Origin of the sequence: Pseudomonas sp. NPDC087697, assembly GCF_044743155.1 — a bacterium.
Lineage (GTDB): Bacteria > Pseudomonadota > Gammaproteobacteria > Pseudomonadales > Pseudomonadaceae > Aquipseudomonas.
Genome location: NZ_JBIUVW010000001.1, coordinates 229,983 through 278,927 on the forward strand (window position 1 = coordinate 229,983; position 48,945 = coordinate 278,927).

The following is a 48,945-nucleotide window of genomic DNA, read 5'->3' on the forward strand; positions in this document are numbered from 1 at the left end:
CGACTTGGTGTAGTCCTCTTGCGGATCGCCGAGCATCTGGCGGGTCTCGGCCTCTTCCACCAGTTTGCCGTGGCGCAACACCATGATCCGGTCGGCCATCTGCGCAACGACTGCGAGGTCATGGCTGATATAGATCGCCGCACTGCCGTAGGTCGCCACCGCATCGCGAATCGCCGCCAACACTTCGATCTGGGTGGTCACGTCGAGGGCGGTAGTCGGTTCGTCGAAGATGATCAGGTCCGGATGACAGGCCATGGCCATCGCGGTCATGACCCGCTGCAACTGTCCACCGGAAACCTGATGCGGGTAGCGCTGGCCGATCTGTTCGGGATTCGGCAGGCGCAGCACTCGATACAGTTCCACCGCTTCGCTCATCGCCTGAGCACGGCTCATACCGCCGTTCTTGACCGCCGTTTCCACATGCTGATCGATCAACCGATGGGCCGGATTGAACGAGGCAGCAGCACTTTGTGCGACGTAGGCGATCCGCAGGCCCCGCAGTTTGCTCAGCGCTTCGGGTTTGGCGCGCAGCAGGTCCATGCCGTCGAACTGCACCGAGCCGCCGGTGATCCGGCAGCCGTCGCGGGTATAGCCCATGGCGGCCAGGCCGAGGGTCGACTTGCCAGCCCCCGATTCGCCGATCAAGCCCAGCACTTCTCCGCGTTGCAGTGTCAGGTCGATGCCCTTGATCAGTGGATGCCAGGCGTCTTCATAATGGCCTTCGATGTGCAGATCGCGGATTTCCAGCAGCGGCTTTTCAGTGTTCAGGTTGTTCATGTTCAGCACTCCTTGAGGCCGCTGGATTTGTGCAGCATCCAGTCAACGACGAAGTTGACACTGACCGTGATCAACGCCACGGCCAGCGCGGGCAGCAGCGGACTGATGTCGCCGAAAGTAATCAGCACCGCGTTGTCGCGGACCATGCTGCCCCAATCGGCGGTGGGCGGTTGAATACCCAGGCCGAGAAACGACAGCGCGCTGATGAACAAAAACACGAAACAGAAACGCAGGCCGAATTCGGCAATCAGCGGTGCGGCGGCGTTGGGCAGCACTTCGCGAGTCACCAGCCACCACAGGCCTTCACCACGAAGACGTGCAGCTTCGACGAAGTCCTGAACCACCACGTTCATCGCCACCGCCCGCGACAGACGAAACACCCGGGTCGCATCCAGCAAGGCGATCACCAGCACCAGCGAGGTGGCCGTGGTGCCGACCACGCTGAGAATCAGCAAGGCGAAGATCAGTTGCGGGATCGCCATCAATATATCCACCACCCGCGATAGCCCCTGATCGACCCAGCCGCCCTTGATCGCCGCGATCAATCCACTCAAGCCACCGAGCAGGAACGCCAACACCGTGGTGAGAAAGGCAATCCCCAGAGTGTTGCGCGCGCCATAGACCAGACGGCTGAACATGTCGCGACCGAGGTTGTCGGTGCCCAACAGGAACTGGCCGCTCCAGGGCGCGAAGCCGTCACCGACCACTTGCGTTTCGCCGTACGGCGCCAGCACCGGGGCGAACAGCGCCACCAGGATGTACAGGATGATCACCAGCAGACCGAACTTTGCACTCAGCGGTGCCCGGACCAATTGTTTAAGCAGGCTCATGGTCTACCCCTTCGGATGCATCAGGCGTGGGTTGCTGGCGATGGACAGCACATCGGCCGTGGTATTGAGCAGGATGTAGGTCGCCGCGAAGATCAGGCTGCACGCCTGGACCACCGGGATATCGCGCTTGGCCACCGAGTCCACCAGCAATTGGCCGAGGCCGGGGTAGACGAACACCACCTCGACCACCACCACGCCGACCACCAGGTAAGCGAGGTTCAGCGCCACCACGTTGACGATCGGCGCCAGGGCGTTGGGCAAGGCGTGACGAAAGATGATCCGCGACTGGCTGATGCCCTTGAGCCGGGCCATTTCGATATAAGGGCTGGCCAACAGGTTGATCAAGGAGGCACGGGTCATGCGCATCATCTGCGCGATGACCACCAGACTCAGGGTGGCGACCGGCAGCACCGAACGCTCCAGCACTGTGCCAAAGGACGCATCCGGTGCCAGGTTGGAAATGCTCGGGAACCAGTTGAGCTTCACCGCGAACAGCAGGATCAGGATGTAGGCGACGAAGAACTCCGGAAACGACACCGCGCTCAACGCCGTGGTATTGAGCAAACGGTCGAACCAGCTGTTGCGATAGAGCGCCGCGAGCATCCCCAACATGAGTGCGATCGGCACTGAGACCAGTGCCGCCATCAGCGCCAGACTGAAGGTGTTGCCCAAGCGTGCAGCAACCAGCTCGGCAATCGGTCGCTGGTTGGCCAGCGAGACGCCCAGATCACCTTGCAGCAGGCGCCAGATCCAGTGTCCAAAACGGGTCAATGGCGGCAGGTCCAGACCCAATTGCGCGCGAAACGCCGCCACGGTTTCAGGGGTGGCCGACTGGCCGAGCATGGCCTGGGCGATATCCCCCGGCAGCATGCCGACCGCCAGGAAGATAATCACCGACACCGCAAACAGCGATAACAGGCCTAGTGCCAGACGCTGCAGGAGCAACTTGAAAATACTATTCACCGCACAGTTCCTCGAATTGGGCACGCTTGTGCAGACAGCAAATTTCTAATGTGGGAGCGGGCTTGCTCGCGAAAGCGGTTTCACATTCAACACATTCGTTGACTGGCACACCGCCTTCGCGAGCAAGCCCGCTCCCACATTTGATCTTCATCGTTTTAAAATCCCTTACGCCTGCCACCAGCGCTCGATAACCCGCAAGCCATCCAGTTCGCCGTAGGGCGCGGTGAGTTCGCCATGCGCGACCCGGTTGGAACGTGCCGCAACCGAGCTGGCAAACAGCGGCACAATCGCCCCGCCATCATCCCGGCACAGCGCCTGCATTTCGTTGTACATCTCACGGCGCAACGGGTCGTTCATCTCGCCCCGAGCGGCGTTGAGCAACTGGTTGAAACGCGGGTTGTCCCAGTGGGTTTCGTTCCACGCCGCGCCCTTCGCGTAACCGATGCTGAACATCCGGTCGGCGGTCAGGCTGCTGTACCAGAAGGAGGTGGTGAAGGGTTGCTTCATCCAGACGTTGGAGAAGAAACCATCCGCCGGTTCACGCACCACGTCGATATCGATCCCGGCCTGACGGGCCTGCTCCTTGAACAGCACCGAGGCATCTACTGCGCCGGTATAAGCTGCGTCGGAAGCTTGCAGACGGACCTTGAGCGAATCGACCCCGGCCTTGCGCAGGTAGAAGCGCGACTTGTCCGGGTCGTAAGTGCGTTGTTCCAATGCGCTGTTGATGAAGCGGCTGCCGGGCTGGATCGGATGGTCATTACCCACCAGGCCATAGCCGTGCAGCACCGAGGCCAGCAGGGTTTCGCGGTTGATCGCGTGCTTCATCGCCATGCGGATATCGCTGTTCTGGAACTCATGACTGTCGCACAACATCGGGAAGGTGTAGTGCTGGGCGCCCTTGGTTTCCTCAATGAACAGGTTTGGATTGCGCTTGAGCAGCGCCACGGTTTTCAGGTCGACCTTGTTGATCACATCGACCTGCCCGGTCACCAGCGCATTGACCCGCGCAGCGCCGTCGGCAATGGAGATCAGCTCGGCGCTGGCGAAGTGCGCCCGGCCCGCTTTCCAGTAATCGGGGCTGCGCTCCAGCAGCATGCGCACACCCGGATCGAACGCTTTGAGGCGATAGCCGCCCGTGCCGACGCTTGACTGCCAATCCGCTACGCCATCCTTGCCGGGCATGATCACCAGGTGGTAATCGGCGACTACATAGGAGAAGTCGGCGTTGCCCGAATGCAACTCGAACACCACGCTGTCAGTGCCCTGGGCGCGGACCTGGGCGACATCGCCCAACACGGTCTTGGCCGCCGAGGTGGATTTTTCGCCCAGGTGATGCTGGATCGAGGCCACCACGTCATCGGCGGTCAGGGTTTTGCCGTTGTGGAAGGTCACGCCCTGACGCAGTTTGAAGGTCCAGATGCGCGCATCCGGTGTCGATTCCCAGCTCTCGGCCAGTTCAGGTATCGCGCTGCCGTCCACGGCAATTTCGGTCAGGGTGTTATAGACCGCTGAGAAACCGACGAAGGTGAAGGTGTCGCTCCAGGAGCCTGGGTCTTTTGAATCGGTGGTGCTGCCCCCCGCCAGCCCAAGTCGCAACACGCCGCCCGGCTTGGGCGTGGCGTCCTGGGCGAAGGCGCCAAACGGCAGCCCCATGGAAATCGCCACGGCCACGGCTGCGGCGGCAGCACTGTATTTGAGACTTCCTTTAAGAAAATCCCGACGAGGAAAACTTGAGTCATGGTTCGCTTGAGTAATTTTGTTGTTGTTATCGCTCATTGCATTGCCCCTGATCAAAAGCAGAGAAAGTAATGAATCATCGGAAAACCGCTGCCAAACCACGTAAAGCACCGGGCAGTAGCCCGGTGCAAAGGATCGTCAACCTCATCAACGATCACACCTGGATCGCCTTCACTTCGACGAACTCGGCAAGCCCTTCTTCCCCCCATTCGCGGCCATTGCCCGACTGTTTGTAGCCACCGAACGGCGCCTGATAGTTGAACGCCGCACCATTGAGAAAGCACTGGCCCGCACGCAATTGACGACCGAGTTGCAAGGCCCGTTCAGCGCTGCCGGCCCAGACACCACTGGACAGGCCAAACGGTGAATCATTGGCGATTTGAATCGCCTGTGCCTCATCGGCATAGGGAATCAGGCACAGCACCGGACCGAAGATTTCTTCCTGAGCGATGCGCATCCGGTTATCGACATCCGCAAACAACGTCGGGCTAACGTAGAAGCCGCGCTCGAATTCATGCGCCGTGTCGCCGCCATTCAACAGCCGCGCACCTTCTTGCTGACCGACCTGAATGTAATCACGCACGGTGCGACGTTGGGCTGCGGAACACATCGGCCCAAGGAAGCTTTGCGGATCGAGCGGATCACCCATCCGCAAACTCAAGGTTTCTGCCAGTGCCAGCTCCACGGCCTCGGCGTAGCGACTGGCCGGCAGCAACATGCGGGTCAACGCGGTGCAGGTTTGCCCGGAGTTGATCATCACGTCCTGCACGCCGTAGTGCACGGCGGCGGCCAGATCCGCGTCCTCGGCAATCAGCAGCGGCGACTTGCCGCCCAGCTCCAGGCAAACGCGCTTCACCGACGGTGCCGCTGCTTGCGCCACCCGAATACCGGCGCCGGTGGAGCCGGTGAACGACACCATGTCCACGTCCGGGTGTTTGGCCAGCGCTTCGCCGACCTTCGAACCCGGCCCGCTGACCAGGTTGAACACGCCCGCCGGCAAGCCGATAGCCTCGATCATCTGCGCCAGTAAAAAGGCATGCAGCGGGGTTTCCTGACTCGGCTTGACCACCACCGTGCAACCGGCGGCCAGTGCCGGTGCAAGTTTGCCGATCAGTTGATGCAGCGGGTAGTTCCATGGATTGATGAAGGCGCAGACCCCCACCGCCTCGCGGATGACCAGTGAATTGCCGACCTCACGCACTTCATCCATCAAGTCTGCGAGTTCGACGTATTGCTCCAACCCGATGATCGGCCCGTCCACCTGAACCGAACGGCACCACTGCACCGGCATCCCCAGTTCGGCGGTGATGACCGCAGCCATCTCGTCGGCCCGCGTGCGCAGTTGCTCGGCAAGGGCCCGGATATATCCGGCGCGCACGCTGGACGGGGTCCGCGACCAAGTACCGAAAGCCCGACGTGCTGCGGCCACGGCGCTCTCGACATCGCGCTCATCACCCAGCGGTACGGAACCTGCGATCTCTTCAGTGGCCGGGTTAATCACCTCAGCAATGCCCTGCCCCGACGGTGTTTGCCAGCGTCCATCAATAAACAATGCCTTGTGGTTATGCATGGAGCTGAACCTCCATCAATTCGCTGGCACAACGGGCGATGCGTTGGCAGGCATCACGCAACAATTCTGCTCCCACCACCAGTCCCAAACGAATATGCCCGGCGGCACTCGGGCCGAACGCTTCACCGGCCAGCACCGACACGCCATGCCGGTCGAGCAGGCAATCGGCAAACGCCTGGGCGCTGAGCCCGGTTTCGCGGATGTCGACCATCACGAACATCCCGCCATCGGGTTTCAATGCGCGCACGCCAGGGCAATCGGCGAGGCTTTCGCAAACCAGATCGCGGCGCTGGCGATAGGCGTCGCGCATGGCTGCCAGCTCCGGCAAGTTGCTTTCCAGCGCCACCACAGCGGCGTCCTGAACGAAGTCTGGCGAGCCATACAGCATGCACAGCGCAAGGTTCTCCAGATGCGCCGCCAATGACGACGGCGCTACCACCCAACCGACTCGCCAGCCGGTCATTGCGTGGGATTTCGACAAGCTATTCAGCGTCGCGGTGCGCTCAGCCATGCCCGGCAAACTGGCCGGGCTGACGTGTTCGCCTTCGAATAACAATTCGCTGTAGACCTCATCGGAAATCAGCCACAGGTCGTGGGCGATGCACAGTTCGGCCAGCGCGTGCCAGGTGGAGCGTGGCAGGCTGGCGCCGGACGGATTGTGCGGGCTGTTGAGTGCCAGCGCCCGAGTACGCGGGGTGATGCGGGCGGCGACGTCTTCGGGCAGCACCCGAAAGCCGTTTTCGGAACGCACCGGCACCGGAATCACCACCGCACCACAAGCACCGAACACCGCTTCATAAGTGACATACATCGGCTCGGCGACAATCACTTCATCGCCGGGGTTGAGCACGCACTGAGCGACGCAGAACAGCGCACATTGCGCCCCGGCCAACACCGTGACCTGATCGGCCGAAACCTGCTGACCGCTGCGTTGCTGATGACGTTTGGCGATGCTTTCACGCAAGGCGCGCTTGCCACGCACTTCAGAGTAGTGGGTGTTGCCAGACAACAGGCTGTCGATGGCCGCCTGCACAATCGGCACCGGGGTGTCGAAATCCGGGTCGCCCACCGACAGCAACAGAATGTCTTCGCCCTGTTCTTGCAGCGCCAGTGCGCGGTAATGAATATCCCAGGCGGCGGCGCCGTCACCGGCGATACGTTGAGTCAGATCGGAAAAGCGCATGGCCCCATCCCCTTTAAAAAAAGCCCCGCAACAATGTTTGAAAGTCAGGTTGAAAGTCAGTGCGCGCACGCATGCTTGAGTTCGATCAGGGTCACGCCGTTGCGTTTGAAGCCGTGGCGCAAATCGGTTTGCAGCTCAGCCAGACTCTGCGGCTGGCTCACGCTGCAACCAAAGGCACGGCCAAGGGCGGCGAAGTCCGGGTTGCGCGGCAGTACGCCAATCGGCTCGATATCCAGCCCGAGCATGTCGTCGCGAATCTGCCCCAGCGCGTCGTTGTTCCACAGCAGCACCACCAGCGGGCTGTCCAGTTCTTCGACGGCGGTCGCCAGTTCCTGCGCGGTGTAGAGAAAACCGCCATCGCCGACCAGCACTAATCCGGGCCGTTGCGGCGCGCCGAACTTGGCGCCGATGCCCGCCGGCAAACCATAACCCAAGGTGCCGTAGCCGGTCGGATGCAACCAACTGCGCGGCGCCAGGCTGTTGAAGGCGTAGTTGCCGGTGTAGGCCAGTTGGGTCATGTCGGTGCTGATGAACGCGTTGTCCGGCAGTTCGGCGGCGATACGCTCAAGAATCGCCTGATGAATCGACTGCAATGGACCGTGGCCGGCTTTCACCGCGTCACGCAATGCGGCGACGGCGGCAGTCGCCGCGCTGGCATCCCGCGTGGCTGGCGACAGACGTTCCAGCAACGCCGCCAGGGTTTGTTGCGCATCGCCGTGCAAGGCCACCGCACACGGGTAAAAGTCATTGAACTTGCGCGGGTCGATGTCCACACGCAGCAGTTCGGCATTCAGAGGCAGACGCTCGCGCCAGAAATCGGTGTCGGCCATTTCGGTACCGACCGCCAGTACCACATCGGCCTCGGCAATCATTTGCCAGCCGGGTTCAACACACAGGGTCGAGCCGGCATTGAGCGGTGCGTCCGGCGGCATCAAGCCCTTGCCGGCGACGCTGGTGAAAAACGGCGCGGCCAGTCGAGTGCTGAGGTCGTGCAGCTCCTGCGCCGCATTCAGGGCACCGCCGCCGGCAATGATCATCGGTCGTTTGGCCGCGTGCAGCTTGGCCACGGCCTGATCCAGCGCAGTGGCTGCCGGCACACCGCGTCCGGGGCGACGCACTACTTCATGGCTCCAGTCACGGGTCACTTGCGCCGACAGCACATCCAGCGGCACCGAGATATGTACCGGGCGTGGCCGTTCGCTGTCGAACACCGCGTAGGCACGGGCGATCAGCTCAGGCAGATCCTCAGTGCTCAACGCCACCGCCGAGAATGCGGTGATCGGCGCGGTCATTGCGCGCTGGTCCTGGGTTTCGTGCAGGCAACCCCAGCCCTTGCCGAGACTGGCGGTGTGGTTGACGCTGGAAATCACCAGCATCGGAATCGAGTCGGCATAGGCCTGACCGATGCCGGTCGCGGCGTTGGTCACGCCGGGGCCGGTAATGATGAAGCACACGCCCGGTTTGCCACTGACGCGCGCATAGCCGTCGGCCATGAAACTGGCGCCTTGCTCATGGCGGGTCAAGACGTGGCGAATGCCGCTGCCGGGCAGGCCGCGATACAGCTCCAGGGTGTGCACCCCGGGAATACCGAATACGGTGTCGACGCCGTAGTTGGCCAGCAGGCGTACCAGGGCCTGGCCGCCGGTCAAAGTCGTAGTTTGCATGTTCATATCCTCACTTGTGGCCGAGACGAATCAACGCATCGACCGCAGTCGTGCCGTGGGCACCGACCAACAATGGGTTCACATCGAGTTCCAGCAACTGCCCGGCGTTCTCGCAGGCGTAATCGGCCACGGCACGGATCGCCGCCACCAACGCGTCCAGGTCCGCCGCTTCGCGACCGCGAAAACCTTGCAGCAACGCGGCACTGCGCAGGCTCAACAACGCCCCGCGAATCGCACCATCAGTGGTGGGCAGCAGCAGGCTGCAACTGTCCTTGAGCAACTCCACCAAAATCCCGCCGGCACCGATTACCAGGGCCAGGCCAAAGTCGTTTTCGCGTTTGATGCCGACGATCAACTCAACCAATGGCGGTGTGGCCATGGGTTCCAGCAACAGCTGATCGAACCGTACATCCGGTGCGTAATCGGCAATGCTGGCGCGCATTTTTTCCAGCGCTGCGCTCAAGGCCGCGCCATCCTTCAGGTTAAGCGCCACGGCGCCGGCTTCGGTTTTGTGCGGCAATTGCGCACTGACGGCCTTCAGCACCAAGGGATAACCCAGCGCATTGGCGTCATTCAGCGCCTTGTCCGGGGTGCTTAACACGCCGTTCGGGGTTGGCAGACCAAAGGCTCGCAGGGCCTGTTTGGAGTCCCACTCGTTGAGCAAGTGGCCTTCACCGTCCAGCGCCTGCGGACACAGCGGCACCAACGCCGATTCACCGAGTGCGAGCAGTGCCTGGCGATTGCGCTGATAACCGGCGATGCGTCCCCACGCGGCCAAGCCGTCTTCAACGCCTTGCAGCGCCGCCACGCCCTGAGCATGCAGCCGCTCGCGAGCGCTGGCCGGCAGCAGTTCGGGGAAGGCTGATGTGACGAAACCGGTCTTGCCGTGGCGAACCAACGCGGCGCAGTACAACTCCAGCAGCAGGTCGCATTCCTTGCGTTCGCCGGTGAACTCCGCCGGGTAATCCAGCACCAGCATCGCTGCATCGGCTTCGGTGCGCAGGGCGCTGTCGAGCATGCGGTTCAAGGCATCGCCATCGCCCCAGATCGCCGTGGTGAAGTCCAGCGGATTGACCAGGTTGGCGTAGCTCGGCAGCACTTGTGCCAGTTCATCGCGTTGCCCCTCATCCAGCTTGGGCAGGCTCAGGTCGTTGCGTTCGGCATAGTCGGCAATCAACCCGGCGTCGCCGCCGGAACAGGCCAGCGCGATCAGGCTGTTGCCCGCCGGCAGCTTGCCGCATGCCGCGGCCTTGAGGGTTTCGACGAAACTCACCGGACCACTGACGCGGATCACCCCAAGGCGTGCAAACAGACTGTCGTACAGCGCATCGGAGCCCGACAGCGAGCTGGTGTGACTGAGGGCCAGTTCAGCGCCAATCTGCGACACGCCGGTTTTCAAGGCGATGATCGGAATGCCCTTCTCCAGCGCCTTGTGCGCCGCCCGAGCGAAACCGGGAACGTTTTTCAGGCCTTCCAGGTGCAAGCCAATGGCGGTGACCCGAGGTTCATCGAGCAACACATCCATCAATTCGGCAATACCGAGTTGCGCCTGATTGCCGACCGAGGCCATGTAGGCCACCGGCAGCGAACGGTCGCTCATCGACAGGTTGTAAGCGAAGTTGCCGCTCTGAGTCAGCACCGCGACGCCCTTCTCTACCGGTTTGCCGCCATAGGCCACCGGCCACAGCGCCGAGCTGTGCAGGTAGTCGAGCAAGCCGTAGCAGTTGGGGCCGAGCAAGGCCATGTTGCCGGCGGCCTTGAGCAATTGCGTTTGCAGGGCCTGACCTTCGGCGCCGGTCTCGGCAAATCCGGAGGCATAACAGATCACTCCGCCCGCGCCCTTGGCGGCCAGCTCGGCCACACAGGTCAGGGTCAGTTCACGGTTGGTCGCAACGAAAACTGCGTCCGGGCCGCACGGCAACTCGGCGATGCTGCGCACACACGGCACGCCTTCAAGGCTTTCATGCTGCGGATTGACCAGCCACATTTGCCCAAGGTAGCCACCCTCGGCGCAACGCTTGAGTGCCCGGGCCATGCTGCGGCCACCGACAAAGGCCAGATGGCGCGGCGCGAGCAGGCGTTTAAGGTTGTCACGAATCGTCTGGGACATGGGTATTCTCCGGGCCGATCAGCGCAACAGCGGCCGCAGCAGCTCGCGGGAAATGATGTGGCGCTGGATTTCCGAGGTGCCTTCCCAGATCCGCTCGATCCGCGCGTTACGCCAGATACGCTCCACCGGCCCTTCATCCATCAGGCCCATGCCGCCAAAGATCTGCACCGCCTCATCGGCCGCACGACCGAGCACTTCACTCGCAAACAGCTTGGCCATCCCGGCCTCGCCATCGGTCATCGTGCCCTGATCCATTTTCCACGCCGTGTGCAAGGTCAGCAGTTCGGCAGCGCGGATCTGCGTGGCCATGTCCGCCAACTTGAACGACACGCCCTGATAGGTGCCGATCGGCTGGCCGAACTGCTTGCGATCCGCCGCCCATTGCAGTGACACGTCGAGTGCGCGCTGGGCCTGACCGACGCAGTTGGCCGCGACCATCACCCGCCCGGCAGTCAGCCAGGCGTTGGCCACTTCCCAGCCCTTGCCAATTTCGCCGAGCACTTTGGATGCCGGTACGCGGCAGTCGTCGAAGAACATCTCGTAGGTGTGATAACCGCGGTTGCTCACGCACTTGGGCCCACGGCGGATGGTCATGCCTGGGGTGTTGCGATCCACCAGGAACGAGGTCACGGCGTTGCGCTTGCGGCCGTTGTGTTCGTAGGTGTCGGTGACCGCGAAAACGATGGCGAAATCGGCGTGCCCGGCGTGGCTGATGAAGTGCTTGCTGCCGTTCAGCACGAAGTCATCACCGTCACGCACAGCGCGGGTCTTGATCGCGTTGGCATCGGAACCGGCGCCCGGCTCGGTGAGCGCGAAGCAGTCGATCTTCTCGCCCTGGATGCACGGCAGCAGGTAATCGTTGATCTGTTGGCCGGTGCAGGCCATGAGGATTTTCGACGGCCGTGCGACAAACACATGCAGCGCCCAGGAAACCTTGGACAGCTCACGCTCGATCAGCGCCTGGGACAGATAATCGAGGCCGCCACCGCCGACTTCTTCAGGCATGTTGAAGGCATAAAAGCCCGCCGCAATCGCCTTGCCGCGAATCTGCGCCGCCAGCTCCGGGGAAACTTCGTCGGCGCGATCGACCGCTTCCTCATGGGGCAGCAATTCCTTGGCGACAAAACTGCGTACTGCGTCCACCAACATTTCTTGTTCTTGGGTCAGTTGGAAATTCATGGTGTTACCTGTTGTTCGTTCACTGAATAGAGGTGCGAGGCAAGTCAGCCCGATATGGGCTTATTTGCCGACAAACTGTGCCGGACGTTTTTCCATGGCGGCGCGCAAGGCCTCGGCGCCGTCTTCACTACGACCGCAGAGCAAGCCCGCCGCCAGTTCGGCTTGCAGCTGCTCTGGCAGACTGCGCTGGGCGCCTTCGCGCATGAGTTTCTTGGTCTGGGCAAACGCGAACGTCGGGCCGTTGGCCAGTCGGGTGGCCAATTCACTGGCGGCGCCGAGCAGTTGCTCATCGGCGCACACTTCGCTGACCAGCCCCGCTGCCAAGGCCCGATCGGCGCCCCACAACTCGTCGAGAAACAGCAGGCGTTTGGCCTGTTCGGTGCCGATCAGTCGTGGCAGATGCCAGCTGGCACCGGCGTCCGGCGAGTAAGCCATGCTGGTATAGCCGGCCTTGAACCGCGCCGATTGCCCGGCAATGCGCAGGTCGCAGCACAGCGTCAGGTCCATCCCGGCGCCGACGGCAGTGCCGTTGATCGCCGCGATGGTCGGCTTGTCCAGGCTGTACAACCGGCTCATGAGTGCGTGGGCGGTTTCGGTCCAGCCGTAGCTTTCCAGAGCGCCACGGGCTTCGGCCTCCGCCCACTCGGCGAGGTCGGCGCCGGCGCAAAAACTGCGGCCGCTGCCGGTCAACACGACAACCCGAACCGCAGGGTCGGCATTAAAGCCATCGAGCAAGGCGTGAAGGTTTTTCAGGGTTGGAATGTCCAGCGCATTGCGCTGAGCGGTGCGATTGAGGGTGATCCTGGCAACGCCTGCTTCGACCTGACTGAGCAGAGAAAATTGAGTAGTCATGCGAGTCCTCGAATTATTGTGTTTGGCATGAGGTGATGCGACTTGAGGCCATACTAAACGAGTGTTCAGTAAGACGGCAATCAGATGGGAAATAGGATGTAACAGCACGAAAACCACAATAACTAATTGTTTTTATTAGACTATTTTTCTAATCAGGTGCTGCCACGATGGATTTGTTACAACTTTGAACAACTGGCTACAGGGCACCGCAAACCACTGTGGGAGCGAGCTTGCTCGCGATGGCGGCACCACATTCAACATCTCTGTTGACTGATCGACCGCTATCGCGAGCAAGCTCGCTCCCACAGGGAATGCGCTAAATCAAGGAATCAAATGGTCGGCAGAGTCGGTGCGAACACCCCTTGGCGTTTGCGATGAATCAGGAAGTACGCGCCGTAGCACACTGCGATAAACCCAAAGCCCCAATACAGCGAAGGACGCTGGGTTTCATCCATGGCCAGGAACACGAACAGCGAGCAGCACAAGGCGATGCACAGTATTGGCAACAGCGGGAACCACGGCGCACGGTATTTCAGGTCGCTGAGCTTGCCGCCATCGCGCAGGTAGGCTTTGCGGAACTTGTATTGCGCCAGTGCAATAACGATCCAGGTCACGGTGCCAGACATACCGCTCACCGCCATCAGCACCATGAACAGCGTGTCGGCCGCGATGAAACTGGTCATCAGCGACACCAGCGCGAAGCACAAGGTGATGCTCAGCGCCCGCAACGGCACGCCGCGCTTGCTCAACGGAGACAGACTTTTCGGCGCCATGCCGGTCTTCGACATTGCCCACAGAATGCGCGTCGAGGCGTACAGACCGGAGTTACCCACCGACAGAATCGCCGTGAGGATCACGAAGTTCATCAAGTCGGCGGCGTAGGGAATGCCGACCATGTCGAACACCTGCACGAACGGGCTTTCCATCAACCCGGCCTGCTGCCACGGCACGATGGCCGACAGCACCACGATCGCCAGCACATAGAAGATCAGCACGCGGAACACCACGTTGCGCACTGCCCGTGGGATGCTCTTTTCCGGCTGATCGGTTTCGCCAGCAGCCACGCCCATGATCTCGCAACCCTGGAACGCGTAGACCACGGTCATCATCACCGCGAACACCGCCGACAGGCCGTTGGGGAACAGCGAGTCACCGATCAGGTTGGTCATCATCGGCGCTGGTGCGCCGCTGGTCAGCGGGATGGCGCCGAAGATCACCAGTACGCCGACCACGATGAATCCGAGAATCGCCGCGACCTTGATCCCGGAGAACCAGTATTCCGCTTCACCAAAGGCGCGGGTCGCCAAGGCATTCAGGCCGAACAGAATGACCACGAACAGTGCCGACCAGTACCAGATCGGCACAGTGGGAAACCAGCGCACCATCAACATCCCTGCTGCGGTGAATTCCAGGCCCACGGTGGAAGCCCAGCTCATCCAGTACACCCAGCCGATCATGAAACCGGTGGCCGGCCCGATGAACTTCGTGGCGTGGGTCTGGAACGAACCGGATACCGGCATCTGTACCGACAGTTCGCCCAGGCAAACCATCACCAGGTACATCAGGAAACCGGCGACCAGGTAGGCCAGAATGGCCCCCACCGGGCCGCCCTGGTTGATGGTTACGCCGGAGCCCATAAACAGTCCGGTGCCGATCACGCCGCCCAGCGAGAGCATGAAAATGTGCCGGCTTTTCAGGGCGCGGGTCAGTTGTATGCCTTTGCGTTCGATAGTTTCGCTCATGTCGGCACCTCAGTAGTCGGCGAGGTGCGCGGCGGATGACAGGACGTCATGGCGCAGGAAGGGATCAGCTTTACGGCAGTTCATTATTATTATCTCCAATAAGCTTCGAAGACCGCGCTGAGGCGGTTGCGTCGATTATTGGAAACCCATGTAAGTTCGCGTTGAACGCAAAGATCAAAGATGTAAAAAGTCGTAACGAACTTGTACGTCAGGCGGGCAACAGGTCCGCCAGCGTCTGTTGCGAACGCTGCAATTGCTCATGCACCCGTGGTGCCAGCACTCGCAGCGCCGACTCATCGTTGACCAGCGCCGCCGCCTCCAGCGCTCGTAGCGCATTGGCCAATGCGCGAAAGCCCAATGAGTCGCTGCTGCCGGCCAAGCGGTGCGCGAGGTGAGCGACTTCGGTGCAATCGTCGGCCTCGATGGCCTCGGTCAGCGCGTCCTGATGCTGAGTAATAGAGTTGCGTAGCACCGCGAGCAAGCCCTGAACCTTCTGTTCACCGAGCAAGGTGCGGTGAGTGTGTAACAACGGCCAATCCATAGCTTCATCATCCAGCGCAGGTTCCGCCACAGGTGACTGCCCGGCCAGGGCCTGTCGCAGGTTTTCCAGCTTCAAGGGTTTGGCGAGAATGCCGCCCATTCCGGCATCCAGATAACCGCGCACCAGGGCTGGTTGCACACTGGCGGTCAGGGCGAAGATCCGGCTGTGGCGGTTCGGGCCAGCGCTGCTGCGGATCAGTTTGCACAACTCGACGCCGCTGATGCCCGGCAGGTGCACATCGAGCAGGATCAAATCGAAGGTCTGGCCAGCGCATTGCGTCAGCGCCTGTTCGGCCTCCTCGGCAAGCCACACCTGATGCCCGTCCCGTTGCAGCAATCCGCTGACCACTTCTCTGTTCAGCGCCACATCCTCGACCACCAGAATGTTCAGCGCCCGGCCCAGTGCGCTGCTGCTCGCCACATCAACCTTGCCGGTGGCCGGCTGCAACGTCAGCTCAAACCAGAAACAACTGCCGCGCCCTACTTCACTGTCAACGCCGATCCGCCCGCCCAGTTGCTCCACCAAGTGTTTACTGATGGCCAACCCGAGCCCGGTGCCGCCAAACCGTTGCGCGACATCTTCGCTGGCCTGGGTGAAGCGTTCGAAAATCTTTTCCTGCATCGCCGGGGCAATGCCGATGCCGTTGTCCGTCACACTCAAGCGCAGTCGTTGACCGCTCTGGTCCGGCGCTTGCGCCAATAGCGTCACCTCGACGCTGACCTGCCCGCCTTCGGTGAATTTGATCGCGTTGGCCAGCAGGTTGCTCAACACCTGACGCAAGAACTGCTCGGCACCGTGGTGCCTGTCGGCGACCTGCGGATCGATCCGGCAGTGCAGTGTCGTATCGTTGCTCAGCGCACGCGGCTCCAGTAGCGTCAGCACCTCATCGAGCAATTGCCGGACCGAAAAGTCGACCGGCTCCGGGTGGCTTTCGCCCTCTTCCAGCCGGGCGAAATACAGCACTTCGTTGAGAATCGTCAGCAAACCTTCGCCAGCCTTGTACAGCGCATCCAGACGCTTGCCGTCGCGCTCGCCAAGGCTGGCGCCGCGCAGCAACTCGGCCATGCCGAGGATGCCGTTCAGCGGCGTGCGCAGTTCGTGGCTCATGGTCGCCAGAAACCGCGATTTGGCGAGGTTGGCCGCCTCGGCTTCGTCCTTGGTACGCATCAGGCTGGCGGTGCGGCGCTCGACCATTCTCAGCAGTTCGTCGCGGTTATCCTGCAAAGCCAGGCGATCGGTTTCCCGCCGATCAATGTCACTGAGGATCGCCCGGCGCATATCGTCCAGGGCGTGAGCCACCGTGTCGATTTCGTCTTCGTTGGCGCTGCGGTTCTTGTCCAGGTGCAAAGGCTCATGCCAGTCACCCTCAGCGACACGCCGGGCAAACCCGGCCATGACCTGCAGGTGCCGCGTGACCAGACGGTAAAACAACCCCGACAAGGCCACCGCCAACCCGCAGAGAAACACGCTCATCCACAACAGACTGGTCAAGCCGGTAGCGAACAGCCGCTGATGCACCGCGCCCAAATCAGTGCTGACTTCCAATTGCCCCAGATGCCGGACAGGACCGGCCGGCGGTTGATAGTCCAGTTCAAATCGTTCGACGCGCAACGGACCGATCGGGTCCGGGCTGCCTTGCAGCAGATCGAAGTCCGGGCTGGTCAGACGAACCCGAGCCACGTCGGAGAAGTCCACCAGACCGCGCAGTTGCACATTCAACTGCTCCTGGTTCAGGTCCCAGAGGCTGCGCTCCAGACTGGCCAGGTAACCAGCGCGAATCAGCTCCATGCGCGAGTCGATGTCACGCATCTCGCGGCGATATTCGAAATACAGTTGCACCGTGCTCGCCAGCACGGTGAAGCACAGGCTGAACAACAAAATGAACAGCAACAGACGCCGCAATAGTCCACCGGGCCGTGCGCGGATCATTGCGCATCCGCCGGCAGGTTGATCATGTCGCGATAGGTCACTTCACTTTCGTTCAGCCAACGGTCGATTTCCCCGGCATCGACCATGCGCTTCAACTGCGCATCGATATCCGGCATGCGGCTGGCCAGCGGGGAACGGCGTGACACCGCAACCCGTAGATAATCCACACTCAAGGCGTTCGGCAAGGCCACGATGTCTTGCGCCCCCGGCAGGTTTTCGACGTAAAGCTGCCCGGTGCGCCGCTCCGAAGTGATGAAATCGATGCGCCCGCGAATCAGTTTGCCGAAGTTCTGGCTGCTGTCGGAGACCCATTCGATGTTCTGGTGTTGGGCGACAAAGCGGTCGAAATCCACGCCGTAACTTTCACCGAACAACAGTCCACCACGGTAATTGGCCAGGTCCTCCAGACGCTCGAACTTCACCGGATGCTGACGATTGGTGAACAGCGCGACCTCCTCACGCAACACCGGCACCGTTGAAAAGACCATGCTCTGCTCGCGTTGCACGGTGCTGTAGGCCAGCACCACGTCGACCCGGCCTTCGGCGGCGTCCAGCAGGCAGCGTTTCCAGTTGCCCAGCACGACCATCTCGACCTCGTAGCCGAGTTGCCCGAAGAGGTTTTTCACCACGCTGGGGGCCAGGCCACGCACCTGTTTTCCGTCGCTCCAGGAAATTGGCGGGTACACCGGATAGTCGCAGTAGCGAACCTTCTCCGCCGCCATCGCGCTGTTGGCCAACAGCGCCAACATCAGCGCCATCATCAGCAAGAACAGCCGTAGCATGCGGCTCAGGCCGCCACGCTGGCGGTGAACAGATAACCGGCGCCGTGGATGGTGATGATCAATTGCGGCTCGGCCGGATCGTCATGCAACTTGCGCCGCAAGCGTCCGACCAGCACGTCGATGGAGCGATCGTTCGGCACCCATTCGCGGTTGCGGATCTGGTCCATCAGTTGATCACGGCTCAAGGTGTGACCGCTGTTGCGCAGGAACACGCTGAGCAGTTGGTACTCGCCGTGGGTCAGCAGGGTTTCGCTGCCGGCCTCATCGATCAGCCGTCGGCGGTCGGTGTCCAGCGCCCAGGCGGCGAACTGTTTGACCGGCCGAGGGATGACCGCAACCGGTTGCGGGGTCTGGGCATGACGAACCCGGCGCACCAGGTTTTTTGCCCGGGACACCAGCTCTCGTGGATTGAGGGGTTTGATCACGTAGTCATCGGCGCCGCACTCGAGGCCGACGATACGGTCGATTTCATCGTTACGCCCGGTGATCAGAATGATCCCGACTTCCGAACGGACCCGCAGCTCCCGGGTCAGGGTCAGGCCGTCCTTGCCCGGCAAACGGATATCGAGCATCACCAGATCCACCGTCTGGCTCGCCAGAAAGGTTTCGGCCAGTTCTGCGGTGGCGGCGCAATGCACCTCATAACCTTCCTGGGACAGGTAGGCGTGCAGCAGTTCGCGAATCAGTGGATCGTCATCGACGATCAGTACCCGAGGAGCCATCGCTTGGAGTCCTGCGTATGCCCGAAGGCGTGTTTCTTATTAGAGTTTTTTCCTGCACTGGCGCCAGAGAGTATCCATTGCTGAACGGGCGATCAACAGCCCGTCGTCTGCAAGCAAAAACGCTGGCGTCCACCGGCCTGCAAACCATCGACCCAGGCTTCGCAAATCTGTATGCCCTGCTCCGGGGTAAAGGTGCCGGGGTTGAGTCCTGACTCCAGCCACAAGCCGTCGAGCAAAGCGCTGAGGCTGATGGCCGCCAGATCGGCGTCGAACGGTTCCCAGCCCTCCTCCTGCGCCAACTCGGTCAGGACCTTGCGCAAAATGCTGCGGTACTCGCCATAGGAATGTTCGTGCGCCTGATTGATTGCTTCCGCCGTCTTGACCGCGCCCCAGAACGCTAGCCAGGCATCCAGCAGTTGTGGGTCCAGCAGTTCAGCGGAAAACGAGCCGCGAAAAAACGCCGATAAACGCTCGCGGGCAGTGGGCGCAGCCTGTTCCATGGCCTCGCGCAACAGGCTCATGACCCGCCCGGTGACCGCCATGTAGGCCTCGGCCACCAGTTCGTCCTTGCCGGAATAGTGATGGCTGATCAGCCCGACCGAGACCCCGGCCTCGGCGGAAATCTTGCGGATCGACGCGCCCTGAAAGCCGTGACGCTTGAGGCACACCAGCGTCGCCTCGATCAGGTTGGCCTTGCGCAACTCCGGCTCCATGCGGGAAAAACGGGCTTCCTGACTCATGCGCGACACTCTCCTTGGATCAATCGTTAGGGACTCGGACGGGTAAGCCCGAGAGCTGAACGACTGTACAGGAAGAGCGATCAAAGTCTCCAGAGTCAGATGCGCGGATTTCCCGCACAGCATCGTCAGTCGCGATAACCCGGCGCGACACGCTCAAGCAATCGCAACAGCGCGGGCCAGACCAGTTGCATGCCATCCGGGTCGCTCAACTCGCCCTCGTCCAGCGGTCGACCGTGGTCGTTGAACTGGCGTTCGGTGTGTTCGCACACCTCGGCCGGCGGCAATACCAGTTCACCGCAGGCCTGCGCGGCCAATTGGATTTCGCAGGCTTTTTCCAGGTAATACATGCGCAAGAAGGCCTGACTCACGGTTTCACCGACGGTCAGCAGGCCATGGTTGCGCAGCATCAACACCGGTTTGTCGCCAAGGTCCTGCACCAGACGCTGCTGTTCACTCAGGTCCAGTGCCACGCCTTCATAATCGTGGTAAGCAACCCGGCCATAGAACTCCATGGAAATCTGGTTCACCGGCAACAGCCCACACTTCAACGCCGCGACCGCGCAGCCGGATCTGGTGTGGGTATGCAGCACGCAGTGTGCGTCTTCACGGGCACCGTGAATGGCGCTGTGAATCACGAAACCCGCAGGATTGACCGGATACGGCGATGGCTCCACGGCCCGGCCATTCAGGTCGATCTTCACCAGATTGGAGGCAGTGATTTCATCGAACATCAGCCCGTAAGGGTTGATCAGGAAATGATGCTCAGGCCCCGGCAGGCGCACCGAGATATGGGTGAAGATCAGATCGCTCATGCGAAAGTGTGCGATCAATCGATAACACGCCGCCAGCTCCTCACGCAGGCGCTGTTCAGTGCTGCTGCGCTGAGGCGTGGCGCCAAGGTGGGTTGCGATCTCGTTCATTGTTGTCATTCTCCAGGCTGATCGGCTGCGCAAACAGTAAGGCTGGACGCTTTGACACGTCCAGCCCATTGCAATTACTTGCTGGCCCAGGCGTTGAAGCGCTCTTCAAGTTCTTCGCCGTGATCGACCCAGAACGCCACGTTCATCGACAGCGCACCCGCAAGATTCTGCGGTGCGGTGGGCACCCATTGCGCCAGTTTGCTATCCAGTCTGGCGGCGGCCTGGGTATTGGTCGGGCCGTAAGGAATCTGCTCGACATACTTGACCTGGGCATCCGGCTGATTTGCAAAGGCAATAAAGCGCTTGGCCTGATCGACATGTTTGGAGCCCTTGATGATCGCCCAGTAGTCCATGCCGTACAGGCTGCCAGGCCAGACCAGCCCGAGGTGACTACCGCTTTGCGCGGCAGCGGCCACACGCCCGCTGTAAGTAGAGGTCATCACCACATCGCCGGCGGTCAGCCATTGCGCCGGTTGCGCGCCGGCTTCCCACCACTGGATATGCGGTTTGAGTTCGGTGAGTTTGGCGAACGCCCGATCGACGCCCTGCGGGGTGCTCAGCACCTTATACACGTCCTCGACTTTCACCCCGTCAGCCAGCAAGGCGAACTCCAGGTTGTATACCGCACGTTTACGCAATCCGCGTTTGCCGGGGAATTTCTGCACATCCCAGAAGTCGGCCCATGAGGTCGGGGCCTGCGCAAACTTTTGGGTGTCGTAGGCAATCGCCACGCTCCACACCAGCGCAGCGGAACCGCATTCCTGCGCGGCATCGGGGATCAACTGCTCGGCGCGCCCCAGAGTCTTCCAGTCCAGTCGTTCGTACATGCCTTCGTCGCAGCCGCGCATCAGGTCCGGGCCTTCGATCTGCACCACGTCCCAATCGACGTTACCGGTGTCGACCATCACTTTGATCCGCGCCATCTCGCCGTTGTATTCGCTCTGGATCAACTTGCTCCGATCCGCCGTACTGAAGGGTTGGAAGAACGCCACGTCCTGGGCTTTTTGTCCGGCTCCGCCGTAACCTACCACCACCATCTCCGGTGCTGCCTGTGCGCTGCCGAGGCCGATGACCAGGGTCAACAACAAGGGATAAAAACCGTGCTTGAGCGTATTCGATTTCATCAGTGGTTCCTCGTGCAGGTGTCACGTGAGCAAACGCCGACTTGACCCTTTTTTATTGTGGTGAGGTTCGCCCCAGGAGTGGGCGCCAAAATAAGCTACTGCAAGCAATAGTAAAAAAACAAGTTGATTTTTTACTGAGGGTAAATTTCTATAGGCACATAATAACAACGCCGAAAACCCGGCCTTTCGGCTTCAGCCTGCCTGGAGTACCTGCACCATGCCGACCTCTACCTCAGCTTTTGCCCATCTGTTCGAACCGTTGCAGATCCGTGGCAAACGCCTGAAAAACCGCATCATGTCCAGCGGTCACGACACTTCGATGCCCACCGATAACCTGGTCAACGAGCAACTGATCGCCTATCACCAGGCGCGTGCCGAAGGCGGCGTCGGGCTGATCGTGCTGCAAGTGGCCGGCGTGCATGACAGTGCGCGTTACACCTCCCACGTACTGATGGCCACCGACGACGCCTGCATCGAGGGCTATCGAAAGCTCGCGCAAAGCTGCCACGCCCACGGCACCGTGGTGCTCTCGCAGATTTTCCATCCGGGGCGCGAGATCATGGAGTCCAGCGATGGCCTGCTGGCGGTCGCCTACTCGCCTTCGGCAGTGCCCAACGAGCGTTTTCGGGTAATGCCGCGCGCACTTGATCAAGCAATGATCGACGAGATTGTCGCCGGTTATGGCGCTGCTGCAAGGCGCCTGTATCAGGCCGGGCTGGACGGCGTCGAGGTGGTCGCCAGCCATGGTTACCTGCCGGCGCAATTCATCAATCCACGGGTCAACCGCCGCACCGACGACTACAACGGCGACCTGCAACAACGCCTGCGCTTTTTACGCGAAGTGATCGCGGCGGTGCGCGCCAATACCGATGAACAGTTCATCATCGGCTTGCGCATCTCCGCCGATGAACGCGACCCCGAAGGGCTCACCGAAGACGAGTCGCTGGAAGCAGTCAAGTCACTGCAAGCACAGCTGGATTACGTGCACATCGTCGCCGGAACCTCGGCGTCGTTGGGTGGCGCGGTGCATATCGTGCCGCCAATGGCGATCGAAGCCGCTTATCTGGCCAAGGAAGCCGGCACGTTCAAGGCCAGTCTGTCGATTCCGCTGTTCGTCACCGGGCGCATCAACCAGCCTCAGGAAGCCGAGCTGATTCTGGCCCGTGGTCAGGCCGATGTGTGCGGCATGACCCGCGCACTGATTTGCGACCCGCAAATGCCCAACAAGACCGACGCCGGGCGCGCCGAAGATGTGCGGGCCTGCATCGCCTGCAATCAGGCGTGCATCGGGCACTTCCACAAAGGTTTGCCGATTTCCTGCATCCAGCACCCGGAAACCGGTCGCGAGTTGCTGTTCGGCCAGCGGCAACCGACCACCCAACGCAAACGCATCATGATTGCCGGCGGTGGTCCGGCCGGAATGAAAGCCGCCGCGGTGGCTGCGCAGCGCGGACATGAGGTCACCCTTTACGAGGCCAGCGCGCAACTCGGCGGGCAAGTGCTGCTGGCGCAATTGTTGCCACGACGTAGCGAGTTCGGCGGTGCCAGCACCAATCTGCAACGCGAGATGGAACTGGCCGGCGTGCGCGTGGTGCGCAATACCCGCGTCGACCGTGCGTTGGTGGAGCGCGAGCGCCCGGATATGGTGATCGTCGCCACTGGCGCCGAGCCCTACTGGCCGGCATTCGAGCGCGGTGGTGAGTTGCAGGTGGTGGACGCCTGGCAAGTGCTGCGCGACGAAGTACAGATCGGCCGTTCGGTGGTGGTGGTCGACTGGCGCTGTGACTGGATCGGCCCCGGCATCGCCGAGCGTCTGGTGCGCGCCGGGCATCAGGTGCAACTGGCGGTCAACGGCACGCATTGCGGGGAAAACCTGCCACTGTACGTGCGCGATCAACTGGCCGGAGAACTGCATAAGCTGGGTATCCCGATCACGCCCTACGCCCGGCTTTACGGTTGCGACGACAACACCGTCTACTTGCAACACACCGCCAGCGGCGAACCGATGCTGTTCGAGAACATCAATACGCTGGTGCTCTGTCAGGGCCATCAACCGGTGGACACCCTGGGTGCTGAGCTGCAAGGTCTGGTGGAGTTCCGGCGCATCGGCGACTGCCTGGCACCGCGTACCGCCGAAGAAGCGATTTATGAAGGGCTGAAAGTCGCCTGGGAGCTGTGAGGCTGTTTATACTCCGGGGACTCTAATTACCCCCCCTGTAGGAGCTGCCGCAGGCTGCGATCTTTTGATCTTGTTTTTGAAAAGCAAAATCAAAAGATCGCAGCCTGCGGCAGCTCCTACAAGGTTCGCGGAACTCACCATGAGCAACAACAGCACGACACAGCCCGCAACCGGCACTGCCGAACCGCACTTTCTCGGCACACGGATTCGCGGCCTGCGCAAACGTCGGGGCATGACCCTGGCGGAACTGGCGCAAATGAGTGAGTTGACGGCGGGCTACATCAGCCAGCTCGAACGCAACCTTGCCTACCCGTCGATCCCCGCGTTGTTCAACATCGCCCGAAGCCTGGGCGTGACCATTCAGTGGTTCTTCGCCAGCGAAGCCAACACCGCGCCCGAAGACCACGGTTACGTGGTGCGCAAGAACAGCCGCATGAGCGTGCATTACGAAGACGGCATCGTCGACCAGTTACTGACCCCGCAACCCAACCGTCAGCTGGAAATGCTCCATTCACGCTTCCCGCCAGGCACCTACAGCCAGGAAAGCTACAGCCACGAAGGCGAAGAAGCCGGCTATCTGCTGTCGGGCAGTTTCGAGTTGTGGGTCGGGGAACGTTATTTTCAGCTCAACGAAGGCGACAGCTTCAGCTTTTCCAGCCAGGAGCCCCATCGTTATGGCAACCCGGGCGAGGTGGATGCCGTGGTGGTCTGGGTGATTACGCCGCCGACGTTCTGACCTCGACTCAGCGACGCACGCGCCCGTTCAACTGACTGACGCATGCGCGCTTCAAGGTGTCGCTGGGCAACTCCTTGAACAAGGCGTGATAGCTGCTGGAAAACCGCCCAAGGTGCCAGAACGACCAGTGCATCGCCACTTCAGCCACCGTGGTGTCCGTGGCCGTGCGGCTGAGCAATTCGCGGCGGGCGCTGTTGAGCCTGCGCAAGCGCAGCCATTGCGTCGGCGCCATACCGGTGTAGGTTTTGAACGCCTGTTGCAACTGACGCAGTGAGACTTCGGCGACCTGGGACAACTCCAGCAAATTGAGGTTCTCCTCGGGGGCGTCCGCCGCCCATTCACCGATCCGTTTCATGATTGTTCGCTCCCCTGCCCGGCGCTGCAGCGCGCCTCGATCCAGACAAACGCAGGCGTTGTCGAGAATGAACAGGCAGTCATCCAGCAACTGCTGGGTCAGCGCTTCCTTGCTCGGCGGGTCGATGGTCTGTGACAGCCGGGTCAGGGTTCCGCTCAGCCAACGGCTGAACAACGCGTTCTGCTGCGAATTAAGCGGGGCCATGAACAACCCTTCCAGCCTTTCGATACTCAGGCCGTGGTGCTGAACGAACTCCGGGCCGAACACCACGGCCACTTCCTGGTAGTTCTCCGGGGTGATCCAGATGTTGCGGCTTTCGCCGTTCAGCACATAAAGCGCGTTGTCACTGCGATCGAAACAGAACGCCAGCGAACCCGGCGGAGCGCTGAAATTCTGCTCGACACGGGTGTTCATGCACTCCTCGTAAATCTGCACACCTTGCAGGTCCAGATAACGCACCTGGCCTGCGAAATGCCCGGGCGACATCTGCTGATAGTGCTGCACCCACCCAGGGGTCGCCCGGATCTGTTCGGCGACATCGGCGGTGTTGAAAGCCTGCACGTGCAAGGGGTTTGACTCTGTCATGGAATGACCTGTGCGCACTTTTTTGGTGCGTTCCGGTTCTGCTTAAAGTGGATAGATGGAACGAAACGCGTCGCCCAAGATAGTCGTCAACGCGCTACAGGGGAAGTCTCTCGCCGCTTGTACGGAATGCAGAGATCAACTCTGGCGCTGATAAAACCAACAACGAGGTCTTTATGAATGCCCCTTTCGATCAGCTGTCCTCATGGCTGAAAGAACACAAGATTACCGAAGTCGAATGCGTGGTCAGTGACCTGACCGGTATCGCTCGCGGCAAAATAGCGCCCACCAACAAGTTCCTGCATGAGCGAGGCATGCGCCTGCCGGAAAGTGTGCTGTTGCAAACGGTAACCGGGGACTTTGTCGACGACGACATTTATTACGACCTGCTCGACCCTGCCGATATCGACATGGTTTGCCGACCGGACTCTTCGGCGATTTACGTGGTGCCTTGGGCGATCGAGCCGACCGCCATCGTGATTCACGACACCTTCGACAAGCTCGGCAATCCGATCGAACTGTCGCCACGCAACGTGTTGAAAAAAGTCCTCAAGCTCTACGCCGACAAAGGCTGGCAGCCGATCGTGGCGCCGGAAATGGAGTTCTACCTGACCCAGCGCTGCGAAGATCCGGACTTGCCGCTCAAGGCGCCATTGGGTCGCTCGGGCCGCGCCGAAAGCGGTCGTCAGTCGTTCTCCATCGATGCGGCCAACGAATTTGATCCGCTGTTCGAAGACGTCTACGACTGGTGCGAACTGCAAGGACTAGACCTCGACACGCTGATCCACGAAGACGGCCCGGCACAGATGGAAATCAACTTCCGTCACGGCGATGCGCTGGATCTGGCCGACCAGATCACCGTGTTCAAGCGCACCCTGCGCGAAGCGGCGCTCAAGCACAACGTCACCGCCACCTTCATGGCCAAGCCGATCGGCGACGAACCGGGCAGCGCCATGCACCTGCACCAGAGCGTGGTGGACATCGCCACCGGCAAGCCGATCTTCGCCACAGACGACGGCCAGATGAGCGAGCTGTTCCTGCACCACATCGGCGGTCTGCAAAAGTACATTCCGAAACTGCTGCCGATGTTCGCGCCCAACGTCAACTCGTTCCGCCGCTTCCTGCCGGACACCTCGGCACCGGTCAACGTCGAATGGGGCGAAGAAAACCGCACCGTCGGCCTGCGCGTACCGACCTCCAGTCCCGAGGCCATGCGCGTGGAAAACCGTCTGCCGGGCGCCGATGCCAACCCGTACCTGGCCATTGCCGCGAGCCTGTTGTGCGGTTATCTCGGCATGATCGAACGCATCGATCCGAGCGCGCCGGTGCAGGGCCGCGCGTATGAACGTCGCAACCTGCGCCTGCCGATCACCATCGAGGATGCGCTGGCGCACATGGAAGATTGCCCGACCATCGAACGCTATCTGGGGACAAAGTTCGTCCGCGGCTACGTCGCGGTCAAACGTGCCGAACACGAAAACTTCAAGCGGGTGATCAGTTCCTGGGAGCGGGAGTTCCTGTTGCTGAGTGTTTGATCTCTATCAATTGAAACACTAACCCTGTGGGAGCGAGCTTGCTCGCGATGGCGGTAGTTCAGTCAGCATTGATGTTGAATGTAATGCCGCTATCGCGAGCAAGCTCGCTCCCACAGGTATTGCGCTTGACTGAAAAGCTCCGACCAAACACACATCGAAAACAATCATTCAAAGAGGTGTCGAAATGCGTCTATTGAAATCAGTTGTTCCCGCAGCGCTTGCGCTGTTGTGCAGTGTCGGCGCGCAAGCGCAGCCGAGCGTCAGTGTGTACAACTGGACCGACTATATCGGTACTACCACCCTCGCCGACTTCCAGGCGAAAACCGGTATCAAGGTCATCTACGACGTATTCGACTCCAACGAAACCCTGGAAGGCAAACTGCTCGCCGGGCGTACCGGGTATGACGTGGTGGTGCCTTCCAACCATTTCCTGGCGCGTCAGGTGAAAGCCGGGGCGTTCCTCAAACTGGACCGCTCGCAGCTGCCCAACTGGAAAAACCTCGACCCTAAATTGCTGACGCTGCTGGAGAAGAACGATCCGGGTAACGAGCACTCGGTGCCATACCTGTGGGGCACCAACGGCATCGGCTACAACGTCGACAAGATCAAGCAAGTGCTGGGCATCGATCACATCGACTCCTGGGCCGTGCTGTTCGAACCGGAAAACCTGAAAAAGCTTACCCAATGCGGCGTGTCGATGATGGACTCGGCGGATGAAGTATTCCCGGCGGTGCTCAACTACATGGGCATGGACCCGCGCAGCTCGAATGTCGAAGACTACAAAAAAGCCGAAGCCAAGCTGCTGACGCTGCGCCCGTACATCACCTATTTCCACTCCTCCAAGTACGTGTCGGATCTGGCCAACGGCGACATCTGCATCGCGTTCGGCTATTCGGGGGACGTGTTCCAGGCAGCGAACCGCGCCAAGGAAGCGAAGAACGGCGTGAACATCGCCTATGCGATCCCCAAGGAAGGCAGCAACCTGTGGTTCGACTTGCTCGCCGTGCCCGCTGATGCCGGCAACGCCAAGCAAGCCCACGAATTTATTAACTACCTGCTTGAGCCGGAGGTGATCGCCAAAGTCAGCGCCACCGTCGGTTACGCCAACCCTAACCCTGCGGCCAAGCAGTTCATGGACGCCGAGTTGGTGAACAATCCAGAGGTTTATCCTTCCCAGGCGGTGCTGGACAAGCTGTACATCTCGACCACACCGACACCGGAGATCATGCGTCTGATGACCCGTTCCTGGAGCAAAGTGAAGTCCAACAAATGAATCAGGCAGCAACTATGAACCCGGCGGCGGAACACGCCCGCTCCTACTACAACGCCTCTGCCAATGCGATGGTGCAACACCCGACGCTGACGTCGGATCTGGAAGCTGACGTCTGTGTGATCGGCGGCGGCTTTACCGGCGTCAACACCGCCATTGAACTGGCCCAGCGCGGGCTCTCGGTGATCCTGCTGGAGGCGCGACGGATCGGCTGGGGTGCCAGCGGCCGTAATGGCGGACAGTTGATCCGCGGCATTGGTCATGACGTTTCGGGCTTTGCCCGTTACGTCGGCCAGGAGGGCGTGCGCTATCTGGAGCGTGCCGGCATCGAATCGGTCGAGGTGGTGGGCAATCGCATCCACGAGCACGGCATCGACTGCGACCTGCGCTGGGGTTTTTGCGAACTGGCCAATACCCCCGCGCAGTTCGCCGCGTTTCAGGTTGAACAGCAAACCCTGAACGCACAGGGCTATGCCCACGAAACCCGCCTCGTCAGACCCGAAGACATGCGGCAAGTGGTGAACTCCGGTGTTTACGCGGGCGGTCTGGTGGACATGGGGTCAGGCCATCTGCACCCACTCAATCTGGTACTCGGCGAGGCTCGGGTCGCCGAGTCGCTGGGGGTGCGGATCTTCGAGCAAAGTCCGGTACTGGAGATCATCCATGGCAGCACCGTGAAGGTTCGTTGCGCGAGCGGATCGGTGCGCGCCGGGAGTCTGGTGCTGGCCTGCAACGCACATCTGGAGGAACTTGAGCCAAAGCTCAGCGGCAAGGTGCTGCCGGCGGGCAGCTACATCATCGCCACCGAGCCGTTATCGGCGCAGGCTGCCGCCGAGTTGATCCCGCAGAACCTGGCGCTGTGCGATCAGAAGGTCGGTCTCGACTACTACCGACTGTCAGCGGACCGGCGCTTGCTGTTCGGTGGCGCCTGCCACTATTCGGGGCGCGATCCAGCGGATATCACTGCCTACATGCGCCCGCAAATGCTCAAGGTGTTCCCGCAACTGGCCAACGTGCGCATCGACTATCAATGGGGCGGCCGGATTGGCATTTCTGCCAACCGCTTCCCTCAGGTCGGGCGTTTGCCAGCGCACCCGAATGTGTTTTACGCCCAGGGTTATTCGGGGCATGGCCTTAACGTCACGCACTGGACTGCGCGCTTGCTGGGCGAGGCGATTCACGCCGGGCACAGCCAGGGCATGGATGTATTCAGCGCCGTGCCGCACATTACCTTTCCAGGTGGACGCGCCTTGCGCACGCCGCTCCTGGCATTGGGCATGTTGTGGTATCGCCTGCGTGAAATGCTTGGCTGAGGCACCTGGTCTTTACTTCAGTAATGACTGAGGAGCTTCGCGCAATGGCCATGATCGAACTGCACCGCGCACAACGGGACGAACTGGACTGCATCGAAAACCTGATGCAGTTCTACATGTACGACTTCAGCGAATGGCTGCCGTTGAAGTTTGGCGCGCACGGATTCTTCACCATCCAGCCGATGCTCGACTACTGGAGAAAGCCTGCGACGCAGCCGTTTCTGATCAAGGTTGACGGGGACATCGCCGGGTTCGTGACGGTTGACGACGCGGTTCGTCTTGAGGACGTGCAGTACAACATCGGCTACTTTTTCGTCAGCCGCCGCTATCGAGGTCGCGGCGTCGGGAAGTTTGTGGTGTCTGCCCTGCTCAAGCAGCTTCCCGGTCAGTGGCAGATTTTTCATATCGACGCCAATCAGCCGGCGCAGGCGTTCTGGGCCAAAGTCATCCCGGAGCTGACCCAGGGCGAGTTCACTCGCCACCCACTACTCGTCGACGGATACCCGTGCACGCTGTTCAAGTTTCAGTTCATGCCGTCTTAAGCCCCCTTCGTGCATCGAATGATGCTGGCAATGGCTGGCGTACTCCTGACACTGCGTCCAGACTCTGGTCAATAGCCGATCCCCCGCGCTGACGTCTCGAGGCCCTGTGTATGCTGCTTTTCCTGTTACCTCAGGCTGACTACGACCCCACTGAAAGCAGCGTGCCCTGGCAGGCGTTACACGACGCCGGGATCGAGGTGCGGTTTGCGACACCGCAAGGTTTGCCGGCGTATGCCGACGCGCGACTGGTGGACATCGGTTTCGGTCCGTTGAATTCGCTGCTGATGACCCGCAAAGAAGATCTTCAGCACTACGCGGCCATGACCGCCGACGAGAGTTTCAGGTCGCCCATGGCCTACGCAGGGGTAGACCCCGAGCAGTTCGAGGGGCTGGTAATCCCGGGCGGCCATGCCAAGGGCATGCGCAGCTTGCTGGAATCCGAAGACGCCCGGCGGATTGTCCGGCACTTCTTTGATACACAGAAACCGGTCGCGGCGGTCTGCCATGGCGTATTGCTGCTGGCCCGCACGCTGGATGCCGACAACGTGTTTTCGGTGCTGCACGGCCGCAAGGTGACCGCATTGCTGGCCAACACCATGGAGCTGCCAGCCTGGTGGGTTACTGCACCGTGGCTCGGCCGTTACTACCGCACATACCCGCAAACGGTACAGGCCGAAGTCACTGCGGCATTGGCCAGCCCTCATGACTTCTTGCCGGGGCCGCGATTCGCGCAACGTGATTCAGTAGAAAACCCGCAACGCGGGTTTATCGTGCGCGACGGCAACCTGCTGACCGCACGCTGGCCGGGCGACTGCCACCGTTTTGCGGCAGAGCTGGTCAGCATGCTGCGCCAGACACGCGGTGTTCAGACCCAGCGCCGGGCTGACTGGAAAGTCGGCATGCATTGACGGCTGCGGGGCGTCTCACGCGCGCCCGCTGACCGACCACCAACGCGGCAGCAACTGCTGAACCTTGCTTTCGCCAAAGCGGTCATCGATCAGCATCACGATGCCTTGATCCTGTTGGGTACGAATCACCCGTCCGGCGGCTTGCACCACCTTCTGCACACCGGGAAACAGATAGGCGTAGTCGTAACCCGCGCCGAAGATCGCGGCCATGCGCTGTTTCAGCTGCTCGTTGACCGGGTTCAGTTGCGCCAGCCCCAGGGTCGCGATAAAAGCGCCGATCAGCCGTGAACCCGGCAAGTCGATGCCTTCACCAAACGCCCCGCCCAATACCGCAAAGCCGATGCCCTTGCTAGCTGGCGTGAACTGTTCAAGAAATTCCTGACGCCGGGCTTCGTCCATGCCACGTGACTGCGACCACTGGTTGATCTGCGGCCAGGTCTCGGCGAACAACTGCGCCACTTGTTGCAGATAATCAAAGCTGCTGAAAAACGCCAGGTAATTGCCGGGACGCTCTGTGAACTGTCGGGCCATCAGTTCGACAATCGGCGCAAGCGAGGCCTGCCGGTGCACGAACCGCGTGGAGATCCGGCTGACGATGTGCACCTTGAGCTGCTCGGCACTGAACGGCGACTCGACGTCGACCCACACCGTGGTCACCGGCAACCCGAGCAGGTCGGCGTAATAGCGCTGCGGGCTCAAGGTCGCGGAAAACATCACCGTGCTGCGCGCCGCCGTCAGACGCGGGCGAATAAAGCCGGCCGGCACCACGTTACGCAGACATAGCTGCGACAGGCTGCGCGTGCTGCTGAGGTCGCGCTTGCTGATGTCGAACAGGAAATGCTCATCGAACAGTTCGGCTACCCGGCTGAATTGCAGCGCATCGAAATAAAAACTCTGCAATGCAGCGTCCAGCCCTTGCGGGTGATCGTTGAGGTAATCGCCGATGGCCGCCGTGCAGAGCGACAGCGCCTGCAATAATTTGTCCGGGGCCTTGGCGTAGGCCTGATAAGGGCTGAGCTGTGCTTTGTGCAGTGCGTTCCATTCACGGTTGACCCGCTGCAAGCTCTTTTTCAGAACCTCGGGAGCGCTTTTGCGCAGCGTATTCAAAGTGAACTGATCGAGGCTCGCGCTGTACATCTGCCGACCGCGCTCCACCAGGTTATGGGCCTCATCCACCAGCACCGCGACCTTCCATTGGTTGGCCTGGGCCAAACCGAACAACAACGCACTGAAGTCGAAATAGTAGTTGTAGTCGGCAACCACCACGTCAGCCCAACGGGCCATTTCCTGGCTCAGGTAATACGGACAGACCTGATGCTCCAAGGCAACCTGGCGCAGAGTTGCCTGATTGAGCAGCGTCACCCGGCTCGCCACCTCACGGGCCGCCGGCAAGCGATCGTAAAAGCCTTTCGCCAACGGACAGGATTCGCCGTGACAGGCTTTGTCCAGGTGCTCGCAGGCTTTGTCGCGAGCAATCATCTCAAGCACTCGCAACGGCAAGCCAGCGGCGCTGTCGACGATGACCTGGGTCGCATCCAGCGCCAATTTGCGCCCGGGAGTCTTGGCCGTGAGGAAGAACACTTTGTCCAGTTGCTGCGGTGCCAACGCCTTGAGCATCGGAAACAGCGTGCCCACCGTCTTGCCAATGCCGGTCGGTGCCTGGGCCATCAGGCAACGCCCGGTGCTGACCGCTTTGAACACCGATTCGGCAAGGTTACGTTGCCCCGGGCGAAAATCCGGGTACGCAAAGCGCAGCACCTGCGCGGCCTGATTGCGCGCTTCACGATGGGTCATTTCCTGCTCGGCCCAATACAGAAACAGCCCGCACTGCAGCGTGAAGAAACGCTCCAGCTCAACCGCGCTCCAGGTTTCGACCAGGCTGGTTTCCTTTTCGCTGACGATATCGAAATACACCAGCGCTAGCTTGATCTCGGCCAACTGGAGTTTCTGGCACATCAACCAGCCGTAGATTTTCGCCTGAGCCCAATGCAACTGGCGGTGGTTGGCCGGCATCCGCTCAAGTTCACCACGGTAGGTTTTGATTTCCTCAAGACGGTTCTGGCCGGGGTCATAACCGTCCGCCCTGCCCCTGACCGTCAACTGCCGATATTTGCCTTCGAGGGCGACTTCGTTTTGATAGGTCTCACTGCGCCGCGAAGCGACAGTACGATGGCCAACGATGCCTTCCAGGGCAGTCGGTGACGGCGTGAAGCGCAGGTCGAGATCACCGGACTTGGCGGTGAACTCACACAACGCACGCACCGCAACGCTGTAGCTCACGCCTCGAGCTCCGCCCATTGCACATAACAGACGGCGACAGGCATCTGATGCTCGTGGCAGAACTCCAGCCAGCGCAGTTGATTGTCTTGCAGGCGATCGCCCGGGCCTTTGACCTCGATCATCCGGTAGGTCTTGTGTTGCGGCCAGAACTGGATCAGGTCCGGCATTCCGGCGCGATTGGCCTTGATGTCCAGCAACAGTCGATTGAACCAGTGCTTGAGGTGTTCGGCCGGCAGACAGTCCAGCGCCTGCTCAAGCAGCTCTTCGGTCAGCACGCCCCAAAACACAAAGGGTGACTGCACACCCGATTTGGCGCGAAAACGCTGGCGGATGGTCTGCGCATAACGCCCATCGTCCAGCTCTGTCAGGCACGCCTGGAACAGATCGGCACGTCGTGAATGGAAGTCCTCGTTGAGCAGGTCCACCGGCCCGCGCTGGAACGGGTGAAAAAACGCCCCCGGCAACGGCGCAAAAATCGCCGGCCAGCAGAGCAATCCGAACAACGAGTTGATCAGGCTGTTTTCGACGTAATGCACTGGCGCTGCGGGTTCATCGAGATGCGCCTGAACGTAGAACTCGACCGACAGCGCCGGGTCGGCTCGCAACAGGCTCAGGTCCAGACGTTCAACTTCGCGTGCCTTGACCCGTGGCGCCGGCGGCCCGCCAAGCTTGCGCCGCAACCTGGGCAGCACCCGCAACAGCTGTTGTTGCTCGGCGGCGCTCTCCGGCGCGTGTTCGGCGTCGGTCGCCAACTCCAGCGCCAATGGATATTCAGCGCAACGTTCCAGCACCCGGATCAAGCGCAACCTGGCGCCCGGATACGCACATTCGCGGTAGATCGTTAGCGCTGCCGAGAAATCGGCGACTCGCTCGCAGTGTTGCCCGATCTGAAACAACAGCTTGGCGCGCCGCCGCTCAAGCCAGGGGTTGGCGGTTTGCAGTGCCTGGATCTGTTCGACTACCTGCGCCAGGGTTTCTCCGGCTTCAAAACGCAGCTGACAATCGTGCAGATAGAGAAACGCCTCGACGTCGTCACGACTGCGCAAGCCTCGGGACTCGGCGCAAAACTCGACTTTCTCATAGGTATAGATGCCAAGATCCGCCAGCACGAACTCCGACCAATCCTGATACAGATTGCCGAAGAACATCAGCCGCAGGCGATCGCACAGGTCCATGATGGTCAGGCTCAACAACCGGTCATCCAGCGTTGGGCACCAGGTTTTGAAGGCCAGCGGCTGGGTGAATTGCTCACTCAATACGGCCAGCCAGTCGGACTTTTTCGCTTTGGGTTGTTCGATGGCCGTGCTGAAACACTGAAGGATTTCCGGTTTGAGCAGCACCTCGAACAGCTCACCAATCGACAGCAGCGCCTGTTCGTTTACCCAGCAGAGGTTCAGCAAGGGTTCTACCGCGCTGGCGATTTCGCCAATTTCGGCGTAGTGCAACTTGCCGAGGCGAAAATGCAGCCCCTTGCGCATGACCATTCTGACCAGCAGTGCCTGAGACGCGCGCGGCAACTGGCCAAAATCAACGATAAATTGCTGCTCCTCCACGCTGAGCACATCGGCATAGCGTTGCTCAAGCCAGGCGAGCACTTGTTGGAAGTTGTTCAGGTAATAGAACGGATCTTCGAGCGGATTGACTGTCACAGATAGAAAGCGCCATGGCGAGCAGGTACTGGTTATGCGTACAGATATCAGCTGAGCCCCGGTGTTGGCAAACGGAAAGAGATAAGTGGCCATCACGCACCCCCCGTAGCAGCTGGCGGAGCCTGCGTTCGGCTGCGCAGCAGTCGTAAAATCAGACCATGCGGTCTTCCAGATCGACCGTGGAGGCAGGATTTACGAGCGCTGCGCACTCGAACGCAGCCTTCGGCAGCTGCTACGGATCGCGTTACGGCTTAACTGATCGTCATCAGCCGGTTTGGTGGCTTTTTCCGCCATAAACCGAACTTTCCCCGGATGAGTGACACCAAGGACGGTCAGTATCGAAATGACGCACCTGTGCGCCAAAACGATCTAGAGAGTTCTGAAAGAGAGGTTTGTCTATGAATATCCGCATTCTGAGCTTGCCCCTGGCCATCGTGGGCTTGCTGGCATTAGGCGGTTGCGCGTCACCAACGGTGGTGACATTGCAGAACGGCACTCAGTATTTGACCAAGGACATGCCGAAAACCAAGGGCACGGGAGGTTTCGTTGAGTTCGAGGACATTTCCGGAGCCAAAATCAAGGTCAAGGCGGACGACGTCGCCACCGTCCGCAAAGGGAACTGATCGAAAGCCTTAAGGCGTCTGCAGTGCAGGGTCCTGCCCCGTAATAGTGTCATCGCAGGAAATGACCTGCCCGCCGCGTTGCAGCATTTGCCCTCTGATCGTTTGGCAACGCTCGTAATCCCGAGCAGTCGCGTTGTCGATGCTGATGTTGCCGGTCACAGGCGGCTGCTTGCCGTCACCCAGGCTTAGTTTCACCCAGGGTTGTTCCGGCTGAATCTGAAAACGGCTTTTCTCGGGTTCAGGCTTGGTCTGTTCGACCTTTGCGGGTGCTGGCAGTTGATCGGCTGTTACGCCATATCGATTCAAAATCGAGCCATGAGGCAACTCCTCAGCCATCGCGCTCGCCGATAAAATCATCAGCGCTACTGCGACTGCCCGGCTCTTGCTGTTACTCACTGTATTCAATCTCCTGTTTTCAGTTCACCGCGCCTGGCGTCTGTGCTGCGCGCAGTAGTGCCACCTGGAAACGCATGGCGTGGCCGACGGTTTAATGCCATTGCAGAAAAAAACACCGAAGCACACGCAGAAAATTCTCTTTTACGCCTGGCTCACCGGAACATTGTGGCTATGCTTTTCAAAACCGACAGGCATTTTCCTGAGCCTGGGAACACGTTTTTGTCCGGTATTTGAGCCTTCCGTGTAGCGACAGGTCACCTTTTTCGATCACAAGGAATTATCAGCGTGCAGACCCTACAACGCCCATTGAGCGATAAGGACTTCGCGCTTCCCCTGCCCGGCTTCAAAGTTCTGGCGCTGGCCCTTGCGGTATTCGGGCTCGGTGCCTGCAGCAGTATCCACGCACACACCACCGAATACGCCGGAGGCCAGCACACAGCCGCCACGTCCCCGAACTCGGTGCAGATATTGCGTAGCGCGCCCACACGACCCTACACACGGTTGGGGGAAGTGATTCTGCACTCAAGCGAGCAGCCGGCTCCGCCCGTCAACGAGTTCGAGCAGAAACTGCGTGAAGAAGCGGCAAAAATCGGCGGCGATGCGGTGGTGGTGATCTACGACATGGTCCTGCCAATATCGGCTTACGTCAGCGCTCCGCTTCCGCTGAATCGGGATATCCACACCGAGCAGAGACGCAAGCTCAAAGGCATCGTGATTCACTATGAATAAACGCCGAAAAGCCCGGCACGAACCGAGGTTCGCGCCGGGCTTTTTAACGTCAGGCGATGACCACGCCTGAACTGGCCAGGTGATCGAGCCCAACCCCGACCAGCGTCACCGAGTCGCTGCCGAAGCTCAGCACCGTATCGGCGCCTACTGCTTTGGCGTGATCGTGCACGTCATAACTCTGGCCGACACCCTGAACGCCCATGAACACCAGTTTATCGCTGGCCTGGTAGCCGAGGATCCGGTCGTTGCCGAAGTGGCCGCTGAACAGGAAGGTATTGTTGCCACCTCCCGACTCCATCAGGTCATTTCCGGCACCGCCAACCAGCACGTTATTGCCTTTACCACCGATCAAATGGTCGTTGCCGTCCAGGCCAAACAACCACTCGCCACTCGCGTCGGCCTTGAGGATATTGTCGCCCGCCCCACCTTTGAGCGATGCCGCGTATTGAGTCAGGTGGTTCCCCGCGAGCAGGCCTTTGTCGGTGACGCTATGGGTCACGTCATCCTTGAACAAGCCCCAGAGGAACCCCGGCTCTTTGCTGGTGATGCTACCGATGTCGCGGGTGATACTGATCCCGCCGTACGCATCGCGCACGTACAGGGTGCCAGCACCGTCGTTGGCAAACTCGAAGTTTTTCACCGACTGCTGCAGGTCCAGGGTATTGCTGCCCTTGCCGCCCAGAATGATGTTGTAGCCGCCCGCATCCCTGAAGGTGTTGTTGCCATCGCCGCCCTCCAGATAGTCATTGCCTTTGCCACCCTGGATCAGATTGTCACCGTGACTGCCGATGATAAAGGTGCTGCCCTTGTGGGGCTCGGCGTTGCGGTTGAGGTCCTGAACCCAGGTAGTAGCGCGCGCAGGATCCGACAGGTTGGCGACGATGATCGTCGAGTCCTTGTTGGTCAGGTCGTAGAACTTCGACTCCAGTACCCGGGTCATGCCATCGCCATAACCGGTGGGCAGATGGGAAATCCAGGTGGGGACGTTGAGGATCGAAAACGGCAGCAGGTTCCAGGCGGCCGAAGCGTAATGGTCGTTGAAGCTTACGATGTTGTTGGTCGCCGAATCCTGATGGGCATCGTGCACGCCCACCGATGCCAGGTTGAACGTTGAACCGTCCAGGGCGCGGAATACCGGATCGTTTTCGTAACCGATGTTGAGCACTTTGTCGGTGCCGCTCTGGGTCGGTGACGCGTAGGCGACGTAGTTGGAATCCTTGTAGAAACCGTTCCAGTGATCGCCGCTCAGGTCCGCCAGGCTATTGACCGCCAGCCCGCCGAGGCTGTGGCCGCTGACCAGCACGTCCTTGCCGCTCAGACCATTGGCCGCAGCAAACTCAGCAACATTCTTGAGCAGTGAACCAAAGGCTTCGCCGACGTAGTTCTTGGCGTAATCCTTGGGACCCAACGCCGCCATCAGGTCGTTGATCACATCACCGATGGAGTCCGAAATCTGTATTTCACGGGGACCACTGGTGCCACGAAAGGCGATGCCGATTTCCGTGAGATGCCCTTGAGCGTCGTACTTGCCGAGGATCTCGACTTGAGCCGTGGTGTAACCGGCTTTCTCGCCGAAGAAAGTGCCTCGCGCATCGACCTTGCCGCCATAGCCTAACTGGCTGGCGGTGATCGGTGTCCAGCCAGCTTTCTGCACTGCATCCAGCGCGGCTTTTTCCGAATCGGGGTTCCACGGAATGCCGGGAATCACCCCTTGCGAGTCTGTGCCGCCGATCAGCGCGGTGACCAGCGTCGCCGGCAGTCCGAGACCGAAACCGTTGTGCTGATAGCCCGTGGCAAAGCCATTGTCGAGGTTGTGATAGGAATACAGCGTGATCGCCAGCGCATCGGCAAACAGCGCTTTTGAATCGGCTGAGTTGTGGTTTTTGTAGTCATAAACACCCATGGTATTGCCTCTCTCTTTGTTGAAATTGTCAGAGATAGCTCACGCAGCTGGAACGCCCCGCAGCGCAGGGCGTTCTATTTAGTGCAATGCCTGATGCTGCGGTTTAAACAAATACGATCCCCGCGCCTGACAGGTTGTCCAGGCCGACACCGACCAGCGTCACCGCGTAGTCGCCGACCTTGAGCAGCGTGTCATTACCCGATTGCGAAACATGCTGGCTGTAGTCATAGCCCTGCCCCGCGCCTTGAACCCCCATGAACACCAGTTTGTCGCTGCCCTGATAGCCGTTGATGGCGTCGAAGCCGAACGCGCCGCTGAACAGGAAAGTGTTGTGGCCACCGGAGGCATACATGACGTCATTGCCTTCGCCGCCCACGAACGTCACCTGGCTTTTGTCGCTGCGCAGCACGTCGTTGCCAGACAGTCCGAACAGCCAGTCACCGTCGGCGGTCGCCACCAGCGAATTGCCATAGGCATCGCCATTGAGCGAGTGGTTGTAGTGAGTCAGCTCGGTGCCGGCCAACAAGCCTTTGTCGGTGACGTTATAGGTAACGTCCTTGTTGAGCAGGCCCCACATGGTGCCCGACTCCTTGCTGACCAGCGCGCCGATGTCGCGGGTCATGCTGATGCCACCATAGCTGTCGCGCACATACAGCGTGCCGTCGCCATCGTTGGCAAAGGTGAAGTTCTTCAGCGGCTGTTGCAGTTCGAAGACGTTCTGCCCTTTGCCGCCGAGCAGGATGTTGTAGCCGCCGGCATCCCTGAAGGTGTCATTGCCGTCGCGGCCTTCAAGGAAGTCATTGCCCTTGCCGCCCCGCAGCAGGTCGTTGCTGTCGGTGCCGATGATGAAGGTGCTGCCCGTGTGCGTTTCACCACTGCGACCCAGGTCTTCGATCCAGGTGCTGGCGCGCAACGACTCCGACAACGTGGAAACGAGGATGGTCGAGTCCTTGCTGGTGAGATCGTAGAAACTCGAGCCGATCACCCGATTCAAGCCGTCGGCATAACCGAGAGAGCTGTGGGCCGCCCAGTGCTGCGGGTTGGCAATGCTGAAGGGTGTCATCTGGGTCGATGCGTAATGGTCGTTGAAGTTGACGATGTTGTTGGTCGCCGACTCCCGGGGCTTGTCGTGCTTGTACAGCGATGAACTGGTGAAGGTCGTACCATCGAGCACGCGAAACACCGGGTCGTTTTCGTAACCGATGTTCAACACATGGGTGCCCACCGAGCTTTGGGTCGGCGAGGCGAAGGTCACGTAGTTGGCGTCCTTGTAGTAACCGCCCCAGTGATCGGCACTCAATTCGGCCACGCTGTTGGCGCCCAGACCGCCCAGACTGTGGCCAGTGATCAGCACGTCCTTGGCGTTCAGGCCCTTGCTGCTGGCAAACGTGGCGACGTCCTTGAGCAAGGTGTCGAAGGCGCTTTTGGCGTAGTTCTTCGCATAATCCTTCGGGCCGATAGCGGCCAAAAGATTGTTCTTCATATCGCCATAGGTATCGCTATAACCCAGGCCACCAGTCCCGCGAAACGCGATACCGAGGGAGATCAGCTTGCCTGCGGCGTCGTACTTGGCCAACACCTCGGCTTCGGCGCTGGTGAAGCCATCCTGCTCGCCAAAGAACGTGCCCTGGGCACCGACCTTGCCCTGATAGCCCAATTGTCCGGCAGTGACCGGCGTCCAGCCGGAGGCCAATGGCTTGCCGGTCGGCGTGTAGGCGTACAGCGTCAATGCAATCGCATCGCTGTACAACGCCTTGCCGGCTTCGCTGCCGAACGTCCTGTAATCAAAAACACCCATTTTCTTGCCTCTTCATTTTTGCTGGTACGTGTAGCGGTTTTTCAGATCAGAACTGTCAGTCGAGGGTCAGCCCGACGCCGTGGGTCTTGTCATTTGAGCGAGACGTCTATCGGGTGGTCGTGCGCGGGCCAAAGGCTTCATCGACCTTGGCCAGGACCTCTTCACGCAAGTTGCCGGCGTAGTAATGCAACTTGGTCCAGGCCATCAAGTAGTCATAACGGGCCTGGGCCAGATCACGGCGCGTGGTGTAGAGCTGCTGTTCGGCGTTCAGCGCGTCGAGGTTGACCCGCTCGCCGCCGAGGATGCTTTGCCTGGTCGAGACCACCAGGGCTTCAGCTGACGTCAGGGCCTTTTGATAGGCGCGCAGCTTGCTGACACCCGACAGGCAGGCGCTGAACTGACGACGCAGTTCGATCAGGGTTTCGCGGGTTTTCGAGTCCAGGTCGTATTCGGCCTGCTCCATCGAGCGACTGGCCTGACGAGTCGATGCCGACACCCCGCCACCGGCATACAACGGCACGCTGATCTCGATGCCAATGGTGTTGGTGTCGTAACGCTGGTTGTAGGTGTTGCCGCTTTCCGATTCGTTCTTCCGCGCTGTCGCGTAGGCGCTGACCCTGGGCAGGTGCCCGGCGCGATTGCGTTCTACTTCGAACCGCGCCACTTCAACCGCCTGACGCTGGGAGGCCAGGTTCGGGTTGTTGCTCAGTGCGAGTTCATGCCAGGTGTCGAAATTGGCCGGTTGCAAGGTGAATGACTGAAAGGAATCGCTCAAAGGCTCAAGGTCCTTGATATCAATATCCCGCGTGCCGATCAGCGCTCCCAGCTCACGCAAGGAAGCGTCTTGCTCATCGCGAGCCTCGATCTCTTCGGCAGTGGCCAGTTCGTAACGCGATTCCGCTTCGAGAATATCGGTGCGGGTGCCCTCGCCCTGCCGGAACATCTGTTCGTTCTGCTGGAACTGCTGTTCGAAGGCTTTTTTCTTCGCTTGCGCGATGTCGATCTGATCCTGGGCGAACAGGGCCTGGGTGTAATAGGTCAGCACCCGCAGCAGCAGTTCCTGGCTCTTGCCGCGAAAGTTTTCATCGGCGAACAACGATTGCGCCACGCCTTTGCGATACGCCGCGTACGCCTCGTAGTCGAACAACGGTTGTTGCAGGGTGAAAGTCGAACCGTAGCTGTTGTAGTTGCGGTCGTCGGTCTGGTTGCGACGCCTTTCGTCCAGCGACGTTGCCTTGGAGTTGTTGCGGCCCTTGTTGTAGTTGTAACCCAGTTTCGGCAGCAAACCGGCGCGGCCAATCGCGCGGTTTTCCAGGCCCGCGTCACGTTCCTTGATCGCGCCGAGGAATATCGGATCGTTGCGCAGTGCCTGTTCGTAAACCTCAAATGGCCCCATGGCGTGAACGTTGGTGCAGACCAGCAATGCGATAGCGGTCCCGAGAATGGAAAGCTTGCTCATACGACGGGACATCCTTATTCCTCGGTCAATGCGGAGCCTGCCCGGTCGAGCAGAGGTTTGAACAGATAGTTGAGGAGTGAGCGTTCACCGGTGCGCACAAACATTTCTGCCGGCATGCCCGGCTTGATCACCAGCCCGTTGAGTTTCTCCATGGCCACATCGCTGACGCTGCTGCGCAGCACGTAGTACGGCACGCCGGTTTTCTCGTCGACCATCTGGTCGGCTGAAATCAGGCTGACTTCGCCAGATACACGCGGAGTTTTGCTCTGGTTGAACGCTGTGAACAGGATGTCCACCGGCAAGTGGCTGCCGACCTTGTCGATCAGGTTCACCGGCAGGTGACCTTCCACCTCCAGGCGCGTGCCTTGGGGCACGATCTCCAGCAAGGTTTCACCGGGGCGAACCACCGCACCTTCGGTGTGCACGCCAAGGTTGACCGCAATGCCGTCGGCCGGCGCGACGATTTCACTCTGTTGCAGATTAAAACCGGCCGAGGTCAGTTGCTGCTCCAGGGTCAGGCTTTTGAGCTGTGCGTCCGCCAACTGGCTGCGCACCTCTTTCTGGTACTCCTCGCTGTGCTGTTGCAGCTTCAAGCGCGTTTCAAGAATGCCCTGCTCTACTCGCCCGCTTTCGCCGCTGTTCTGCGCCAACTGCTGTTGTACCTGCGAGAGCTGACGCTGGAACTCCATCAGCCGGTTGCGCGGGATGTAACCGTTGTCGGCCAAGGGTTGCAGATTGGTCAGTTGCTGACGCAAGGATTCCGCCTGCGCGGTCAGGTCGGTGCGCGCCCGGCGCATCCCGGCCAATTGCGCGGTGGCGCCTTCGATGTTGGCGCGCAGCCCGGCCTGTTCACGGTCAAAGGCTTCGCGGCGGCTGCTGAAGAGTTGCCGCTGGCCTTCCAGCACCAACGCCAGACGCGGATCGGGGTCGTTGCTCAGTTCGGCCGGGAAACTCACCTGCTTGAGGTTGTCGCGCTCGCTCTGCCAACGCGCCAGGCTGGCCCAGGCCATGCGGTATTGGGCTTGCAAGGATTGCACGTCCGCTTCGACCTGTGTCTGGTCGAGGCGAAACAGCGGCTGGCCTTGCTTCACCGCCTCGCCTTCACGCACCAGAATCCGGCTGAGCACACCGCCACTCATCGATTGCACAGCCTTGCGCTTGCCGGACACCACTACCGTGCCCTGCACCGGGATCCCCTGATCGAGAGGCGCCAGGCTGGCCCAGAGGAAAAAGCTGCCGGCACCGACCACTGCCAGTATCCAGCCCATGCGGGCAAAAAAGCCGGCGTCGCGCTCAGGACGCTCCGGCGCGTAACCTTGTTCGATTGTCATACCGCTGTCCTTGCTCATACGACTGATGCTCATACACCAGAGCTCCTTGTCGGGGCCTGGTACTGACGGCTCATGCTGAGCCCGGCCGGTGTGGCGGCGGCTTTTTCCCGTGGTTGTTCCTGTTGTGCGCCAGACAGCGCCTTGAGCACTTCCTGACTTGGCCCGAAGGCTTGCAGACGGCCTTCATTGAGCACCAGCAACTTGTCGGCCTGGGCCAGTGCCGAGGAACGGTGGGTCACCAGAATCACGCTAGTGCCCTGGGCTTTCATCTGTGCGATAGCACTGGCTAATGCCGCCTCGCCGACGGTGTCGAGGTTCGAGTTGGGCTCATCGAGCACCACCAGGCTTGGCCCGCCATACAAGGCTCGGGCCAGGGCCACGCGTTGTTTCTGTCCGCCAGACAGACCGCCACCATCCTCGCCCAGCACGGTGTCGTAACCCTGCGGCAGACGCAGAATCATCTCGTGCACGCCGGCTTGCTGCGCAGCCTCGACCACCTTCTGCGGGTCCGCTTCGCGAAAGCGCGCGATGTTTTCGGCGACACTGCCACTGAACAGTTCGATGTCCTGTGGCAGATAGCCGATGTAGGGACCGAGGTCGTCGCGGTTCCAGCGATGGATATCCGCGCCGTCCAGTCGCACGGTGCCGGCCAGGGTCGGCCAGACGCCCACCAGCACCCGCGCCAGGGTCGACTTGCCGGAGCCGGATGCACCGAGCACTCCCAGCACTTCGCCGGCCCCGAGGTGGAAATTGACCATCTGCAAGGTCGCCGTGCGTTGCCCCGGAGGGCCGGCGCTGACCTGTTCGAAGGTCACCTGGCCCTTGGGCGCGGGCAACTCCATGGCGCCGTCACTCGGCGGGAATTCCTGCAGCAAGGCATCCAGCCGCCGATACGCCAGCTTCGCCCCGCTCCATTGTTTCCAGACGGCAATCAACTGATCGATCGGGCTCAGCACCCGGCCCATCAGGATGGAGCCTGCGATCATCATCCCGGCGGTCATGTCGCCCTTGATCACCAGCAATGCGCCGAGCCCCAGTACCAACGATTGCAGGCACAGGCGCAGGGTTTTGCTCAAGGAGCTGATGACCGCACCGGTATCGCTGGCCTGATTCTGCAAGCCGAGAAAGCGCGAATGCACCTGGAACCAGCGTTTGCGCAGCGCGCCGAGCATGCCCATCGCCTGGATGGTCTCGGCGTTGTGCAGGTGACTGGTGGCCAGTTGCGTGGAACGTTGCGAGTAACCGCCAGCTTCACCCAAAGGCTTTTTGGTCATCGCCTCGTTGAGGAACGCCAAACCGATCAACAGCACCGCACCGACAGTCGCGAACACCCCAAGCCAGACGTTGAACAGATAGATCACGAACAGGTAGACCGGAAACCACGGTGCATCGAAGAACGCAAACAACGCAGGTCCCGTGACGAACTGGCGAATGTGGGTCAGGTCGCCCAACGACTGGCCGGCGTTACCTTCGCCCTTGAACAGGTTGCGCTCGAACGCGGCCTGATAAACCCGCAGATTGAAACGTCGCTCCAGTTGGCTGCCGATGCGAATCACGATGAAGCTACGCACAGTCTCCAGCAAACCGATAAACGCAAAGAAGCCCACCACCATCAGCGACAGCATCGCCAGAGTGGTTTCATTCTGCGACGAGAGTACCCGGTCATAGACCTGGAGCATGTAAATCGACGGCACTAACATCAGTACGTTAATCAGTGCGGTGAAACAGCCAACACTGAGCAGAATACTTTTATAGTCGCCCAGCGCCTTCAATAGCGGTGCAGTGGGAGTGGTCTTCGCCATTCTCATTGATCTTCCCTGAGCTGATAGCCCGTGCGGTAGTTCGACACGGTTCCAATAAACCGCCCCAACTCCGGTCGGGGCATGCTTTTAATAATGCAACTGACAGGCGAACGAACTCTATTTCATGACGAGATAGAGTTCAGGTTATTTACCTGTCAGCGAAAAAACTGTGGATGAATCCCTATATCCATTGCTGGAAAAGATTCGGCTTAGCGTTGTGCTCTTAGTCAGGAGCGCGTTGCAGAACAATCTGCGGATCGGAGTGTTTGGTACTTTGGTAGAGCCCTTCCTGCTGTCGGCCAAGATGAATAATTCTGGAACCTTCTTTACCGGTCAGCGATATACCGTCGGGTTCCGGGAACCAACCGATGGGTGTTTCACTCAGCCAGCCGGCGAGGCATTCAATATCGCCAGCCAATGTTTGATTCTGCTCAAGTTTCAGTGCACAGATGTTCTGTGGTGCAGACTTCAGGTAAATCTGCCACTGCCCGGCCAGTTCCGACGGGTCCGCTAATCTCAGGCTGCTTGCCATGGCTACATCTCCAGAAAACATTATCAGCGTGGCGATCAGCCAAGCCATTGCCCTGTAAGTAAAGGCGTTATGGGTCATAAGGTGTTTCGTTCCAGGTTGTAGCCTTTGCAGCCTCGCCTACCGCAGCGTTGCTGGCAAGGACAAAGGGCAGCGCATCGGCGCCACCCTCCGCTTTCCTTCACATCGTTTGCCCGCGAGTTCAACAGCGCGGACAAGCTACGCCTTTACGCCGCAATATCCGAGACCGCTGCCTGGCCAACGATGTTGACGAGGAAGTCAGCAAAGCCATGCCCGGAGAAGTCTACCGCCAGGGTGCTGTTGCCACCCGAGTTGGTCAGTACCGCATCGCCTGCCGCACCCGAGAAGGCATTCCCGAAGTGCAGGCCTGCGCCTTTGGTAATGGCTGTCAGGTCGATTTTGTCCAGACCACTGGTGAAGTCCATGATCTGATCGGCCGCACCTGGCTTGGAGTCCGAGCTTGCGGCATACACGAAGGTATCCGAGCCCGAACCACCCCAGAGTTTGTCCGCGCCACCGGCACCGTAGATGATGTCGTTGCCGGCACCGCCCTTGAGCACGTTGTTCGCGCTGTTACCAATCAGCAAGTCATTACCCGAGCCGCCAATGGCATTCTCGATGGTCACGCCCTTGGCAATGGAAACGTTGCCTACCAGGCCGCCAACGTCGGAGAACGAAGCCTCATTGAGGTTGATTTTCTGGTTTTGGGTGAAGCCAGAGAAGTCCAGGGTATCGTTACCGCCACCGTCCCACACCGAGAACACAAGCTTGTCCGACGAAGACGTCGCACTGAGGTAATCACGACCGGTGTTGGAGTTGAAACCGTAAGTGGTGTCATCGGCACGGGTACTGTAGTTGGCGCCATAGAGTTTCTGCACCGCAGCAATATCATCCATCAACGGACCAGACGAATAAGCCTCGACACCGCCCTTGCTGAAGTTCTGGTTGGTGTTGCTTTCACTCCAGTAACTCATGAGGCTGTAGCCGCGAGTGTCCTGGCCATAGGACGCGTCGTTGTAGGTCGGATTGCCGGTCCCGGCGTTGTAGTCGCCAGGGTGAGACAGACCGAGGGTATGCCCGATTTCGTGAGTCAGGGTCTGACGACCGTAGTTGTTCACGCCCGGGGTCTTGTTGACGTTGTAGCCACTGCCGGTCAGGTACCACGACTGGCCGTCATAGCCAGGTTCGCTGCCAGGCAGGAAAGCAAACGCGGCTGCACCTTCCTGGCCGCCGCTGTAGTTGCCGAAGGTCATGTGACCGTCGCCGCCCTTGGCTGCTTCCGTGAAGGTAACATTGGCCACATCGCTCCAGGATTGCATGGCGAGCACGGCCTGAGCCTTCTGCAAGGCACTGAACTGGCTGAAGCCAGTAACGCCCAGACCGCTGAAGTTCGACGTCTGGCCCGTCAGAAACGTGTAGGTCAGTTCGATCTTGCCGTTGCCGTTGAGATCGTGCCAGGAGTAACCGTCACGCAGCAGTTGATCCGCAGCCTGGTCTACCGAAAAGGAGGGTTTGCCATTGACCGTGAGATTGCCGCCACGGTCATACTGATGGCTAAAACTATCGATCTGCGACCAGGCGCTACTTGTGGCGGCCAGTGAGTCAATAGCGTTCACTTTTACTTTCGACATAAACACACTTCCTTGTTTAGCAATGGAACAGTTTTTGTCAGACAGCGACAATCTCTGGCGAGATCGTCCTATCACTCGCCCAATGAAGGCGAAAGAAAACTGACACAATTTGAAATCAGACGTCCACTACTTTTTTGACGTCAAATTGAACTGCTCCACAAAACTCCCGAAAACAATGACTGGCGGGGTCGAAATAATCTTTGTAGTTCAATCTCCACAGTGGATTGTCGGACAACGCTCTATTTAAATATTAAATAACAGTACAGTTGTATTTGATTACTGCGTTGCAGTTTTATATAGCCTTACGCCATCCAGTTGCACTCAACGCGTGCAGTAAATATTCGGATTTAAGTGCATCCACCTGACGACCGTCGTCGCTGCGCATATCCTCGCCCGCCAACAGCGCATTGATGATTGCCTCTTCCACCGCTTCGGCCGCGGCACTGAACAACGGCGAGATGTGATCGTTGTTGAGCATCTCCAGTGGCGTACTGAACGGCAGGTCCTTGCGCCCGTAGTCCGCCGGTGGCAGATCCTGATTACCGGTGGCGAAGGCCAGGAAAATATCACCGCTGGAATCCTCGGTACCGCCGCCGGTGCGGGCAATGCCGATCGACGCGCGTTGTGCCAGTCGCTGACATTGGTGCGGCAGCAACGGCGCATCGGTGGCCAGTATCACCACGATCGAACCCATGCCAGGAGTACCATGTTCGGCAAATGGCGAAGGGGTCTCCTGCAGCTGTCGGCCAACCGGGTAACCGTCGACTCGCAACTCGCGGCGCTTGCCATGATTGGCCTGCACCAACGCGCCAACGGTGTAGCCACCCTGCTCCGCAGGCAACTGGCGCGACGAGGTGCCGATGCCACCCTTGAACTCATGACAGATCATCCCGGTTCCGCCACCCACGGAGCCTTCGAGAACCGGCCCCGTTGTTGCGTTGTCGAAGGCTTCGCGGACATGGTGCGGGCCGACGTGCTGACCCCAGATATCGTTGAGGACGCCGTCGTAGGTTTCCATCACGGTCGGCATGCACCAGTAGACTGCCGGATCCGCCAGACTGTCGCGTTCCAGCGCTACCAGCGCATCACGAACAACACCGACGCTGTGGGTATTGGTAATCGCAATCGGCGTGGCCAGCAGACCCGCCTCGCGAATCCACTCCAGACCCGTGGCATCACCATTGCCGTTGAGCACATGACAACCGGCGAAACACGGTTGCAGTCGAGCATGGCCTGGACGAGGCTGAATCAGTGTCACGCCGGTCCTGACCTGCTTGCCGTTGACCGTATCTTTGAGGGTGCTGTGCCCGACCCGTACACCCGGTACATCGGTAATGGCATTCAACGGCCCCGGTGTTCCCAATCCCAGGCTGATGCCCAGCTCACGTGCGCGCATGATGTCTCCTTTGCGTATTGACTGCGCCGGTCTGAGCCGGCGAAAGAACGCCACTCTAGAGCGAGCGGACAGGAACGCCAATTACCCCGTTGGGGTATGCAAACTCCGATAACGCCGGCTACGCCAGCTGCTACAAAAACCACGGCGCACACAATTCTGTAGCAGTTGCCGAAGGCGGCGTTCGGCTGCGCAGCAGTCGTAAAACATGCGCTGCGGTACTTCAGGCTCACCGAGTCGTCCACATTGACGAGCGCTTCGCACTCGAACGCCGGCTGCGCCAGCTGCTACAAAAGCCACGGCGCACACACCCCCGTAGCAGTTGCTGAAGGCGACGTTCGGCTGCGCAGCAGTCGTAAAACCATACCCTGCGGTGCGTCAGATTCACCAAGCCGTCCACATTGACGAGCGCTTCGCACTCGAACGCCGGCTACGCCAGCTGCTACAAAAGCCACGGCGCATACATATCCGTAGCAGTTGCCGAAGGCGACGTTCGGCTGCGCAGCAGTCGTAAAACCATGCGCTGCGGTACTTCAGGCTCACCGAGTCGTCCACATTGACGAGCGCTTCGCACTCGAACGCCGGCTGCGCCAGCTGCTACAAAAGCCACGGC

General features: G+C 60.2%; 38 protein-coding genes (1 of these 38 cut by a window edge). 9 read left to right on the top strand and 29 right to left on the bottom strand.

What is annotated here, in order from left to right:
- The 17 genes from ACIPIN_RS01025 to ACIPIN_RS01105 all read right to left on the bottom strand — a co-directional run.
- Positions 1-777 carry the 5' portion of an ABC transporter ATP-binding protein gene (locus ACIPIN_RS01025; RefSeq protein WP_401114059.1) on the bottom strand. The gene continues 879 nt to the left of window position 1, outside the view, so 777 of the gene's 1,656 nt are visible here — the first part of the coding sequence; its start codon is at positions 775-777; the stop codon falls past the left edge of the window.
- Positions 778-779: 2 nt separating this feature from the next.
- A complete protein-coding gene (locus tag ACIPIN_RS01030; protein WP_401114062.1) occupies positions 780-1,607 on the bottom strand; it encodes an ABC transporter permease in 828 nt (275 codons plus the stop codon).
- Positions 1,608-1,610: 3 nt separating this feature from the next.
- Complete coding sequence (locus ACIPIN_RS01035; protein ID WP_401114065.1) at positions 1,611-2,570, bottom strand: ABC transporter permease; 960 nt, start codon at positions 2,568-2,570, stop codon at positions 1,611-1,613.
- 165 nt (positions 2,571-2,735) lie between these two features.
- Positions 2,736-4,349, bottom strand: coding sequence for an ABC transporter substrate-binding protein (locus ACIPIN_RS01040; RefSeq protein WP_401114068.1), 1,614 nt, complete (start codon positions 4,347-4,349; stop codon positions 2,736-2,738).
- A gap of 115 nt (positions 4,350-4,464) precedes the next feature.
- Complete coding sequence (locus ACIPIN_RS01045) at positions 4,465-5,880, bottom strand: aldehyde dehydrogenase family protein (protein WP_401114070.1); 1,416 nt, start codon at positions 5,878-5,880, stop codon at positions 4,465-4,467.
- Positions 5,873-7,063 carry a pyridoxal phosphate-dependent aminotransferase gene (locus ACIPIN_RS01050; RefSeq protein WP_401114073.1) on the bottom strand — a complete coding sequence of 397 codons (1,191 nt, stop codon included), beginning with the start codon at positions 7,061-7,063 and terminating at the stop codon, positions 5,873-5,875. Before ACIPIN_RS01050 ends, ACIPIN_RS01045 begins: the two co-directional genes overlap by 8 nt.
- 56 nt (positions 7,064-7,119) lie before the next feature.
- Positions 7,120-8,727 (bottom strand): 5-guanidino-2-oxopentanoate decarboxylase, encoded by a 1,608-nt coding sequence (locus tag ACIPIN_RS01055; protein ID WP_401114075.1) that lies wholly within the window; start codon positions 8,725-8,727, stop codon positions 7,120-7,122.
- A gap of 10 nt (positions 8,728-8,737) precedes the next feature.
- Complete coding sequence (locus ACIPIN_RS01060; RefSeq protein ID WP_401114078.1) at positions 8,738-10,837, bottom strand: acetate--CoA ligase family protein; 2,100 nt, start codon at positions 10,835-10,837, stop codon at positions 8,738-8,740.
- Positions 10,838-10,855: 18 nt separating this feature from the next.
- Positions 10,856-12,016 carry an acyl-CoA dehydrogenase family protein gene (locus ACIPIN_RS01065; RefSeq protein WP_401114081.1) on the bottom strand — a complete coding sequence of 387 codons (1,161 nt, stop codon included), beginning with the start codon at positions 12,014-12,016 and terminating at the stop codon, positions 10,856-10,858.
- Positions 12,017-12,076: 60 nt separating this feature from the next.
- On the bottom strand, positions 12,077-12,868 hold the full coding sequence (locus ACIPIN_RS01070; protein ID WP_401114084.1) for an enoyl-CoA hydratase/isomerase family protein: 792 nt from the start codon (positions 12,866-12,868) through the stop codon (positions 12,077-12,079).
- Positions 12,869-13,197: 329 nt separating this feature from the next.
- Positions 13,198-14,610 carry an amino acid permease gene (locus ACIPIN_RS01075; RefSeq protein WP_401114086.1) on the bottom strand — a complete coding sequence of 471 codons (1,413 nt, stop codon included), beginning with the start codon at positions 14,608-14,610 and terminating at the stop codon, positions 13,198-13,200.
- 208 nt (positions 14,611-14,818) lie between these two features.
- Positions 14,819-17,080 carry an ATP-binding protein gene (locus tag ACIPIN_RS01080; RefSeq protein WP_401114088.1) on the bottom strand — a complete coding sequence of 754 codons (2,262 nt, stop codon included), beginning with the start codon at positions 17,078-17,080 and terminating at the stop codon, positions 14,819-14,821.
- Positions 17,077-17,862: a substrate-binding periplasmic protein gene (locus ACIPIN_RS01085; protein WP_401114091.1), complete on the bottom strand. Its 786-nt coding sequence runs from the start codon at positions 17,860-17,862 to the stop codon at positions 17,077-17,079. Before ACIPIN_RS01085 ends, ACIPIN_RS01080 begins: the two co-directional genes overlap by 4 nt.
- Positions 17,863-17,867: 5 nt before the next feature.
- Positions 17,868-18,584: a response regulator gene (locus ACIPIN_RS01090; protein ID WP_401114093.1), complete on the bottom strand. Its 717-nt coding sequence runs from the start codon at positions 18,582-18,584 to the stop codon at positions 17,868-17,870.
- Between the two features lie 92 nt (positions 18,585-18,676).
- The gene (locus tag ACIPIN_RS01095) at positions 18,677-19,324 is read right to left on the bottom strand and encodes a TetR family transcriptional regulator C-terminal domain-containing protein (protein ID WP_401114096.1); all 648 of its coding nucleotides are present in this window, start codon (positions 19,322-19,324) and stop codon (positions 18,677-18,679) included.
- Positions 19,325-19,449: 125 nt separating this feature from the next.
- On the bottom strand, positions 19,450-20,244 hold the full coding sequence (locus tag ACIPIN_RS01100) for a class II aldolase/adducin family protein (protein ID WP_401114099.1): 795 nt from the start codon (positions 20,242-20,244) through the stop codon (positions 19,450-19,452).
- A gap of 74 nt (positions 20,245-20,318) precedes the next feature.
- Positions 20,319-21,368: an ABC transporter substrate-binding protein gene (locus ACIPIN_RS01105; protein ID WP_401114101.1), complete on the bottom strand. Its 1,050-nt coding sequence runs from the start codon at positions 21,366-21,368 to the stop codon at positions 20,319-20,321.
- A gap of 217 nt (positions 21,369-21,585) precedes the next feature.
- Between ACIPIN_RS01105 and ACIPIN_RS01110 the strand changes: the two genes are divergently transcribed.
- Together ACIPIN_RS01110 and ACIPIN_RS01115 are read left to right on the top strand one after the other, a co-directional pair.
- A complete protein-coding gene (locus ACIPIN_RS01110) occupies positions 21,586-23,547 on the top strand; it encodes an FAD-dependent oxidoreductase (protein ID WP_401114104.1) in 1,962 nt (653 codons plus the stop codon).
- A gap of 139 nt (positions 23,548-23,686) precedes the next feature.
- Entirely contained in the window at positions 23,687-24,283 is a 597-nt protein-coding gene (locus ACIPIN_RS01115) for a cupin domain-containing protein (RefSeq protein ID WP_401114107.1), read from the top strand.
- Between the two features lie 7 nt (positions 24,284-24,290).
- Here the strand turns inward: ACIPIN_RS01115 and ACIPIN_RS01120 are convergent, their stop codons facing one another.
- Entirely contained in the window at positions 24,291-25,223 is a 933-nt protein-coding gene (locus ACIPIN_RS01120) for a helix-turn-helix domain-containing protein (protein ID WP_401114109.1), read from the bottom strand.
- Between the two features lie 173 nt (positions 25,224-25,396).
- Between ACIPIN_RS01120 and ACIPIN_RS01125 the strand changes: the two genes are divergently transcribed.
- The 5 genes from ACIPIN_RS01125 to ACIPIN_RS01145 all read left to right on the top strand — a co-directional run bounded on the left by ACIPIN_RS01125 (position 25,397) and on the right by ACIPIN_RS01145 (position 30,788).
- Positions 25,397-26,755: a glutamine synthetase family protein gene (locus ACIPIN_RS01125; protein ID WP_401114112.1), complete on the top strand. Its 1,359-nt coding sequence runs from the start codon at positions 25,397-25,399 to the stop codon at positions 26,753-26,755.
- Positions 26,756-26,939: 184 nt separating this feature from the next.
- Positions 26,940-28,028 carry a polyamine ABC transporter substrate-binding protein gene (locus tag ACIPIN_RS01130; protein WP_401114115.1) on the top strand — a complete coding sequence of 363 codons (1,089 nt, stop codon included), beginning with the start codon at positions 26,940-26,942 and terminating at the stop codon, positions 28,026-28,028.
- Positions 28,025-29,338 carry an NAD(P)/FAD-dependent oxidoreductase gene (locus tag ACIPIN_RS01135; protein WP_401114118.1) on the top strand — a complete coding sequence of 438 codons (1,314 nt, stop codon included), beginning with the start codon at positions 28,025-28,027 and terminating at the stop codon, positions 29,336-29,338. Before ACIPIN_RS01130 ends, ACIPIN_RS01135 begins: the two co-directional genes overlap by 4 nt.
- 44 nt (positions 29,339-29,382) lie before the next feature.
- A complete protein-coding gene (locus tag ACIPIN_RS01140; protein WP_401114121.1) occupies positions 29,383-29,880 on the top strand; it encodes a GNAT family N-acetyltransferase in 498 nt (165 codons plus the stop codon).
- Positions 29,881-29,990: 110 nt separating this feature from the next.
- Complete coding sequence (locus tag ACIPIN_RS01145; protein ID WP_401114124.1) at positions 29,991-30,788, top strand: DJ-1/PfpI family protein; 798 nt, start codon at positions 29,991-29,993, stop codon at positions 30,786-30,788.
- 15 nt (positions 30,789-30,803) lie between these two features.
- Here ACIPIN_RS01145 and ACIPIN_RS01150 read toward each other — a convergent pair whose 3' ends face one another.
- The gene (locus tag ACIPIN_RS01150) at positions 30,804-33,068 is read right to left on the bottom strand and encodes an ATP-dependent DNA helicase (RefSeq protein WP_401114126.1); all 2,265 of its coding nucleotides are present in this window, start codon (positions 33,066-33,068) and stop codon (positions 30,804-30,806) included.
- Positions 33,065-34,717, bottom strand: a complete 1,653-nt coding sequence (locus ACIPIN_RS01155; RefSeq protein WP_401114128.1) for a VRR-NUC domain-containing protein — start codon at positions 34,715-34,717, stop codon at positions 33,065-33,067. Before ACIPIN_RS01155 ends, ACIPIN_RS01150 begins: the two co-directional genes overlap by 4 nt.
- Before the next feature lie 398 nt (positions 34,718-35,115).
- Between ACIPIN_RS01155 and ACIPIN_RS01160 the strand changes: the two genes are divergently transcribed.
- Complete coding sequence (locus ACIPIN_RS01160; RefSeq protein ID WP_401114130.1) at positions 35,116-35,340, top strand: YgdI/YgdR family lipoprotein; 225 nt, start codon at positions 35,116-35,118, stop codon at positions 35,338-35,340.
- A gap of 9 nt (positions 35,341-35,349) precedes the next feature.
- Here ACIPIN_RS01160 and ACIPIN_RS01165 read toward each other — a convergent pair whose 3' ends face one another.
- The gene (locus tag ACIPIN_RS01165; protein ID WP_401114132.1) at positions 35,350-35,736 is read right to left on the bottom strand and encodes a hypothetical protein; all 387 of its coding nucleotides are present in this window, start codon (positions 35,734-35,736) and stop codon (positions 35,350-35,352) included.
- Between the two features lie 306 nt (positions 35,737-36,042).
- Here ACIPIN_RS01165 and ACIPIN_RS01170 point away from each other — a divergent pair, with 306 nt between their 5' ends.
- On the top strand, positions 36,043-36,465 hold the full coding sequence (locus ACIPIN_RS01170) for a hypothetical protein (protein ID WP_401114699.1): 423 nt from the start codon (positions 36,043-36,045) through the stop codon (positions 36,463-36,465).
- Positions 36,466-36,514: 49 nt separating this feature from the next.
- Here ACIPIN_RS01170 and ACIPIN_RS01175 read toward each other — a convergent pair whose 3' ends face one another.
- The 8 genes from ACIPIN_RS01175 to ACIPIN_RS01210 all read right to left on the bottom strand — a co-directional run bounded on the left by ACIPIN_RS01175 (position 36,515) and on the right by ACIPIN_RS01210 (position 48,335).
- The gene (locus tag ACIPIN_RS01175) at positions 36,515-38,368 is read right to left on the bottom strand and encodes a polyurethanase (RefSeq protein WP_401114134.1); all 1,854 of its coding nucleotides are present in this window, start codon (positions 38,366-38,368) and stop codon (positions 36,515-36,517) included.
- 103 nt (positions 38,369-38,471) lie between these two features.
- Positions 38,472-40,166 carry a polyurethanase gene (locus ACIPIN_RS01180; RefSeq protein WP_401114137.1) on the bottom strand — a complete coding sequence of 565 codons (1,695 nt, stop codon included), beginning with the start codon at positions 40,164-40,166 and terminating at the stop codon, positions 38,472-38,474.
- A 106-nt stretch (positions 40,167-40,272) separates the two neighbouring features.
- Positions 40,273-41,637, bottom strand: a complete 1,365-nt coding sequence (locus ACIPIN_RS01185) for a TolC family outer membrane protein (protein WP_401114140.1) — start codon at positions 41,635-41,637, stop codon at positions 40,273-40,275.
- Between the two features lie 2 nt (positions 41,638-41,639).
- Positions 41,640-42,989 carry an HlyD family type I secretion periplasmic adaptor subunit gene (locus ACIPIN_RS01190; protein ID WP_401114143.1) on the bottom strand — a complete coding sequence of 450 codons (1,350 nt, stop codon included), beginning with the start codon at positions 42,987-42,989 and terminating at the stop codon, positions 41,640-41,642.
- Entirely contained in the window at positions 42,986-44,764 is a 1,779-nt protein-coding gene (locus ACIPIN_RS01195; protein WP_401114145.1) for a type I secretion system permease/ATPase, read from the bottom strand. The genes ACIPIN_RS01190 and ACIPIN_RS01195 overlap by 4 nt, the downstream gene beginning before the upstream one ends.
- 217 nt (positions 44,765-44,981) lie before the next feature.
- Positions 44,982-45,368 (bottom strand): AprI/Inh family metalloprotease inhibitor, encoded by a 387-nt coding sequence (locus ACIPIN_RS01200; protein ID WP_401114147.1) that lies wholly within the window; start codon positions 45,366-45,368, stop codon positions 44,982-44,984.
- A 146-nt stretch (positions 45,369-45,514) separates the two neighbouring features.
- The gene (locus tag ACIPIN_RS01205; RefSeq protein WP_401114150.1) at positions 45,515-46,939 is read right to left on the bottom strand and encodes a serralysin family metalloprotease; all 1,425 of its coding nucleotides are present in this window, start codon (positions 46,937-46,939) and stop codon (positions 45,515-45,517) included.
- 292 nt (positions 46,940-47,231) lie between these two features.
- Positions 47,232-48,335 (bottom strand): P1 family peptidase, encoded by a 1,104-nt coding sequence (locus ACIPIN_RS01210; RefSeq protein ID WP_401114153.1) that lies wholly within the window; start codon positions 48,333-48,335, stop codon positions 47,232-47,234.
- Positions 48,336-48,945: the final 610 nt, after the last annotated feature.

Coding starts and splice junctions, on each gene's coding strand:
- ACIPIN_RS01190 (WP_401114143.1), bottom strand. CDS start 42,989: ATGAGCATCAGTCGTATGAGCAAGGACAGCGGTATGACAATCGAACAA.
- ACIPIN_RS01055 (WP_401114075.1), bottom strand. CDS start 8,727: ATGCAAACTACGACTTTGACCGGCGGCCAGGCCCTGGTACGCCTGCTG.
- ACIPIN_RS01180 (WP_401114137.1), bottom strand. CDS start 40,166: ATGGGTGTTTTTGATTACAGGACGTTCGGCAGCGAAGCCGGCAAGGCG.
- ACIPIN_RS01120 (WP_401114109.1), bottom strand. CDS start 25,223: ATGACAGAGTCAAACCCCTTGCACGTGCAGGCTTTCAACACCGCCGAT.
- ACIPIN_RS01115 (WP_401114107.1), top strand. CDS start 23,687: ATGAGCAACAACAGCACGACACAGCCCGCAACCGGCACTGCCGAACCG.
- ACIPIN_RS01210 (WP_401114153.1), bottom strand. CDS start 48,335: ATGCGCGCACGTGAGCTGGGCATCAGCCTGGGATTGGGAACACCGGGG.
- ACIPIN_RS01050 (WP_401114073.1), bottom strand. CDS start 7,063: ATGCGCTTTTCCGATCTGACTCAACGTATCGCCGGTGACGGCGCCGCC.
- ACIPIN_RS01160 (WP_401114130.1), top strand. CDS start 35,116: ATGAATATCCGCATTCTGAGCTTGCCCCTGGCCATCGTGGGCTTGCTG.
- ACIPIN_RS01195 (WP_401114145.1), bottom strand. CDS start 44,764: ATGAGAATGGCGAAGACCACTCCCACTGCACCGCTATTGAAGGCGCTG.
- ACIPIN_RS01125 (WP_401114112.1), top strand. CDS start 25,397: ATGAATGCCCCTTTCGATCAGCTGTCCTCATGGCTGAAAGAACACAAG.
- ACIPIN_RS01100 (WP_401114099.1), bottom strand. CDS start 20,244: ATGAACGAGATCGCAACCCACCTTGGCGCCACGCCTCAGCGCAGCAGC.
- ACIPIN_RS01090 (WP_401114093.1), bottom strand. CDS start 18,584: ATGGCTCCTCGGGTACTGATCGTCGATGACGATCCACTGATTCGCGAA.
- ACIPIN_RS01075 (WP_401114086.1), bottom strand. CDS start 14,610: ATGAGCGAAACTATCGAACGCAAAGGCATACAACTGACCCGCGCCCTG.
- ACIPIN_RS01200 (WP_401114147.1), bottom strand. CDS start 45,368: ATGACCCATAACGCCTTTACTTACAGGGCAATGGCTTGGCTGATCGCC.
- ACIPIN_RS01030 (WP_401114062.1), bottom strand. CDS start 1,607: ATGAGCCTGCTTAAACAATTGGTCCGGGCACCGCTGAGTGCAAAGTTC.
- ACIPIN_RS01080 (WP_401114088.1), bottom strand. CDS start 17,080: ATGATCCGCGCACGGCCCGGTGGACTATTGCGGCGTCTGTTGCTGTTC.
- ACIPIN_RS01110 (WP_401114104.1), top strand. CDS start 21,586: ATGCCGACCTCTACCTCAGCTTTTGCCCATCTGTTCGAACCGTTGCAG.
- ACIPIN_RS01045 (WP_401114070.1), bottom strand. CDS start 5,880: ATGCATAACCACAAGGCATTGTTTATTGATGGACGCTGGCAAACACCG.
- ACIPIN_RS01140 (WP_401114121.1), top strand. CDS start 29,383: ATGGCCATGATCGAACTGCACCGCGCACAACGGGACGAACTGGACTGC.
- ACIPIN_RS01040 (WP_401114068.1), bottom strand. CDS start 4,349: ATGAGCGATAACAACAACAAAATTACTCAAGCGAACCATGACTCAAGT.
- ACIPIN_RS01185 (WP_401114140.1), bottom strand. CDS start 41,637: ATGTCCCGTCGTATGAGCAAGCTTTCCATTCTCGGGACCGCTATCGCA.
- ACIPIN_RS01135 (WP_401114118.1), top strand. CDS start 28,025: ATGAATCAGGCAGCAACTATGAACCCGGCGGCGGAACACGCCCGCTCC.
- ACIPIN_RS01060 (WP_401114078.1), bottom strand. CDS start 10,837: ATGTCCCAGACGATTCGTGACAACCTTAAACGCCTGCTCGCGCCGCGC.
- ACIPIN_RS01070 (WP_401114084.1), bottom strand. CDS start 12,868: ATGACTACTCAATTTTCTCTGCTCAGTCAGGTCGAAGCAGGCGTTGCC.
- ACIPIN_RS01130 (WP_401114115.1), top strand. CDS start 26,940: ATGCGTCTATTGAAATCAGTTGTTCCCGCAGCGCTTGCGCTGTTGTGC.
- ACIPIN_RS01095 (WP_401114096.1), bottom strand. CDS start 19,324: ATGAGTCAGGAAGCCCGTTTTTCCCGCATGGAGCCGGAGTTGCGCAAG.
- ACIPIN_RS01105 (WP_401114101.1), bottom strand. CDS start 21,368: ATGAAATCGAATACGCTCAAGCACGGTTTTTATCCCTTGTTGTTGACC.
- ACIPIN_RS01205 (WP_401114150.1), bottom strand. CDS start 46,939: ATGTCGAAAGTAAAAGTGAACGCTATTGACTCACTGGCCGCCACAAGT.
- ACIPIN_RS01145 (WP_401114124.1), top strand. CDS start 29,991: ATGCTGCTTTTCCTGTTACCTCAGGCTGACTACGACCCCACTGAAAGC.
- ACIPIN_RS01065 (WP_401114081.1), bottom strand. CDS start 12,016: ATGAATTTCCAACTGACCCAAGAACAAGAAATGTTGGTGGACGCAGTA.
- ACIPIN_RS01085 (WP_401114091.1), bottom strand. CDS start 17,862: ATGCTACGGCTGTTCTTGCTGATGATGGCGCTGATGTTGGCGCTGTTG.
- ACIPIN_RS01175 (WP_401114134.1), bottom strand. CDS start 38,368: ATGGGTGTTTATGACTACAAAAACCACAACTCAGCCGATTCAAAAGCG.